This window comes from Neobacillus muris (assembly GCF_943193175.1).
In the GTDB taxonomy this organism is placed as follows: domain Bacteria; phylum Bacillota; class Bacilli; order Bacillales; family Cytobacillaceae; genus Neobacillus; species Neobacillus muris.
On the sequence record NZ_CALPDF010000012.1, the window covers coordinates 57,672 to 103,977 of the forward strand.

General features: G+C 39.6%; 46 protein-coding genes and 1 pseudogene (1 of these 47 running past the window's edge). 35 read left to right on the forward strand and 12 right to left on the reverse strand.

The features are described from left to right. Nucleotides 1–561, reverse strand: partial view of a MerR family transcriptional regulator gene (locus NFS43_RS10655; protein ID WP_251551648.1) — the 5' portion only. It extends 309 nt beyond the left edge of the window; the window shows 561 of its 870 coding nt (coding positions 1–561); it begins with the start codon at nucleotides 559–561; the stop codon falls past the left edge of the window. Nucleotides 562–665: 104 nt separating this feature from the next. Between NFS43_RS10655 and NFS43_RS10660 the strand changes: the two genes are divergently transcribed. The 3 genes from NFS43_RS10660 (at nucleotide 666) to NFS43_RS10670 (ending at nucleotide 3,562) form a co-directional block, all read left to right on the forward strand. Beyond that, entirely contained in the window at nucleotides 666–1,859 is a 1,194-nt protein-coding gene (locus NFS43_RS10660) for an MFS transporter (protein WP_251551649.1), read from the forward strand. A gap of 238 nt (nucleotides 1,860–2,097) precedes the next feature. Next, on the forward strand, nucleotides 2,098–2,247 hold the full coding sequence (gene rpmG, locus NFS43_RS10665; RefSeq protein WP_251551650.1) for a 50S ribosomal protein L33: 150 nt from the start codon (nucleotides 2,098–2,100) through the stop codon (nucleotides 2,245–2,247). 112 nt (nucleotides 2,248–2,359) lie between these two features. After that, the gene (locus NFS43_RS10670; RefSeq protein ID WP_251551651.1) at nucleotides 2,360–3,562 is read left to right on the forward strand and encodes a GTP-binding protein; all 1,203 of its coding nucleotides are present in this window, start codon (nucleotides 2,360–2,362) and stop codon (nucleotides 3,560–3,562) included. Between the two features lie 79 nt (nucleotides 3,563–3,641). Here NFS43_RS10670 and NFS43_RS10675 read toward each other — a convergent pair whose 3' ends face one another. Further along, a complete protein-coding gene (locus tag NFS43_RS10675; protein WP_251551652.1) occupies nucleotides 3,642–4,568 on the reverse strand; it encodes a TIGR03943 family putative permease subunit in 927 nt (308 codons plus the stop codon). A gap of 15 nt (nucleotides 4,569–4,583) precedes the next feature. Then, entirely contained in the window at nucleotides 4,584–5,588 is a 1,005-nt protein-coding gene (locus NFS43_RS10680; RefSeq protein ID WP_251551653.1) for a permease, read from the reverse strand. Nucleotides 5,589–5,900: 312 nt separating this feature from the next. On the opposite strand from NFS43_RS10680, the gene spoIIP reads away from it, so the two are divergent. From spoIIP to NFS43_RS10700, 4 genes and pseudogenes are all read left to right on the forward strand, one after another. Continuing rightward, entirely contained in the window at nucleotides 5,901–6,821 is a 921-nt protein-coding gene (gene spoIIP, locus NFS43_RS10685; protein WP_251551654.1) for a stage II sporulation protein P, read from the forward strand. Between the two features lie 329 nt (nucleotides 6,822–7,150). After that, nucleotides 7,151–7,912, forward strand: coding sequence for a nuclear transport factor 2 family protein (locus NFS43_RS10690; RefSeq protein ID WP_251551655.1), 762 nt, complete (start codon nucleotides 7,151–7,153; stop codon nucleotides 7,910–7,912). Nucleotides 7,913–8,143: 231 nt separating this feature from the next. After that, entirely contained in the window at nucleotides 8,144–8,842 is a 699-nt protein-coding gene (locus NFS43_RS10695; RefSeq protein WP_251551692.1) for a glycoside hydrolase family 25 protein, read from the forward strand. Between the two features lie 27 nt (nucleotides 8,843–8,869). Next, nucleotides 8,870–9,025: pseudogene (locus NFS43_RS10700) on the forward strand (SAM-dependent methyltransferase); the annotation flags it as partial. A gap of 277 nt (nucleotides 9,026–9,302) precedes the next feature. Here NFS43_RS10700 and NFS43_RS10705 read toward each other — a convergent pair. Next, the gene (locus NFS43_RS10705; RefSeq protein ID WP_251551656.1) at nucleotides 9,303–9,884 is read right to left on the reverse strand and encodes a TetR/AcrR family transcriptional regulator; all 582 of its coding nucleotides are present in this window, start codon (nucleotides 9,882–9,884) and stop codon (nucleotides 9,303–9,305) included. A gap of 183 nt (nucleotides 9,885–10,067) precedes the next feature. Here NFS43_RS10705 and NFS43_RS10710 point away from each other — a divergent pair, with 183 nt between their 5' ends. From NFS43_RS10710 to NFS43_RS10730, 5 genes are all read left to right on the forward strand, one after another. Then, complete coding sequence (locus NFS43_RS10710) at nucleotides 10,068–10,949, forward strand: ABC transporter ATP-binding protein (protein WP_251551657.1); 882 nt, start codon at nucleotides 10,068–10,070, stop codon at nucleotides 10,947–10,949. A 9-nt stretch (nucleotides 10,950–10,958) separates the two neighbouring features. Beyond that, on the forward strand, nucleotides 10,959–12,569 hold the full coding sequence (locus NFS43_RS10715; protein ID WP_251551658.1) for an ABC transporter permease: 1,611 nt from the start codon (nucleotides 10,959–10,961) through the stop codon (nucleotides 12,567–12,569). Between the two features lie 393 nt (nucleotides 12,570–12,962). Beyond that, complete coding sequence (locus NFS43_RS10720; RefSeq protein WP_251551659.1) at nucleotides 12,963–13,745, forward strand: CPBP family intramembrane glutamic endopeptidase; 783 nt, start codon at nucleotides 12,963–12,965, stop codon at nucleotides 13,743–13,745. After that, complete coding sequence (locus NFS43_RS10725; protein ID WP_251551660.1) at nucleotides 13,723–14,385, forward strand: CPBP family intramembrane glutamic endopeptidase; 663 nt, start codon at nucleotides 13,723–13,725, stop codon at nucleotides 14,383–14,385. Before NFS43_RS10720 ends, NFS43_RS10725 begins: the two co-directional genes overlap by 23 nt. A 159-nt stretch (nucleotides 14,386–14,544) precedes the next feature. Then, nucleotides 14,545–14,844, forward strand: a complete 300-nt coding sequence (locus tag NFS43_RS10730) for a hypothetical protein (RefSeq protein WP_251551661.1) — start codon at nucleotides 14,545–14,547, stop codon at nucleotides 14,842–14,844. Nucleotides 14,845–15,562: 718 nt separating this feature from the next. Here NFS43_RS10730 and NFS43_RS10735 read toward each other — a convergent pair. After that, nucleotides 15,563–17,014, reverse strand: a complete 1,452-nt coding sequence (locus NFS43_RS10735; protein WP_277613930.1) for a sigma-54 interaction domain-containing protein — start codon at nucleotides 17,012–17,014, stop codon at nucleotides 15,563–15,565. A gap of 277 nt (nucleotides 17,015–17,291) precedes the next feature. Here NFS43_RS10735 and NFS43_RS10740 point away from each other — a divergent pair, with 277 nt between their 5' ends. The 17 genes from NFS43_RS10740 to NFS43_RS10815 all read left to right on the forward strand — a co-directional run bounded on the left by NFS43_RS10740 (nucleotide 17,292) and on the right by NFS43_RS10815 (nucleotide 33,347). Then, nucleotides 17,292–18,044: a GntR family transcriptional regulator gene (locus tag NFS43_RS10740; RefSeq protein WP_251551662.1), complete on the forward strand. Its 753-nt coding sequence runs from the start codon at nucleotides 17,292–17,294 to the stop codon at nucleotides 18,042–18,044. Continuing rightward, complete coding sequence (locus NFS43_RS10745; RefSeq protein ID WP_338150599.1) at nucleotides 18,041–19,564, forward strand: aldehyde dehydrogenase; 1,524 nt, start codon at nucleotides 18,041–18,043, stop codon at nucleotides 19,562–19,564. The genes NFS43_RS10740 and NFS43_RS10745 overlap by 4 nt, the downstream gene beginning before the upstream one ends. 20 nt (nucleotides 19,565–19,584) lie before the next feature. Continuing rightward, nucleotides 19,585–20,802, forward strand: a complete 1,218-nt coding sequence (locus tag NFS43_RS10750; RefSeq protein ID WP_251551663.1) for an LLM class flavin-dependent oxidoreductase — start codon at nucleotides 19,585–19,587, stop codon at nucleotides 20,800–20,802. A gap of 52 nt (nucleotides 20,803–20,854) precedes the next feature. Next, complete coding sequence (locus NFS43_RS10755; protein WP_251551664.1) at nucleotides 20,855–21,268, forward strand: ArsC/Spx/MgsR family protein; 414 nt, start codon at nucleotides 20,855–20,857, stop codon at nucleotides 21,266–21,268. Between the two features lie 73 nt (nucleotides 21,269–21,341). Then, the gene (locus NFS43_RS10760) at nucleotides 21,342–22,532 is read left to right on the forward strand and encodes an LLM class flavin-dependent oxidoreductase (protein ID WP_251551665.1); all 1,191 of its coding nucleotides are present in this window, start codon (nucleotides 21,342–21,344) and stop codon (nucleotides 22,530–22,532) included. A 47-nt stretch (nucleotides 22,533–22,579) separates the two neighbouring features. Continuing rightward, nucleotides 22,580–22,993: a thioredoxin domain-containing protein gene (locus tag NFS43_RS10765; RefSeq protein WP_251551666.1), complete on the forward strand. Its 414-nt coding sequence runs from the start codon at nucleotides 22,580–22,582 to the stop codon at nucleotides 22,991–22,993. 32 nt (nucleotides 22,994–23,025) lie between these two features. After that, nucleotides 23,026–23,586: an NADPH-dependent FMN reductase gene (locus tag NFS43_RS10770; RefSeq protein WP_251551667.1), complete on the forward strand. Its 561-nt coding sequence runs from the start codon at nucleotides 23,026–23,028 to the stop codon at nucleotides 23,584–23,586. Between the two features lie 13 nt (nucleotides 23,587–23,599). Beyond that, entirely contained in the window at nucleotides 23,600–24,103 is a 504-nt protein-coding gene (locus tag NFS43_RS10775; protein ID WP_251551668.1) for a flavin reductase family protein, read from the forward strand. A 45-nt stretch (nucleotides 24,104–24,148) separates the two neighbouring features. Then, complete coding sequence (locus NFS43_RS24385) at nucleotides 24,149–24,274, forward strand: hypothetical protein (protein WP_277613931.1); 126 nt, start codon at nucleotides 24,149–24,151, stop codon at nucleotides 24,272–24,274. Nucleotides 24,275–24,287: 13 nt separating this feature from the next. Further along, nucleotides 24,288–24,644, forward strand: coding sequence for a hypothetical protein (locus tag NFS43_RS10780; protein ID WP_251551669.1), 357 nt, complete (start codon nucleotides 24,288–24,290; stop codon nucleotides 24,642–24,644). A gap of 1 nt (nucleotide 24,645) precedes the next feature. Beyond that, entirely contained in the window at nucleotides 24,646–25,851 is a 1,206-nt protein-coding gene (locus NFS43_RS10785) for a CaiB/BaiF CoA transferase family protein (RefSeq protein WP_251551670.1), read from the forward strand. Between the two features lie 178 nt (nucleotides 25,852–26,029). Next, on the forward strand, nucleotides 26,030–27,292 hold the full coding sequence (locus NFS43_RS10790; protein ID WP_251551671.1) for a 3-isopropylmalate dehydratase large subunit: 1,263 nt from the start codon (nucleotides 26,030–26,032) through the stop codon (nucleotides 27,290–27,292). Then, nucleotides 27,292–27,795, forward strand: coding sequence for a LeuD/DmdB family oxidoreductase small subunit (locus NFS43_RS10795; protein WP_251551672.1), 504 nt, complete (start codon nucleotides 27,292–27,294; stop codon nucleotides 27,793–27,795). Before NFS43_RS10790 ends, NFS43_RS10795 begins: the two co-directional genes overlap by 1 nt. Further along, entirely contained in the window at nucleotides 27,792–28,697 is a 906-nt protein-coding gene (locus NFS43_RS10800) for a hydroxymethylglutaryl-CoA lyase (protein WP_251551673.1), read from the forward strand. The genes NFS43_RS10795 and NFS43_RS10800 overlap by 4 nt, the downstream gene beginning before the upstream one ends. A gap of 427 nt (nucleotides 28,698–29,124) precedes the next feature. Continuing rightward, nucleotides 29,125–29,559, forward strand: a complete 435-nt coding sequence (locus NFS43_RS10805; protein ID WP_251551674.1) for a YhfM domain-containing protein — start codon at nucleotides 29,125–29,127, stop codon at nucleotides 29,557–29,559. A 195-nt stretch (nucleotides 29,560–29,754) separates the two neighbouring features. Further along, entirely contained in the window at nucleotides 29,755–31,560 is a 1,806-nt protein-coding gene (locus tag NFS43_RS10810; protein WP_251551675.1) for an ABC transporter ATP-binding protein, read from the forward strand. Beyond that, nucleotides 31,557–33,347, forward strand: a complete 1,791-nt coding sequence (locus NFS43_RS10815) for an ABC transporter ATP-binding protein (protein WP_251551676.1) — start codon at nucleotides 31,557–31,559, stop codon at nucleotides 33,345–33,347. Before NFS43_RS10810 ends, NFS43_RS10815 begins: the two co-directional genes overlap by 4 nt. 6 nt (nucleotides 33,348–33,353) lie before the next feature. On the opposite strand, the gene NFS43_RS10820 is transcribed toward NFS43_RS10815, so the two are convergent. Beyond that, entirely contained in the window at nucleotides 33,354–34,223 is an 870-nt protein-coding gene (locus NFS43_RS10820; protein WP_251551677.1) for an AraC family transcriptional regulator, read from the reverse strand. A gap of 363 nt (nucleotides 34,224–34,586) precedes the next feature. Further along, nucleotides 34,587–35,057, reverse strand: coding sequence for a tRNA (uridine(34)/cytosine(34)/5-carboxymethylaminomethyluridine(34)-2'-O)-methyltransferase TrmL (trmL, locus tag NFS43_RS10825; protein WP_251551678.1), 471 nt, complete (start codon nucleotides 35,055–35,057; stop codon nucleotides 34,587–34,589). Between the two features lie 159 nt (nucleotides 35,058–35,216). Here trmL and NFS43_RS10830 point away from each other — a divergent pair, with 159 nt between their 5' ends. The 4 genes from NFS43_RS10830 (at nucleotide 35,217) to NFS43_RS10845 (ending at nucleotide 39,604) form a co-directional block, all read left to right on the forward strand. Continuing rightward, nucleotides 35,217–35,921, forward strand: a complete 705-nt coding sequence (locus tag NFS43_RS10830; RefSeq protein WP_251551679.1) for a response regulator transcription factor — start codon at nucleotides 35,217–35,219, stop codon at nucleotides 35,919–35,921. Continuing rightward, the gene (locus tag NFS43_RS10835) at nucleotides 35,918–36,919 is read left to right on the forward strand and encodes a sensor histidine kinase (protein WP_251551680.1); all 1,002 of its coding nucleotides are present in this window, start codon (nucleotides 35,918–35,920) and stop codon (nucleotides 36,917–36,919) included. The genes NFS43_RS10830 and NFS43_RS10835 overlap by 4 nt, the downstream gene beginning before the upstream one ends. Nucleotides 36,920–37,005: 86 nt before the next feature. Beyond that, nucleotides 37,006–37,770 carry an ABC transporter ATP-binding protein gene (locus NFS43_RS10840; RefSeq protein WP_251551681.1) on the forward strand — a complete coding sequence of 255 codons (765 nt, stop codon included), beginning with the start codon at nucleotides 37,006–37,008 and terminating at the stop codon, nucleotides 37,768–37,770. After that, complete coding sequence (locus NFS43_RS10845) at nucleotides 37,745–39,604, forward strand: ABC transporter permease (RefSeq protein WP_251551682.1); 1,860 nt, start codon at nucleotides 37,745–37,747, stop codon at nucleotides 39,602–39,604. Before NFS43_RS10840 ends, NFS43_RS10845 begins: the two co-directional genes overlap by 26 nt. A gap of 155 nt (nucleotides 39,605–39,759) precedes the next feature. Here NFS43_RS10845 and NFS43_RS10850 read toward each other — a convergent pair whose 3' ends face one another. Then, complete coding sequence (locus tag NFS43_RS10850) at nucleotides 39,760–40,293, reverse strand: dihydrofolate reductase family protein (protein WP_251551683.1); 534 nt, start codon at nucleotides 40,291–40,293, stop codon at nucleotides 39,760–39,762. A gap of 230 nt (nucleotides 40,294–40,523) precedes the next feature. Beyond that, nucleotides 40,524–41,051, reverse strand: a complete 528-nt coding sequence (locus NFS43_RS10855; RefSeq protein ID WP_251551684.1) for a GNAT family N-acetyltransferase — start codon at nucleotides 41,049–41,051, stop codon at nucleotides 40,524–40,526. A 240-nt stretch (nucleotides 41,052–41,291) separates the two neighbouring features. Here NFS43_RS10855 and NFS43_RS10860 point away from each other — a divergent pair, with 240 nt between their 5' ends. Then, complete coding sequence (locus NFS43_RS10860; protein ID WP_251551685.1) at nucleotides 41,292–42,038, forward strand: MerR family transcriptional regulator; 747 nt, start codon at nucleotides 41,292–41,294, stop codon at nucleotides 42,036–42,038. Nucleotides 42,039–42,362: 324 nt separating this feature from the next. On the opposite strand, the gene NFS43_RS10865 is transcribed toward NFS43_RS10860, so the two are convergent. After that, nucleotides 42,363–43,232, reverse strand: a complete 870-nt coding sequence (locus NFS43_RS10865) for a LysR family transcriptional regulator (protein WP_251551686.1) — start codon at nucleotides 43,230–43,232, stop codon at nucleotides 42,363–42,365. 120 nt (nucleotides 43,233–43,352) lie between these two features. Here NFS43_RS10865 and NFS43_RS10870 point away from each other — a divergent pair, with 120 nt between their 5' ends. Further along, complete coding sequence (locus tag NFS43_RS10870) at nucleotides 43,353–44,639, forward strand: NCS2 family permease (protein ID WP_251551687.1); 1,287 nt, start codon at nucleotides 43,353–43,355, stop codon at nucleotides 44,637–44,639. A gap of 250 nt (nucleotides 44,640–44,889) precedes the next feature. Here the strand turns inward: NFS43_RS10870 and NFS43_RS10875 are convergent, their stop codons facing one another. Both NFS43_RS10875 and NFS43_RS10880 read right to left on the reverse strand, forming a co-directional pair. Then, the gene (locus NFS43_RS10875; RefSeq protein WP_338150600.1) at nucleotides 44,890–45,438 is read right to left on the reverse strand and encodes a helix-turn-helix domain-containing protein; all 549 of its coding nucleotides are present in this window, start codon (nucleotides 45,436–45,438) and stop codon (nucleotides 44,890–44,892) included. A gap of 209 nt (nucleotides 45,439–45,647) precedes the next feature. Next, nucleotides 45,648–46,241 carry a substrate-binding domain-containing protein gene (locus NFS43_RS10880; protein ID WP_251551689.1) on the reverse strand — a complete coding sequence of 198 codons (594 nt, stop codon included), beginning with the start codon at nucleotides 46,239–46,241 and terminating at the stop codon, nucleotides 45,648–45,650. Between the last annotated feature and the right edge of the window lie 65 nt (nucleotides 46,242–46,306).

Genomic DNA, 46,306 nt, shown 5'->3' on the forward strand with positions numbered 1-46,306 from the left:
AGAGAATTCCCCCTTTAGTATATGTTCGCGTTTGGTAATGCTCCCGATTGGATAGCCTGAATCCAGCTGTGAACGGTTTAATTCATTAATAAAATCGGAAACCACTTCAATAAATTCTTTATCAGAGACATTTTCAATATTTCTGCTTAAATAAAGGGTTGCTTCAGGCAATGGCTCAAACGTGATTTGCTGAAAATCAAGCTCTAACGCTTTTTCCATTAACGCGATATTTGCATCGATCATTCTTTCCTTCATTTCAATATCCTGGCGTTTTTTCACAATCTCTTCTTTTTTCTGATACATTAAGGACAAAAATTTTTCAGGTGACTTATTTTGCATGTAATGTTGAATATCATGAAGTGACATGCCCAGATCCTTTAATAAATCAATCACCAAGAATAACTCGATTTGGTGAATGGAATAGTAACGGTACCCTTTTTCATTTTTCAAAACTGGAGACAAAAGTCCAATTTGATCGTAATAAAAAAGGGTCTGTTTATTAACTTTGCACAGCTTCGCAAATTCACCTGTCGTTAAATATTTGCTGTCTTTTTTGTTCATTTAAATAGAGCACCACCCTTGACTATATTGTAACTATATAGTTTAGGATGATAATTGTAAACAAACGATAGCGGTTATCACCCTTGTTAAGGAGAGAGCAGAAGATGAAGGGTCAAAAAATCACTTTAGGAATCTTATTATTGAATTTATTTATTGCTTTTTTGGGCATTGGGCTTGTCATTCCGGTCTTGCCTGCCCTATTGGATGAATTAGGAATTACCGGAACCACCGTAGGGTATTTGACAGCCACTTTTGCATTGGCCCAATTGATCGTTTCACCGATAGCCGGGAAAGCGGCCGATCGATTTGGCAGAAAAATATTGATTGTTATAGGTTTATTTATTTTTGGCCTTTCCGAATTTTTATTTGGAATTGGGAAAGAGATTGCGATGCTATTTTTTTCCCGTTTTTTAGGCGGTGTCAGTGCCGCATTCATTATGCCGGCGGTGACAGCCTTTATTGCAGATATCACCAATTTTGACACCCGCCCTAAAGCACTTGGGTATATGTCAGCGGCTATTAGTACGGGGTTTATTATTGGTCCGGGGATAGGTGGATTTTTAGCGGAATTTGGTTCGCGGATTCCATTTTTCTTTGCAGGTGGACTTGGCGCCATTGCTGGGGTCCTGTCTATTGTGTTATTGTCTGAGCCAGACCGTTCAGAACAAAATATGGAAAATGGGGCAGAAGGGAAGAAAAGCATCAAACGTATTTTTGCTCCGAAGTATTCTTTTGCGTTTATGTTAATTTTCATCACTTCCTTTGGTTTAGCCGCCTTTGAATCTTTTTTTAGCCTGTTTGTGGACCATAAATTTCAATTTAGGCCATCTGAAATTGCTATTGTCATTATGGGCGGCGCCATTTTGGGCGCCGTGTCACAGGTCATTTTATTTGATAAGCTGACACGCTTTTTGGGTGAAATTAAACTGATTCGATATAGCTTAATCGTATCAGCCGTACTTGTTTATTGTATGACGGTTGTTCATTCGTATTTCTATATCTTACTGGTAACATGTATTGTTTTTGTAGGGTTTGATTTATTCCGTCCAGCTGTTACTTCTTATCTTTCCAATATGGCCGGGGATGAACAAGGTTTCGTTGGGGGAATGAACTCGATGTTTACGAGTTTGGCGAATATCAGCGGCCCGATTATCGGGGGGATATTGTTTGATATTGATATTGACTACCCTTACTATTTTGCCGCGGTTGTATTAGCTCTTGGAGTCGTTTTATCATGGCTGTGGACCAAGGCTGCTGATTCTTCTAACGAAAAGAAGACAGGCGTTGCTGACTATTAATGAGGCCCTCGGGCCGTGAGCTAATTCAACAATACGAACCATTAGGGCGGCCCAAAAGGAATTTAATCCTTTTGGGCTTTTAAAAGTGGATGCGCATGAGACTTGTTATCTGTTGAACCTTTTGGTAAAAGGTAGTATGAAGCGAAATAAAATCTGCCAACGGGCTTGACATGATAAAAAGAACTAATGTAAAATGCAAATCGTAATGATTTCGATTTAATTAAAAGGAGGAAAAACGATGAGAGTAAAAATCACACTTCAGTGTACAGAAACAGGAGATAGAAATTACCTGACAACGAAAAACAAAAGAAATAATCCTGAACGGCTGGAATTAAGGAAATTCTCTCCCAGATTGAAACGATATACTCTACATAGAGAAACGAAGTAGACAGGTTGATTCATGATAGTTTGATTTGACGGGCCATAATTATGTTTCATGGGGAAGCATAATTTTTAAATCGTAATGATTTTGTTTTAACAAATAGAAAGGAACGATTAACATGCAAAATACGAAAATTCCAGTAACCGTTTTAAGTGGCTATTTAGGTGCAGGGAAGACAACCTTATTAAATCATATCCTTCGAAACAGAGAGGGGTTAAAGGTAGCGGTCATTGTAAATGACATGAGTGAAATTAACGTGGATGCCGAATTGGTGAAACAAGGAGGCGGGCTGAATCGGACAGAGGAAAAGCTGGTGGAATTATCAAATGGGTGCATATGCTGTACATTAAGAGAGGACTTACTAATAGAAGTGGAGCGGCTGGCCAAATTAGGAAATATTGATTATATCGTAATAGAATCAACTGGAATAAGTGAACCAGTACCAGTTGCTCAGACCTTTTCTTATATTGATGAAGAATTGGGAATCGATCTTACAAAATATTGCAGACTAGATACCATGGTTACGGTTGTGGATGTCAATCGGTTTTGGCATGATTTTTCCTCAGGTGACCTCCTCCTGGAAAGAAGCCAGGCATTAGGTGAAGATGATGATCGTTCCGTTGCAGACCTATTGATTGACCAGATTGAGTTTTGTGATGTGTTACTTCTTAATAAATGCGATTTATTGGAAGAAGAGCAAGTAAAACAGCTGGAGATCTTTTTAAGAAAGCTGCAGCCCGGGGCTAAACTATACCGCTCCGTAAAGGGGAATATACCGATTTCAGAAATTTTGAATACGGGATTATTTAATTTCGAAGCAGCCAGTCAATCGGCTGGCTGGTTAAAAGAGCTGGAAGCACCGGAGCATACGCCGGAAACGGAGGAGTACGGGATTAGTTCCTTTGTTTATAGAAGTTCGCTCCCATTCCATTCCGAAAGATTTAGTCAATGGGCGGAAGAGATTCCTGCAGAAATCGTAAGGGCGAAGGGGATTGTCTGGTGTGCAACCAGGAATGACCTTGCTTTATTGTTCTCTCAAGCAGGCCCTTCCGTTCAATTAGAGCCTGTTTCTTATTGGGTTGCCTCATTGCCCCCGCAGCAGCAAGCCCAATATTTAAAGGAAAATCCTGAATTGAAAATTGACTGGGATGAAAAATTTGGTGATCGGAAGAATGAACTAGTGCTAATCGGCATTGATATGGACAAAAACGGTGTGAAAGCCTCCTTAGATAGCTGTTTGCTGACGGAAGAGGAGATGGCATTAGACTGGAACAAAATGAATGATCCTTTTGGGTGGACAGTAACTGCTGCAATAGGATGATACAGATATCCCCTGACCATACTAGTTAGTCCTATTAACAAGTATGGTCAGGGGTTTATGATTTCTAAAAATAAAGGATTTAATAAATCTGTACACCTACATCGAACACATATGGCTGCTGAGGAGCAGTGATTTTGGAAAGCTGGGTAATATTTAGTACGGGTATCGTTTCCCCATTATATTGGGCTTGATCAATCGTGCCTGTAACTTGAACCCATTGGTCATTGGGCAAGGCAGCGACATTTCCTTTTGCCATCACTCCATAGACGGAGGCATCAGCAACACAGCAAGTGATACCAAATCGGGCCACAACAATTTCGTCTTGCATAAAGTTCTTTTCCCGATAGACGAACCCTTTTGTCGTAACCGTTTTTCCGACCATGCTGTTTAGATTATCTTGAATAATCGTCATCATGTTCACATATTGATCATCCTCAATGTGAATCGTCTTTGCCTTTAATAATTGATCCTTCATGGCTTCGTATTCCGATTGCGTTATCGGGTCAGGCTGATCCTCTAACACACTTTTTGGATTGGATGCAGCGTCTGTTGTGCTGGAATCGGCTGCAGGACTTGATTGGGTGCCGTTTTTTGCAGCCGTTATGTTAGCGGATGTTTGCGAGCTTGTACCCAGTTTAATGTTCCTGTTCATGGCGACAGAGCTATCAAGGACATTGTTGCCGAAAAGAAATCCCGTGGCGATTGGAATAATAAACAATGAATAAAGGAACAGACTTTTCCATTTGGACGCAGGATAGGCGTGTTCTCCGTCACAATCGCAATGGTATGACTGATTTTGCCCCGAAGTCCCTCTTAAAATCAATAGGACACTAAGGATCAATAATACAAACAGAGTAGAGTATATGAAGCGAACCATTTTTGGCGCAATCAATAGAGAAATATCATTGGTTAACAGTAATTTAAATAAAAGCAGCATAAAACCTATTAAAATCATCCCTCTGATAAGATAATGAAAGGAAAAATCGCGATCTTCATTGGACTTCATCATTTTGCCCCCCTTTTATTTAAAAAATAGCTGAAAGATATAGACGGAAAAATAGACGACAAGTGGAGTGACGAACAGCAAATAGAGGACAAACTTTTTCTTAAAATAACCAAATAACATCAAGGTGTTTTTGATATCTATCATTGGGCCGAAAACTAAAAAAGCAAGAATAGAGCCTTCTGTAAAGGTTGAGCCAAACGAAGAGGCAACAAAGGCATCGGCTGAAGAGCAGACGGAAAGGACAAAAGCAAAGCCCATCATAACCCCTGGTGCAAGGGTGGTGCTTGTCCCTAATGATAAAAGGGCATTACGGTCAAAGAAGGCTTGAAACAGACTTGCAAGAAGTGCGCCTATGAATAAATACTTTCCAGTATCAAATAATTCATCACTTGCATGATAGAAGGTTTCCAATAGTTTGTTTCCTTTTTGATGGTGGTGATGATGATGTCGATGTTCATCTTGTTTTGTTTTTAAAATATTTTCTCTTTTGAAGCGTCTGTAAATGATGAATCCAATGAGAATGGAACTAATAAATCCGATAAGCATTCTGGCATTGGCGATATAGGGCGTGCCTTTAAATGCAAAATAGGTGGAAGTATAAACGACAGGGTTTAAGATGGGGGCACTGAGCATAAACACTACTCCTGCATGGGACGGCATGCCCTTTTTGATTAACCTGCAGACTACGGGAATGATGGCACACTCACATATTGGAAAGATGATTCCTAGTAAAGCAGCGGGTATGAGGGCCAAATAGGCGTTACGAGGCAAAATCCTTCTAATGGCCTCTTCAGATACAAAGGCTTGAATAATGGCCGAAACAAAGACTCCCAGTAGAATAAAAGGAATGGCCTCCAAAATAATGCTGAGAAAAATGGTATTTACATTAAAGAACGTACTGGGGATTCTAGTAAAAAATGATAGGTTCTTGATTTCCTCTGCAAAGAAAAAGAGAAATAGGATGAAAAAAAACAATAGAAAAACGAGACTGTCTTTTACCAATTTATTAATAAGTGCCACATTCATTCTCCTTTCTTGGAACGGTCATTCCTATTCTATTTATATGCTTGTGCAGTTCAATCATTTCACTCAATGATGAAATGATATAAGAAATAATTCGTAATAATTACGATTTGTTAAACTACTAAAATGATTATTCGCCTTAAATCGTAATAATTCCTAATTAATAAAAATGAGGATGAATTTTTTCAATGGACAGCAGAGTCCCAATTATTTGTATGGATGGTCAGTTTATGAAAAAAGCATTTTATTAAGTCTGAAAACCACCATTTCTTCCCCGAAATGAATTCCCCTATATTGACAGCAAAAAATATGTCCAATATAGCCTTACAACTTGCAGTTACTATAAAACCAACAGATGCCAGAACCCTTCTCGGAAATGAACTGCCTGGATTACGATTATATGACACCGAGATTGTGGTGGCAGGAGAAGGGACAAACCTCACTAATCTTCCAACTGAATCTGCCCCTCCGTTAGAGGTTCTGCTGAATGAAAGGAAAGTATCTGAAGAATTATTAAAACAAGAGAATGTGCCACAAAACAATGCTGCTGTAACGGATCCCGAAACTAAAACCGTATTTATCTATCATAGCCACAGCTGGGAATCATTTCTTCCCTTGTTAGTGGGAGCATCCATACCAAATGAAGCTGTCAGTTCGGATGAAAGGGCAAATGTAGTGGGGCTCGGAGACCGGCTTGCAGCGGATTTAATGAACAAAGGGATTGGAGTTGAACACGATAAAACCAATATGACCCAAGAGCTAAAGAAAAAAGGCTGGACCTATACCAAAGCATATGCTGAGTCGCGGGAGATTGTTGAAGCAGCCGCCGCCAGTAACACAAAACTAAACTATTTTATTGACCTCCACCGTGATGATACCCGGAAAGAGATTACTACAAAGGCAATAAATGGAGTGAACTACGCAAGGCTCTATTTTGTCGTGGGAAAAGAAAATAAAAGTTATTTAGAAAATCTGGAGTTGGCGAAAGAACTAAACGAAAAATTAGAAAAGAGCTATCCTGGCATTAGCAGAGGGGTTTTCCTAAAAACCTTTAAGGATGGAAATGGTGTATATAATCAAGATATTTCAAATAATGCGATGCTGCTGGAAGTCGGAGGGGTAGATAATACTTTAGAGGAACTTCAAAGAACGATTGATGTTTTTTCAGAGGTATTGGCTGAACAGTACTGGGAGTTTTACGAAGCAAAAGAGGTGAATGGAAATGGTTAAATCTCTGCCTGCTTCATTAAAATGGCTATTGTTCACATTTTTCAGCAGTACAGCCGCTTATTTCCTGCCTGGGATTTCTGCTATAACGATAGCGGTATTTTCCACTGGCCTCCTATTTTCAATAGCGTATTTTTATAGGGAGCATCTTTAGTCAATAGATAGAGTAACCATATTGCAGTCGGAGCATGTCCTTGGTTTATTTTTCCCCCTACCATTACAATCGATGATTGCCAATGATTTGGAAATGACCGAGCTCGAATAAACCGTGCAGGTATATTTTTCAGATTTTTTCAGATAGTAATCTAGATAATAAATGATGGGGTGAACGAATGAAAAAACTTCCGATTTTTATTACAATGGGGATGATCTTATTATTTTTCGGTACGACTGCCATGGCGTCAACAAAAGACGATGTGACAACTTCCGTTGAAAAATTCTTAAAGGCGCAAAAAAATTGTAATGCAGAAATGATGGCCGAGCATTCTGTCTATTTCCACAAGATTGACAATCTTAAGGAAATGTACACAAGATTCTGCCATGAAAATCCACTGCAGCAGGCCAGTATAACGAAGCTAAGTGTAATAAATGAAGAGGCGGCATTGGTGTCCATTCAATCCAACTATAAAGAAATGATCAACATAAGGACCACTCCTGTCATTAAAAAGGATGGAAACTGGAAGATCGTCATCGGGGTTCCACCCTCAGGGGCAAAAAGTACAAATCCAGAAAATAGAGCAGGGGAGGATGCAGAAGTCACCCAGCTGTTTAAGGATTATGTTGACGCCATAAAAACGGATGATCTAGAGAAAATGACAAACTTTATTAAAATTTTGCCTGATGCCGATCGTAAAAAAATAGAGGCTCATCTTAAGGGGTTAAGCATGCAGCCAGCACCTCAAATGATCACATATGGCATCAAACATATTTCGGATTCGTTGGCGATTGTTCAAGTGGAAATCAAATACCCAAACCTTAGCTTTACACAGAATTTAGCCGTTACAAAGGAAAACGCGCAATGGAAACTAGTTTTTGGGCATCCGTTGACCAATTCGTTTATTCCTAAAACTGGTAATCCGATCATGATAAAATAACTACAAATTTTAAACAGGCCGCTAGCTGGTCTGTTTTTTATCTAGTTGGGCGGCAAGAAAGGTATTAAAATATTTCACAAGTATGGTAGGATAAACTAGAAGAGGCAGGTAAAATTAGCCAGCCCGTTTTTATACAAGAAGAATGTCTCAAAAGAATAGGAAATGGTGTGTAAGATGATCATCCATAGAGGAAAAAAGAAAACTCGAACCCTATTTGTGTATCCTGCCGTCATGCTAGTTATTGGAATGATCCTGACTGTGTTTCTATGGTATCAAGGCATCATGATTCCTAACGCTTACCGTGTAAAGGATTATTCGGTAAAAGGTGTGGATGTTTCGTCATATCAGGGTGAAATCGATTGGGGACAATTCGAGAAACAAGGCGTAAAATTTGCGTTTATGAAGGCCACTGAAGGAAGCACATATGTCGACCCAACCTTTGAAGAGAATTGGAAAAGTGCTGAAAATACGAAAATGCGAACAGGTGCCTACCATTTTTTTAGTTATGATAGCGCAGGCAAAACCCAAGCCCAAAACTTCATTCAAACAGTGCCGTTAAATCGTGATTCATTGCCGCCAGTCATTGATGTGGAGTTTTATGGCGATAAGGAAAAAAATCCTCCAAAACGGAGTCAAGCAGAAAAAGAGCTTCAAACGATGGTAGACATGCTGGAAGAACATTACGGAAAACGTGTCATTCTTTACACGACACAAAAGGCTTATGATTTGTATATTAAAAATGGCTTTGACCAATGTGATATATGGATAAGGGATGTTTTGACAAAGCCATCGCTTCCGGATAAAAGAGGTTGGACATTTTGGCAGTATACCGACCGGGAAAGATTAAAAGGTTATAGTGGGGAAGAGAAGTTCATCGACGTTAATGTCTTTAATGGGAGTGAAAAGGAATTTCAAGTGTATGGGCGTTAATATTCACCCATTTGAAGGATTTAAGCAAAAATGTTTTTTTATGATTCGGATTCCATCGAACAAGATTTCGGAAAATATGGCCTGATAGAGGTTTCAGAAATCGACGAGCCCAATAAGCACATGAAAAATAAGCCTTCCATCAACTTTATCATGGTAAAATGCAGGAAAATTGGAAATTGTTAGGTTTGGGAAATTTTTCAAAATATTGTAGAATAGATCGAAATTTTGTAGAATAAATCATAATTTTGCAGAAAAACAGGATGATTTTGTAGAATTCCTCATAGGGAAACCAGAATAATGAGCCGAAATGAAATAATTATTTCGGCTCTTTTGCTTATTCGTTCATAAACAGCTTGATGCAAGGTGCAAAGAACGGTGTTTATCTGTCCCTTTTAATATTTTGAGGGTGGCAAGAACTCCTTGAAAATAGCCGCTGAGCCACTCATTAAGCATGATGGCTTTAACGCAAGCCATTCAAAAACATTTGAGAAATTTGAGCGCCATAATTCATCAAAAAATCACTATTAATCGCTTTACTCTTTAAACCCTCTGTGAAAATATGCATGAACATCACTAAAACCTCATCCGAATAGGCGGGATTAATTTTTCCCTCTTTACGTCCTTTGTGCAGCAAACTTAAAAGTAATTGGTCACTTTTTTCTTGCGCATCTTTATCAAAAAAAGTGGGATCATTTGTATATTGCTGCATCACATTATGAAAAAATATCGCGGTCATACTTTGCACTTTTTTCATTTTGTATTGGGATAGTTCTATATATGTTTGCTCAAATGGCAAATCACTTTCGACTAAACGTTCATATTCTTCTTGAACGGAGGCAAGAAAATTTTGAATCGTGGTATTCATTAAATTCTCTTTTGTATTGTAATAATTGAATAATGTTACTTTACTAACGCCGGCATTTTTAGCAATTTCGTCCATGGTAATATTGGAAATGTCCTTTTGATTGAGCAATTCAAGCGTAGCAGCTTCAATATTTTTCATTTTCTTCTCACGTCTTAAATCAAAGCCATTTTTCTTCATCTTCTCACCACTTTTTTTCCCTTTTTCAATTACTTTCTACCTATTTATATTATTTCATTTTTTGAACTAAATCAAATGTTTTAGTTAAAAAACTATTTGAATTACCGGATAAATAGGTGTATATTATGAACTATAAAGTTAATTTTAGTAAAAAACTTTCTCGTGAAATTGGAGATGAGACGAATGATAATCGCAGAAATCAGGGGTCTACAGAAAAATTATAAATCCACCCCTGCTTTAAAAAATGTAACGATGGATGTAAAAAAAGGGGAAGTATTAGGGTTTATCGGACCAAATGGAGCAGGAAAATCGACTACCATCCGTATTTTGCTTGGCATAATAAAGTCCAGTGGAGGATCTGCCAAGATATTCGGGAAGGATGTCTGGAAGGATTCGATTGAAATCCATAAGAAACTATCGTATGTTCCTGGCGATGTCAATCTTTGGCCTAATTTAACAGGCGGCGAGATTATTGATGTATTTATGCGCCTCCAGGGAACAAAGAACTATGCACGACGGGATGAATTAATTCAAAAATTTCAATTCGACGCTAAGAAAAAAGCGCGAACGTATTCAAAGGGCAATCGCCAAAAAGTGGCGCTGATCGCTGCGCTTGCCAGCGATGCCGAACTTTATATTTTTGATGAACCGACTAGTGGCCTTGATCCCCTGATGGAAGCCGTTTTTCAAGAGGAAGTAGAAAATTTAAAAAATCAAGGAAAGTCGATCCTTCTCTCCAGTCACATATTAAGCGAGGTCGAACGATTATGTGACCGCGTTGCGATTATTCGTCAGGGAGAAGTCATTGAAACCGGCACACTAGACGAATTAAGACATTTAACCCGCTATCAATACAAGATTACGACTCGCCATGAACCGACTGGATTAAAACAAGTGAGCGGTGTGCACGACTTGGAAATCAAAGGGAAGGAAGCTGTTTTCCAAGCAGATAGCGATCAAATTGAAGCCATCCTGGAAGCCATCCTGCCGTACCATGTAATTAAGCTTGAGAGTGTCCCGCCGACTCTTGAATCCTTGTTTATGCGTCATTACACTGGAAAGTAGGGGAGTAGGATGAATAATCTATTTAATAAGACTGGGATGCTCTTTGTTCATACATTACGGAGAGATTGGCTAAAGCTGCTCATTTGGGCTGCTGCTTTAAGTCTTTTCGCAGGCGGCTTTGCTGCATCACTGTACGAAATGTATGGAAAAGACCCTGCTGGATTGAAAGCCATGTATGAGACGATGAAAAATCCAGCCATGATTGCCATGATCGGACCAACAGCAGCTACTGCTGAAACGTACACGATCGGTGCGATGTACGCACAGGAAATGCTTCTCTTTACAGCACTTGTGTTTGCCATTGTATCGATTATGCATGTCATAAGCCGCACAAGGAAAGAAGAGGACGATGGAATATCAGAGCTTATTCGATCCTTTCAAGTTGGACGACTGGCCAACACAACAGCAATCGTACTGGAATTGTTCCTTCTGCATGTAGTTATCATTGCTCTTTCTGTCCTTTTGCTTCAAGTCCAGGATGTACCAGGATTGAATTTTTCGAGTAATTTGGTCTATTCCGTTTCACTAGGGCTGCAAGGTTTTTTATGGGGGATGATTGCACTTATATTCGTTCAATTAGCTGCGGGAGCTGGAGGCGCCAGGGGACTAAGTTTCTTAACGCTTGGCTTGTTTTACGTTCTCCGAATGGCAACGGATATGAGCACACCAGATGCTTCTTGGTTCAACCCGCTCGGATGGAGCTATCTTGTAAATGCTTATGTTGGTGATGACTGGCTTCCAATCGTTATTGCGTTTGCTGCCAGTATCATTTTTTTAGTAGTTTCCTATATTTTAGAGCATGCCCGAGATATGGGGGCTGGATATTTGCCAGAACGTTCTGGCCGTGATCATGCAAAAGATCGTCTGTTGACCCTGCCTGGCCTAGTAATACGGCTCCAAAAGACATTTATTATTAGCTGGATCATCTCTATCTTTATTACGGGAGCTATGTATGGATCCATTTTTGGGGACATGGATGAGTTTGTTAGTGATAACGAGATGATGAAACAAATGTTCCTTCATAATGCAAATTACACCATACAAGAACAATTTATGAGCGTGCTTTTCGTTGTTTTATCTTTGTTGACGACGATATTCATTGTGGGAAGTCTTATGAAACTCATAAACGAGGAAAAGAAAGGGCACTGGGATCCGCTTTATGCTACTAAATTAAGCCGGGCAAAATTCTACTGGTATCATGTGATCTTGTCTTTCATCCTTGGGCTGCTCGGACAGTTTTCTGCGATAGTGGGGCTCTATCTGGCTCAGCGAAGTGTGATGGAATCCCCGTTAAGTTTGTGGGAAATTACGAAGGCTGGAATGGTTTGGGTACCTGCGATTTTCTTCTTTATCGGTATTTTGGCTGTACTGATTGGCTGGCTGCCGCGCTTTACGATCATCATTTGGGGCTATCTAATCTTTGCTTTCTTTAATAGTTATTTTGGGCAAATGATGGATATCCCAGAATTCGTGCTGAATCTTGATATATTTAGCTATATTCCGAAGGTTCCAATTGAAGAGTGGAAATGGGGAACGATAATCTTCATCAAATTATTGGCCCTCCTCCTGATAGTGGTTGGTTTTGTCGGCTATAAAAAACGGGATTTAGTGAATGAATGATTTCCCGTCCGAACTATTCGCTTGTAATATATACCAATTTTTGTAGAATAAATCGAAATTTTGTAGAATTACTCTTCGGTTTTGTAGAATAACGCCTATATTTGTAGAATTCTTCTTGGTTATTGTAGAATAAGCATAAATTGCTCCGTTTACTAAAAAAATCTTCCTTTTTGGAAGATTTTTTTTATTTTAATTAGGTCAGGCTTAATAGTTAAGGAAGGTGCCAGTCACCATCCGTGTGAGGTGGAAATGAGGTTTAGAGGCCATACATAAAAGATGAAAAAAATAGCTTTTTTATTTCTATTTTTTCAGGAAGTAAAACATGTCAGAATGAAAACTGGAGTGAACATTTTCATCAAAAAAAATCTTACATGATACGGAGTGAAGTGATAGATGAAAGCTTATTTTCGCCAGCATCCACTTGTGTTTACCATCTTTGTACTAGGGAGCAGCCGGTTGGCAGGATTTGGGATCATTCAAATCATCTTGATTGCAAATCCAAACCTTTCTTTAAAAGAAGACCTGGGCTGGGCTTTGCAATTGTTATATATGCTCATGGCATTCCTATTGGTTTATGGATTTGGACAACAGAAGGATGCGGGAATCAGTCTTCCGCCTGATAAAAAAGAATGGTTGTTTTGGATTCCTCCTCTGGTATTTCCTATTTTTATTATCTTCAGTTTCGGAGTAGAAGCGCCAGCGTCCACTTGGCGGCTCGTTATGCTCTTGCTTGCCGCATTTGGAGTTGCTGCAAATGAAGAATTAATTTTTAGAGGTCTATTTTTAAAGTCCTTTTTACACAAGGGAATCTATCCGGCGATTTTTATTCCTGCACTCATCTTTGGATTGATCCATCTTCCAAATGTGTTTTTCGGAACTGATCTTTCCTTTGCCATTTTTCAAACCTGCTGGGCGTTTTTAGGGGGGATTGCCTTAGGCGCCATGCGATTGAGGAATCAAAGTATTTTACCTGTTATCGTTTTTCATTTTCTCGTAGATAGTATGGAATATTTATCGACTGGAGAAATAGGCATTCATATCACCCATTTTAGCTATCCAATTTTAATAAGTTTTATTGGTTTAAACTTGTTGTTTATGTCTTATGCTTTCATTTTGCTAAATAGAAAACAAAATATCAGAAGGGGTGTCCTAAATGGAAGGTATCAAACAAACTAATATGGAAACGCCAAGTAGGGAGAAAATAGAATTATCGCTCATTATGGCATTAATGCTTATGGAGGTACTTTTCTTCCCAAAATTGAAAGGGATCATGGTCGTTGTCTCGATTATTTATTTCTTGGTAGAACGAAGGGTTCGGAATAGAACAGGAGAGGAAATAGGCTTATCTTTTGTCTCGTTCCCTCGCAAGTTAAGAGAAAATTGGATATGGATTGCATTAGTTGGTGTTATCATGCAAGGTTTTTATTTGCTGATGTATGTAAATTTCTTGCCTGATGTACTGGAGCATCTATTAGCGCGTGTGCCCATTAATATTCAAGCAGTCAATATCCAGCTCATTTTTACACTTCTTATTTTTGCTTTTGGTGAAGAGATTGTCTTTAGAGGGTTAATTCAAGCGCAGTTAAATAAATTTCTGCCTGCTTGGGCTGCGATCCTGGTCACATCCATATTATTTGCGATCATGCATTTTTCATCAGGGCCAGCAATTGTTGTATGGATTGATTTAACAACCGTATTTATTGACAGCATCCTTTTTGGTATTCTTTTTGTCAGAACGAACAACATCTATATTACAACCTTTGCCCATGGAATGGCTAATTTAGTAGCCACTTTTTCCCTGTATCTGTTTTTCTAGTTTATAAATTATGTAACTATCAATAGCGAACAGGCCGCCATGTTATAATTGGTGGTCTTTTGGTTTTAGTCTGCAGGCAAGTGTAGGAAATTTTTTCACAGTTTTAAATAAATATTTATGGTAGGATATTCTCGAGGATGCAGGAAAAAATTGGAGTGGATGAACATATTAATTGTTGACTTATTATTAGATCTTGCAGGAGAGCTTATTGATTTTTTGATACCAGATCGTAAAGAAAAGAAGTGGGAGAAACACATAAAAAGATTAAAAGAAGAACCTTGGTTTAACGCACTGGAGAAGGATTGGCGCTACGAATATATTATTTATAACAACAGAATGGTAAAGAAGTTCCTAGCCAGTGAAAGAAATATCAAGATGATTACGAGTATGGATGAGGAAAGAGAGAATTTTATACAGCTTGTGAAAGCGGAACATGAAAAATATTCAAGATTGTACTAACTTATGTATGCTGCCTTTATTTTTAAAAAATCTTTCAACCTGCAGAAAGGCATTATTCTGCAGCTGCTGACTGCCAAGCTTGGCATACGTTTGCTAGCTTTTAATTTTAACCTCTTTAGCTAAAATACCTTTCCAAGAATAGCGATTTCAGCAGCTTATTAAAATAAGCAAACTTTTATATTTTATAACAATATTGTATTTTAATTGTTACAAAGTTAAAAGAGTAATATATGCAAACTTCTGTTCACCAGTAGCTAACCACTACCGAACGTCTAAAAATATCAGAAAAAATCTATGAAAAAGTAGGAGGAATCTATGGACATTTTCCAAGATGCTATGATGAATATCAAATCAAGATGGAAAAATTAGATGTCAACACTTTTTAATAAACAATTGAACATTTATTAAAAGTAAAAAGGGTATTATCTCCCCTTATTCCGTATGCGGTTATTTCACTGACCGCCGCAAGTCAAATGCCATCTTTCATTGATTCGTTTGTGGCACCGTTAAGTTTAATCAATGCGTTAATTACCTTGTCGGCAGGGAAAAAAAGGAAGACTTTTATAAGAAATTAGATAGATTAGAAGAGATTTGGAACTTTTTTGATGTGTTTAAAGAATAAATATATTTGATATCAAAATCACCAGAATGAAAAAGGCAACAAAGGTAATCAAAAAAATCTTCCAAGTCCAAGTTGGAAGATTTTTTAAATAAAAATTCAAATTTGCAATTCTAAATCTTCCATCTCATCTTTATATCTTTTCAAGCGTTCATAAAATGAACGCCGAGATATGCCTAACATTTTGATGGCATATGAACGATTATAATTTGAGCGTTTTAAAGCCTCTTTCATTAAATGAATTTCTAATTTGGTGATATTTTTCGAAAAGTCCAATGAATTTGTAAGAGGAGAATGGTAAGAAACTGGACCTTCATTGGTTTGCGGTGGTACAGCAGCAGGTAATCCATGAACCTCATTGATGATGTTATTTGGCAGGTCGATAATTTTTATATCATTTGTATCTGTTAAAAAGAAGGCATGCTCTAAAATATTTCTCAACTCCCGAACATTACCAGGGAAAGAGTAGTCTAGCAATAAATCATAAGCCTCCTGACTCATATGAATATTCTTATGATATTTCTGATTAAACTCTTGGAGAAAATGAAAGATTAGAATCTCAATATCCTTTTTTCTAGCCCGTAAAGGCGGAATCGTTAAGGTAAACCCATTAATTCTGTAAAATAAATCCTCCCGAAAAGTTTCATTTTTTATCATTGATTCGATATTACGGTTAGTGGCTGCTAGGACTCTTACATTGATTGGAATAACCTCACTGCCGCCAACTCGGACAATTTCTTTTTGCTGCAGTACCCGTAAGAGCTTAGCCTGAAGGTGATAATTCATATCGCCAATTTCATCCAAAAAAATCGTTCCCTCATTAGCCAATTCAAATTTTCCTTTACTGCCATTCCGCTTTGCACCAGTGAAAGCGCCTTCATTATAGCCGAAAAGCTCACTTTCTAATAATGCTTCTGGTATAGCTGCACAATTAATCGCAATAAAGGGTTTTGTTTTCCGACTTGACCATTGATGGACGCTTTTAGCCATTACTTCTTTTCCAACGCCGCTTTCTCCTCTAATTAAAATAGAAAGATCGGATTGGGAAAGCTTTTTTACTTTTTTAAGGTCATCTGCCAGTAGGTGATCATTTGAGGTGAAAAAACTAGTTTCAGCTGGAGGAAAAGATGGAACGATGTGTTTTTCATTAAGTAAATCATGATTATTGGTTTGGATAGGGAAGTGATTTAAACTAAGTTTAAGTGTCATCAATTCCTCTTCGTCAAGGTAAGTGGCAATTGCTCCAATCACCTTTCCGTGTTTCTCTATCGGTGTGGCATCTATGAGAAAGTCTTTCCCCATTACTTTCCTTAACATATTGCACTTCGGTCTTCCAGTAACGAGCGCCTCATATATGACAGAATTTGGAGTGAAGTTTTCTATATTCCTTCCAATCCATTCTTTCATTTTGAGATTCATTTTTCTTTCTGCCGCTTGGTTAATGAACACGAATTTTCCATCTTTATCAATTATTACTACTCCGTAATTCACAGAGTTGAAAATGGTATCAAGATTGAATGGATCTAATTCTATATTTGAAAGAAACGACAAAATCTCATCACCTCATCTCTCGTTAACAAGAAAGTACTATAAATTGGTAATATTGTCAATATTCATACAGTGTATAAGTTGTATACATAATATTTGTTTCTTTTATATACAAAACACCAAAAAATCTTTTTTGTATACAGAATATAATCGACGGATATCAAGCTGAGATCTAAGCACTTAAAAAAAATTTCCTTTTACAGCAGCCATTTTTCACCCCATTTTCTGTAAAAATCAATCAGCTTTTTTAAGGTTGGCACGATATTTGCATTTAATAAGAATGAGTAGTCGACAGATTACAATATTTCAAATTGAGGCAGGAGGTGATGAGTCGGAAATGAATCCGGTTAAACGGGTTGACCCACTTTACCAACAAATTTATAAACGGTTAGAGGAAGAAATATTGGAAGGGAAAATCATGCCCGGAGAACGATTAATCGATACAAAAATAGCGTCTGATCTGGGTGTGAGCAGAAGTCCAGTAAGAGAAGCATTTCGAAAATTGGAACGTGATGGGCTTCTTGTTAATGATGAAGGCAATATTTCGGTTTTTATTCCTTCCTTGCAGGATGCAAAGGAATTGTACCAGGTCAGGATTGGCTTAGAAACGGTTGCAGCCTATTGGGCGGCCAAACATATAACCGATGATGAACTCAAGCGGTTAAGCCAAATTTTAATCTGGACAGAGCAAGCTGTTGAACAAAAAAATACTCAGAATATCATTGCTCTAAATACAAAATTTCATGAAATCATCATCACATATTCAAGAAACAATCAGCTCAAAAAGATGATGGACAATACCCGTTCATTAATTCGCATTTGCAGAAACACCATCATCAAACAATATAACCGCAGTGATAGCTTTTTAGAAGAACATTATGGCGTGTTCCGAGCTATGAGCATCCATGAGCCAGAATTAGCGGCAAGAAAAATGGAACAGCATATCCAGAATGATTTGAAACATTTCGAGGAGTCATACATTTACCAAAATAAGATGGAATCCGCAAACAAATCGAGGAGGTTATTAACTTGACTACAACAACAAATACGGTTTATCAATTGCCTTTTACTGGAGTAAAAGAATACAAAATGTTTATTAATAACGAATGGGTTGAGAGCGTATCCGGAAAGAGGCTCGAATCTGTCAACCCATTTACAGGAAAGGTTTGGGCGACAGCGCCAGCAGGTGAAAAAGAAGATATTGCTCTTGCAGTCAAGGCGGCTAAAGAGGCATTTGAAACAGGCGAATGGTCTACATATACTGGTGCACAGCGTGGAGCATTGCTTCGTAAACTAGGTGACCTGATTGCTGAAAATGCGGAGCTTCTGGCCATCAGTGAAGTAGTTGACAATGGAAAATTGATTCGAGAAATGCTTGGGCAGACAAAATCCCTTCCAGGCTGGTGCTACTACTTTGCTGGTATGGCGGACAAAATTCATGGGGAAAGCATTCCTGTTGATGTTCCCAATATGATTAACTACACGGTTCGTGAACCGCTTGGTGTCATAGGGGCGATTGTTCCATGGAACTCGCCATTGCTATTAACTCTTTGGAAATTATGCCCGGCATTAGCTGCTGGAAATACAGTTGTCGTGAAACCGTCTGAAGTAACACCAGCCTCCCTATTAGAGTTAGCAAAACTAATTAAAGAGGCGGGCTTCCCAGCAGGGGTCGTAAATTTTGTCACAGGTTTTGGCCAGACAGCAGGTGACGCCCTGTCAAAGCATCCTGATGTCCGTAAAATCGCGTTTACCGGTTCGACAGCAACTGGAAAATTAATCATGAAAAACTCTGCAGACCACTTCGCACGTGTGACCTTAGAGTTAGGTGGTAAATCTCCGAATATCATTTACGAGGATGCCGATCTTGCAAATGCAGTAAATGGCGTTTTAGCAGGGGTATTCGCCGCTTCTGGCCAAACATGCATGGCAGGTTCGCGGGTACTTGTCCATGAAAATATCTATGATGAGTTTGTTGCAAAGCTTGTTGAAAGAACAAGCCAAATCAAACTTGGAAATCCGCTTGATATGGAATCTGAAATGGGAACCGTTGCTTTCAAGGGACAATTCGAAAAAGTCCTACGCTATATAAAAATTGCCGAGGATGAAGGAGCTACTCTTCTTTACGGAGGAAAACACCCAACAACACCTGAATTGAAGGATGGATTCTTTGTAGAACCAACCATCTTTGGAGATGTGACAAATGATATGAGGATTGCCCAAGAAGAGGTTTTTGGCCCGGTTGTCGTCTTAATCCGCTTTAAGGATGAAGCAGAAGCCATTTCCATTGCAAACGATACGGAATTTGGTTTAGCAGCTGCTGTTTGGACAAAAGATGTTCAGCGTGCCCACAGAATGGCATCAAAGATTAACGCTGGAACAGTATGGATCAATAATTACCGTAAAGTTTCCTATTCTTCACCATTTGGCGGCTACAAATCCAGCGGCATCGGAAGAGAAAATGGTTTCAATGTCATGCACGAATATACACAAGTTAAGAGTGTTTGGGTAGACACAGGCAACATCATTACCGATCCATTTAAAATTTTGTAACTGAAAAAGGGAGGAACAATATGAGCCGATTTGAAATTTTCAGAGAAGCAGGGAATCCAATGTTTAATAATAACCAGCTGAAGCTGGGGATATTTGGTCCCAACGTGAACAACTCTTGTTCTATGACCCTGGCAGAAACATCGTTCAAGCCCAATTTCGAAACCAATGTTAAAATTGCCAAAATGATGGAGGCTGCAGGCTACGAGTGTATCGTACCTGTAGCCAGGTGGCGCGGATTTGGCGGGCCAAGTAATTTTAATGGGGAATGCATGGAAACGTATACTTGGGCAGCTGCTATGGCCGCCGTTACGGAAAAAATTTATCTCTTTTGTACATCCCATTTACCGACCATCCATCCGATTGTTGCCTCCAAAATGATATCTACCATTGATGGTATCTCAAAGGGCAGAATTGGCTTAAATACGGTTAATGGCTGGTTTCCAAATGAAATGGGAATGTTTTCTGGCAAGAAACTGGAGCATGATAAAGGATATGAATTTGCAGCCGAATGGTTGGACGTAGTCCTGAAAATGTGGTCAGAACAATTTTTTGACCATAAAGGAGAGTTCTTTGAAATAAAAGATGGCTGGCAGGAGCCAAAACCAAGCCAAAGTCCTAGGCCTGTGCTAATAAATGCAGGATCCTCAAAAGCAGGAATGGAGTTCGCAGCCAAGTATGTCGATTTCCATTTCTCGTTTATCGAGTCAATGGAACAGGCAAGGGAATGGACAAACCGAATGAAAAAGCTGGCCTGGGAAGAGTACAAGAGAGAAATTAATACCTTCACCACCAGTTTTGTCGTCTGTCGACCTACAGAAAAAGAAGCGTGGGAATACTACAATTATTATGTAAGGGAAAAAGGTGATGATGAAGTAACCGATATTATTTGCCGTCTCTTTAATATCGATACAGCCTCCCAGTCTGCTGATTTCAATAAGAAATTTAGAGAAAATTTTATTGCAGGCTGGGGCGGCTATGCGTTAGTCGGAACACCAGAGCAGGTAGCCGATAAATTAATCAATATAGCTAAATCTGGCGTATCGGGAACACTCCTGTCATTTGTGGACTATCTAGAAGAGATGCCATACTTTAATGAAACTGTACTGCCTTTGCTTGAGCAGGCAGGTGTGCGCAAACCTATTAACTCAACAGAAAAGCCAACAGCGGACAAAATGGGGGCACAACCTCTAAAATCCACTTCAATAGAGGCTGAGGTTTCATTAGAACCCGTGCAGTAACCAGCCGGTAAGTCATGCCTACAAATAATCAATGAAACAAGGGGAGAAATGGATGGATAAATGGGTGTTATATGGCAAGTCAGGAAATCCTGCTTCAGATATTGCCAAAGCATGGTTAAAAAATAACGGAATCCCTTCTGAAAACTATAGTATTTTTCAATTAACAAGAGAAGAAATTGCAAGGCTGGCTAATCTCTTGCCTGGTGGCGCGAAAGATCTTGTATATCCAAATACATTTTCTTTTAGTTTAATTAACCCACAAAAAAAAACTGAAAAAGAATATATTCATCAGATTCATAAGGGTGAATTAACAGAGGATGAAATAATAGGTATTCTCGGTACTTACCCGGCACTCGTGATTTCCCCAATCATTACAGATTATAAAACCGTATTGGTCGGCTATAATCTCGAAAAAATGGTCTCAACGTTCCGTTATGTCAAGGTGAAAGATATAACGATGGCATAAGATAAGATCTTGTATTTGCTTCAGTAGACCAAACCATATAGCAAATTAAAAATAAAAAGCTGGGGGCGATAAAATGAGCCGTTTTGATGTGTTCAGAGAAGCAGGAAATCCAATGTTTAATGATAATAAGTTAAAGTTAGGAATATTTGGCCCTAACGTAAGTAATTCATGTTCTATGACTTTAGCCAATACAACCTTTAAACCAGATTTTGAGACGAATGTTAAGATTGCCAAAATGATGGAAGATGCCGGATACGAGTGTATTGTACCGGTGGCACGATGGCGCGGATTTGGCGGTTCTAGTAACTTCAATGGCAACTGTATGGAAACCTATACCTGGGCTGCCGCTATGGCAGCTGTCACGAAAAAAATCTATCTTTTCTGTACTTCCCATGTACCCACTATGCATCCGATCGTTGCCTCTAAGATGCTGTCCACGATCGATGAAATTTCAAAAGGGAGAATTGGGCTGAACACTGTTACAGGCTGGTTTCCAAAAGAAATGGATATGTTTGCCGGAAAGAAAATGGAACATGACAAAGGATACGAGTATGCAACGGAATGGATGGAAGTCGTCTTGAAAATGTGGTCCGAGCAATTCTTTGATTATAAGGGCGACTTTTTTGAAATTAAGGACGGATGGCAGGAACCGAAACCAACCCAAAGTCCAAGGCCGGTATTAATTAGCGCAGGAACATCCAAAAAAGGGCGTGAATTTTCTGCAAGATTTACGGATTTTAACTTTGGATATATAGAATCAATGGAACACGGCAAGGAATGGACCAATTATATGAAAAAACTTGCTTGGGATGAGTTTAGAAGAGAAATAAATACGTTTACAACGGGCTTTGTTGTCTGCCGTCCAACAGAAAAAGAAGCAAAAGAATTCTATGATTATTATGTTCGGGAACAGGGGGATTGGGAGGTGGCCAATATCATTTGTGATATGTTTGGCATTGAATCATCCTCAAACTCTATCGATTTCTTAACAAAGGCAAGAGAGAATTTCATTGGCGGCTGGGGAGGCTGGGCATTTGTCGGAACTCCTGAACAAGTAGCAGATGAGATGATTAAGATTTCAAAAACAGGCATATCGGGAACATTAGTTTCATTCCTCGATTATGTGGAGGAAATGCCATACTTTAATGAAAATGTTTTACCGTTATTAGAACAGGCAGGTGTGCGTAAACCAATTAAACAAGAAGAATCTCCGGAAGAACAGGAAAATACTAATACAGAACTTTATTCTCCTGTGCAGGTTTAATGTAGTTTTGCAAAATTAAGTCCAATAAATGGAATGGAGGCAGGAAAATGGATCGATGGGTAATGTATGCAAAGTCAGGTAATCCAGCATCTGACATTGCCAAAGCATGGCTGAAAAATAATGGTATACCGTTTGAAAGCAATAGTGTGTTTCGTTTAACAAGAGGGGAAATTGCCAGATTAGCAGACCTAATCCCTGGAGGAGTTCGTGAGATGATTTACCCAGATGTTTTTTCGTTTTCCATGATCAATCCACAGAGAGATTTCGAAAGGAAATATATTGAAAAAATCCAAAGTGGTCAATTATCTGAGGAAGAAATGAGGGATTTGCTTGCAGAAGTACCTTCACTTGCCATTTCTCCAATTATTACAAACTACAAAACTGTTATTGTTGGTTACGACTTAGATACGATGGTCTCGACTTTCCGGTTCGTAAAGGTAAAGGATGTAACGATAGCCTAAATGCTTCAGAAACACAGGAAGGAGGAAGATTGGTGCAAATACTTGGGATTTGTGGGAGTTCAGCGTCCAGCAGACGGACACGTGCATTAATTGAAAGCGCTTTAAATGGTTCCCTGCTTGAGGATCAAGCAGCAGCGATTGATGTGGTCGATTTATCCCAACAAGTATTGGAGTTTTGTGATGGGAGAATGGTAGAAGAATATAATCGTGATACCCAGCAAGTCTTGGGAAAAATAAAAAATGCTGATGCTTTTCTCTTTGGATCCCCTATGTACAGAGGGACCATTACTGGGGCACTGAAAAATTTAATTGATCTCATCCCTGATGACTATATTAAAGGAAAGACAGCAGGTCTGGCAGCTACAGGAGGAAGCGATCATCACTATCTTGGTGTTGATCTTGGATTCAGAACAGCGATGGCTTTCTTTAGAGTACACACGATACCAGGTGTACTTTACCATTCAAACTTCACAGTGGAAGAAGGAAGAATAGTAGAAGACAAGGTAAGAAATCAGGCTGAACAGTTTGGCCGTGATTTGGTCCAGCTGACAAAAATGACCAGCGGAAAGGTGCTTGGACCATCATTATACTAAGGGGGATAAACCGTTGAGCAATCAAGAAACAGTGGAAGTTTTTAAGCAGATTATGGGAAGTTATCCGACTGGCGTGACCATTATTACCACAGTAAATGAAGAAGGAAGCCCTGTTGGTCTTACCGTCAATTCATTTGCCTCTGTGTCCTTGGATCCTCTGATGGTACTTTGGTGCTTAGATCGCAAGTCTTCACATATTAGTGCCTTTAAGAATTCTATCGGCTTTGCTGTTCATATTTTGGCAGCTGATCAAAGTGAATTATGTTGGACGTTTGCGGGGAAAAGTCTAGACCGGTTCTCAAAAGCTGACTGGTCATACTCCGACAACAATTTACCGGTGATTTCAGGGGCTTTGGGAATTATGGAATGCAAAACCGTTCAGACAATTGATGCGGGTGACCATATAATTTTCATCGGCCAAATTTTGGATATCAATAAACAAGATAAAGAACCAATGTTATATTTCCGCCGCAATGTGGGATTGATACCTGCCGGCTGGCCAGTATTATCTAAATAACGTGTGTTGCGGATAGTTAAAGTTTTAACTATCCGCTCCCTATTCTTGAAAAGCAATAGAAATAAAGGAACGATACTTTTATCGTTTGTCGACAGCCGATTGACGACTGAAATGCTCCTTAACTGTGAAGATATTCCCAAATCTGCCAAACACTTTGTCGTTACTACGTGAAGGGAGGAACAATATGAATCATTTTTCTGAATTGATCCATTTACCTGATTTACTCTTTCATCAATTCTGTATTAAACAATTTGGCATCAATCGCGGAGTCTATAATACTATCGACAAGTGGTTTTTTGATAATGGGAACACAAGCATCCTAGAAAGAAGACTGAGAATCTTTCATTTTCTTAACTGGTGTTTGCAAAATGGTTTATCAGCTAACGGGAAGATCAAATTTGGACCGGGTAACCTATCTAAAAATTTAATAGAATATTCGAAAGGTAATTTTTCATATGATGTTCCCATGTTAGCACAGAAAGCAGGATGGCTGAACCTTAAAAATAATGATGTAATTTATAAGGTAAGTGCGGAGGGATAATATGAAGAAAAAACCATTAACCGGGTTAAAAGTATTAGAATTGGGGCAATTAATTGCGGGCCCCTCAGCAGGAAGGCTTTTTGCAGAATTTGGTGCAGAGGTAATCAAAGTGGAAAATCCAGCTAATGGCGACCCCATTCGCAAATGGAGAGTAGTAGAAAATGGAACCAGTTTATGGTGGTATGTTCAAGCAAGAAATAAAAAGTCGATTACCCTTGATCTGAAACAGGAAGAGGGGCAGGACATCATAAAAAAATTAGCTTTAGAAGTCGACATTGTGATCGAAAACTTTCGTCCGGGAACACTGGAAAAATGGGGAATTGGCTATGAGCAGTTGAAAGAAATTAATCCTGGACTCATTATGGTCCGTATTAGTGGATATGGTCAAGATGGACCTTACAGGGATAAAGCCGGATTTGGTTCAATTGGAGAAGCAATGGGGGGACTTCGTCATCTGACAGGTTATCCTGACCGGCCGCCAACAAGGGTGGGAATCAGTATTGGGGATTCTATTTCCGCTCTCTACGCAGTTATCGGGGCTTTAATGGCAGTCTATCATCGGGATTTGCAAGGCACTGGACAAGGACAAATGGTTGACGTTGCTCTATATGAATCTGTTTTTAGTTTTATGGAGAGCATGCTTCCTGAATATGACCGCGCAGGGGTTATCAGAGAACGGACGGGGAGCATATTGCCTGGCATCACACCGTCTAATACGTATGAATGCAAGGATGGAAAATACATCGTTATCGGCGCGAATGGTGATGGGATATTTAGACGGCTGATGGAAGCTATCGGCCGCCCCGAGTTCGCATCTGATCCTAGATTTCAGAATAATGCAACTCGTTCTGAGTTTGCATCATTATTGGATTCCACCATCGAACAATGGACACAAGCGCTTAATCTGGCAGAAGCGTTGAAAATACTAGATGAAGCAAAGGTTCCAGCAGGCTCAATCTATTCCATAGAGGATATTGTTGCGGATCCACACTATAACGCGCGGGAAATGATTGAAGAAGTATTGGTCGATGGGATAGGGAAACTAAAGGTTCCAGGCATTGTTCCAAAGTTAAGTGAAACACCAGGAAGCATCGACTGGGCTGGACCAAAGCTGGGCCAGCACAATGAGGAGGTCCTCGTGAACACCTTGAAATTGGGTCAGGAAGAAATCAATTCTCTGATTGAAAAAGGAATTATTGGAAGATAAAATCTTGCGCGAAAAGTTATATGGGGCGACGAAGCTGAACCCCATTAAGATAAAAAATACTATTTTTTTGGGTATTATCTGTAGACACCATACAAACTTCAGAAAGCAAGAATAAGAGAGATAGTTTGTGAAATAAAGGAGTTTTTAGTGAGAGGATTGATGGAATATGGGGATGACGATGTCTGAAAAGATCCTGGCAAAGGCCTCTCGAAGGTCTGAAGTAAAAGCAGGAGAGATCGTTTGGGTAAAGGTAGATATTGCCATGATGCATGATCTTTTGGGGCCTTGGTTAGTGGATGGAGCCTTCAAACGATTAGGAGGGAAGCTATTTGATAAAGAAAAGGTTGTCGTAGTTTCTGACCATTGCACGCCGCCAGCAACTGTCCATCAGGCGGATATTTTAAAATGTACACGGGACTGGGCAAGGCTTCAGGAGCTTTCTTATTATTATGAATTCGAAGGACCTTGCCATCAGGTCATCGCTGAACATGGCCATGTTCGGCCAGGCCGATTAATACTTGGAACGGATTCACACACATGTATGGCGGGCGGTTTAGGGGCCTTCGCTACAGGGATTGGGTCAACAGAGATGGTGGGTGTGTTATTGACCGGTGAAACATGGTTAAAAGTTCCGGAAACCATTAAGGTAATTTGGGAGGGTAAATTGCCGGAAGGAGTGTATTCGAAGGATATCGTTCTTAAGACCATCAAGGATCTGGGACACGCAGGTGCCACTTATCAGACGTTGGAGTTTTCGGGTACCGCTATTGAAGGTCTTTCCATTGATGACCGCTTTGTTTTATCAAATATGGCAGTGGAGGCAGGTGCCAAAACCGGGCTAATTAAAACAGATGAAAAGGTTATAGACTATTTGCGTTCCAGAGGGATAACGGAAGAAATCGAACTAATTCACAGTGATCCCGATGCTTCCTATTCACGAGTTTTGCAATATAATGCTTCCGAATTAGAGCCTCAGGTTGCTTGCCCTCACGAAGTAGATAATGTCCATGGTATCAGTGCTGTCGAAGGTATATCCGTCGATCAGGTTTATTTAGGATCCTGTACGAATGGCCGAATAAGTGATCTTCGCACTGCAGCTGAAATTTTAAAGGGAAAAAAGGTATCGAAAAATATCCGCTGCCTAGTGGTTCCAGCCTCCCAACATATATGGATGGAGGCTAATAAAGAAGGGATATTGGATGTTCTGACTGAAGCTGGCTGCATTGTGAACATGCCATCTTGTGGTGCGTGTGGCGGTTTTACAAGCGGTGTAATTGGTGCAGGAGAAGTGGTCATGTCCTCTTCAAATCGAAATTTTAGAGGTAGGATGGGAAGCCCAAATGGTGAAGTGTATCTGGGTTCTCCAGCAACAGTGGCTGCAACTGCCATTGAAGGAAGGATTGCAGATCCTCGAAATTATTTAATGAAGGAGGTTTATTAATGACCGTTATCATAAGGGGACGTGTTTGGAAATACGGTGACAACATTAATACGGATATTATTTCACCTGGCCAATTTATGAGTCTGCCCATAGAAAAACAGGCCGAACATGCAATGAGCGCCATTGATCCGAAATTTTCTAAAAAGGTAAAACCAGGTGATATCCTCGTTGCAGGAAATAACTTTGGCTCAGGCTCAAGTCGGGAGACAGCTCAAATGGTGTTAAAACATCTTCAAGTAGGTGCCATTGTTGCCTGCTCATTTGCCCGAATTTTTTATCGTAATTCGATAAATGTCGGTCTGCCTGTGGTAGAAATGGAAGATACATCTGTTATAAAAGAAGGCGAAGAGCTTGAAATTGATTTATTAGCAGGCAGAATCATCAACCATACTCAAACTTCTGAATACAAAGGAACAAAGTTACCGGAACATTTAATCGAAATGGTGGAGCTTGGCGGCCTAGAACCGTACTTGGCAAAAAGATTAGCAGGAGATAATCTATGAAGTTACCAAAACAGGTAGAAATAATCGAGGTCGGACCACGGGATGGACTGCAGAACGAAATGGTGTTTATTCCAACGGATAAAAAAATGAGCCTGATAAATGCGTTAAATAAGACTGGGATTAAGAGAATGGAAGCGACATCTTTTGTTCATCCCGTATATGTTCCTCAAATGAAAGACGCAAGTGAAGTCTTCCAGGGTATTGTGAAGGATCCAAAGATTCAGTATATGGCCCTTATCCCCAACGAAAAAGGGTTTGACAGGGCCATTGAACAGGGGGTGCAGGCAGTTTCCCTTGTTGTCGGTGCTAGTAACAGTTTTAATCTAAAAAATGTCAAAATGACGAGAGCAGAGTCGATCAAGAAGTTTGAGAATGTGGTAGTAAAAGCAAAAGAACAGAAGATTTTTGTCCGATACAATATTGCGACCGCCTTTTGGTGCCCGTTTGAAGGAGCGGTGGATGAGAGCCTGGTTGTTGAAATGGCCAAAACAATCAATCGTTTAGGGGCAGATGAAATTGTTTTATGTGACACCATTGGCCGTGCAAATCCTAACCAAGTTTACTCGTTATTTTCCAGTATTATGGAACTTCAACCTGAGGCGATGATTACCGCCCATTTTCACGATACATATGGGATGGGCCAGGCAAATGTGTTAGCCGCACTCCAAGCAGGGGTAAGGCAGTTTGATGCTTCGATTGGAGGTTTAGGGGGATGCCCATTTGCCCCAGGAGCGGCAGGTAATGTGGCCACTGAGGATGTAGTATTCATGATGAATGAATTAGGAATAGAAACAGGCATTGATCTAGAAGCGCTTCGATTAAGTTTAGATTTAGTTAAACAAATGTCAAATCGCGGTTTGATGAGCCACTATTATAGTGTCCTTGAACATTCCTGTGTTTAATGCATATAAATCTTGTTTTTGATGGGGATTATAAGTACGGAATTGAACGATGCCATGGCGGGCGAATAGCTTCATGCGCTGTTTGTCCTCCTCGCAGTGTGTATTTGGTGGTATTTTCCAATTTTTGTAGAATAACTTGAAATTTTGTAGTATTCCCCTTAGATTTTGAAGAATAACTCATAAATTTGTAGAATTCCCCTTTGATTTTTTAGAATAAACAGAATTTGGCCAGTTTGATAAAAAATAATCTTCCGTCTTGGGAGATTTTTCTTATATTAAATTAGAATACCCTTGCTGGCGCAAACCTCATACACCAGAATAGCGGCCAGATTAACCAGAATTTCTGGTTGATCTCTAGATCCCGATGCTTTAAAGGATTGGAGCAAGAATTGTCGAATTTATCCTATAAAGAAATGGGGTGGCATGCTTGAATAAATTGAAATATTTTATTGCATTTATTGCGATCATTTCAATCTTTATAACTGGTTGTTCAAATGCAACAAAAGATGAAGTACAAAAGATCGAGGTAGAAAAGAGGATTGGCAATAATGATAAATATGAAGACTTTAAACTGATCGAGAATAAGGAGCAAGTGCAAAGGGCCAGAAAACTAGTCCAAAATATTAAATGGGAAAATGCAAAAGTGTCGATGGTCCGCCCTCCTGATTACAGATTTGCTTTCCAATATAAAAATTCCGAAACGGTGGCAAAAGCTGTGTTGTATGAACTTTGGATCAGTCCAAATAAGGACAAAATAGAGCTTGTCATTGATGCGGAAAGCAAATATGCTCAATTAGACAAGAAAAAGTCAGCAGAGCTTTTTGAAATACTGACAGGTGGAAAATTATCTGAACTCAAATAATAGTTGGCCTCAAACGTGTGGCCTTTTCCTATGGACGGTCCTGCCGGCCAACTGCTTAGGGACAAAGGTGGACCCGTAAGAGAAATCCTCTTTGGAAAGCAAGATAATCCATGAAAGATGATGGGGAAATCCATTGTTATTAGATAAATCGGTGGGTTATTCTAATCATATTCCTAAATGAAGGCGGGGGATATGGTGAAAAATGGATCAATTTTTTGGGAACATTTCTTCTTACATAAATGGAGCTATTTCCTTGGAACCACCTTGTTAGCAGTTTCCCTTCTGTTGCAATTAGTGGTCCCTGGTTTATTAAAGGAATTCACGGATGGGCTTCAAAGCGATGGCATTACCTCAGCGGGTTTATTGGAATTGGCTCTATGGTTTATCATCGTAGGGTTTGGGGCCTTTGTATTTCGGTCATCTGGCCGCATTTATATCTTCAAAATGTCCAGAATCCTAGAGCGGGACTTAAGGACATCGTTGTTTTCCCATTGGGAACGAATGCAGGCGGATTATTTTCACAATCAGCGGATCGGCAATTTGATGGCCCATGCCGTAAATGATGTCAATATCATGAGACAGATAGTCATGCAGGGATATTTTCAACTGGTGGAAGCGGCAGTTCTAATTACCATCGCTGTTTTCATGATGGCCAGTACCATTAATCTCTTGTTAACATTAGCAGTCCTTTTGCCTCTGCCTGGATTAACCTTTATTGCCTATCGGTTCCGGTCGAAGACGCAAACCTATTCGTTAAAAGTACAAGAAGCCATCGGGATTTTGACCAGCAGGGTACAGGAATTTTGTTCGGGCATCGGCGTCATTAAAACGTATGTACAAGAACAGGAACAACTGAAAAAGTTTACGGAAGAAAATCATTCAAATGTGGTGGTGAACAAACAATTAATTCGTTCCAACTCGTTGTTTACTTCTCTAAGCTCAGGAATTGTCGGTATTAGCTATCTGCTCTCCATCATATTAGGTTCCATTTTAGTCATGAGAACCACCATTTCGCTCGGAGAATTTGTTGCTTTTAATACGTATTTGTCCTTGCTGATTGCCCCGATAGAAAACATTGGGAAGGTGATCAACCTGCTTCAGCAGGGGAAAGCGGCTGATGACCGGATTCGCCATGTATTAACGACAGAACCAGACATTCAAGACGAAGAAGACGTTCAATCCAACACCTCGTTTACCGGTCATATTGACATCAGAAATCTCTCCTTCAAGTATGATAAAAGCAACCGATACGCCTTGCTAAATATTGATCTTTCTATTCCTAAAGGAACCAGTTTGGCGATAGTCGGGAGAGTGGGAAGCGGAAAATCAACGTTGGTCAATTTACTCCTGCGAATCTACAATCCACCCAAAAATACAATCTTTATGGATCATCAGGATATACGGAATCTTCCACTAAAAACACTTCGCACTTCTGTTGCTTACGTTCCACAAGAGAATTTTTTATTTTCCTCCTCGATTAAAGAAAATATTGCCTTTGACCCAAATCCTTATGAGGAGAAGCACATCTTTCAAGCAGCCAAGCAGGCTCATGTATATGATGATATCGAAAAATTCCCTGAAAAATTTGATACAGTTTTGGTAGAAAGAGGACTTTCATTATCAGGGGGACAGCGGCAGCGTGTCAGCATGGCCAGAGCTTTGATCAAACGTTCCCCGATTATTATTTTTGATGACAGTCTCTCAGCGGTTGATACCAAGACAGAAGCCCATATATTAAGGACACTTAGAAACGAGATGAAAAGCGGCCGAACGACCATCATCATTAGTCATCGGATTTCCGCTATCCAGGATGCAGACCAAATCATAGTACTAGATGAGGGGAGAATTGTAGAAAGAGGTACACATCAACAACTGGTAAAGAATGATGGCATTTATAAAAAAATGTATGAACAACAATCCAAGCAATTGACGTTAGAGCCGCCGCCAATGCCATTCATTCACCGGCACAAGATCCTGATTAAAAGAAGGAGAAGGTCATGATTCGAAAGGTAAGCACAGGGAACCTTCCTAAAATGGGTGATCGTCAATTAGCCAAGGGCATGGTCACATTTGCAAAACCTTATTGGAAACTGATTTTATTATCACTTGCTTTAACAGGATTTATTGTGATCGCAAGCCTGGCCCAGCCTTATATCATCAAAGTGGCTATTGACTCTCATATCACAACAAATGATTATCAAGGGCTCATGACTTTAGGAATTGTCTATTTCGTTTTGATTGTGGTCTCTTCAATCAGTACTTATTTTCAAAATAATGCGCTTCAATTTACCGGGCAGTATGTCATCTATGATTTCAGGCAGGCCATCTTTCAGCATTTTGCCAAGATGGAAATGGCATTCTATCGGCGAAATCCGACTGGTAGATTAGTCACAAGGATTACCCATGATGTTGAATCACTTAACCAGCTGTATTCCCAGGTGATTGTTAATCTAGTAAAAGAAGTTCTGATCCTTATCGGCATCATCTTTCTCATGATATACATGAGCATAAAGCTTACATTGGTGTGCTTCATCGTTATACCGGTCATTGCCGTCGTGACCTTTTATTTTAAAAGCGTGCTGCGAAAAACACAAAGGCAGCTTCGGACGATTCTTTCTAGGCTTCTTTCGTATCTGGCAGAAAATCTTTCAGGAATGAGTGTGATTCAATTATTTGCCCGGGAAGGAAAGCAGCTTGAACAGTTCAATGAGTTAAACGAAGAGCATTATCGGGCAGGAATGAAACAAACAGTTATCAATTCCATTTTTAACCCTTCGATTGGTTTCTTTGGAAATATATCGCTGGCACTATTGGTTTGGTATGGCGGAAGAAGTGTCTTGGACAGTACGATTACTTTTGGTACTGTTTATGCTTTTACCAGTTATGTCAGGCAGTTTTTTGAACCACTGAGAGGTATCGCGGACCGGTTCAATCAGATCCAGGCTGCACTGGCATCAGCTGAGCGGATTTTTGAAACCTTGGAAACGGAACCGGCCATCGTAAATCCTGAACGGCCAAAGCAGCTTCCGGAAAAAGTTCGCGGTGATATCGTATTTCAACACGTTTGGTTTGCCTACGATCAGGAAGAGTGGGTTTTAAAGGATCTTCATTTCCGGATCCATCAAGGCGAAACCGTTGGGATTGCAGGAGCAACTGGGGCAGGCAAAAGCTCGATCATTCAGCTGATGAACCGGTTTTATGATAACCAAAAGGGAACGATTACGCTTGATGGAATCCATATAAAAGAGGTTCAGTTAAACGATCTCAGGAACCATATTGGGATCATTCAACAGGATCCATTTGTGTTTTCAGGAACCGTTTTTAATAATATCCGCTTAGATCATCAACAGGTGACGGATGAGGAAATCATTGACGCGGCAAAGTCTTTAAATATTGATGGATTTTTCCGAATGCTGCCACAGGGCTATGAAACGATGCTTGGCGAGGAAGGAACTGTATTATCGGCCGGTCAAAGACAGCTGCTGTCTTTTTTAAGAGCGATGATGGCCAATCCTGATGTCTTGATTCTGGATGAAGCGACGGCGAACATCGATACCGAAACCGAGCAAGCGGTACAAGAAGTTTTGCGGGAAATGTCAAAGGACCGGACCACGATAATCATTGCCCATCGGCTTTCCACCATCCAGCATGCGGATAAAATCATCGTCTTGGATAAAGGAAGAATCGTAGAAATGGGAAATCATCACCAGCTAATTAGAAACCGCTCTTCTTATTATCAATTGTGTTTAAATCAAAACAAAGAGAAGAATGTGAGGGAGGAAGTGTAAAGATGGCTAATCCAAGTGATTAGCCATCTTTTTTTCATCACTAAACTGAGTAGGGGAGACGCCGACGATCTTTTTAAAAATGCGGCTGAAATAGAGTTCATCCTCATAGCCAACACTTAGACTTACTTCCTTGATTCGTCTATCCGAATGGGCGAGAAGTTCTTTTGCCCGGTCGATCCGCAAATGGGTGACATATTCGATTGGACTATAGCCAATATATTTCTTAAAGAGTCTCGAGTAATGACTGTTGCTCAGCCCTGCCATCTTGGCCAAATCTGATAGAGTGATAGCCCGATGATAGTGGTGACTGATGTAGTCAATTGTTTCTTCAATGACCTGTTTGGTGTCTTTGGAAATGGTTTGTGAATGAAAGTCTTGAATCAACGTTAACAGCAGTTCTTGGAATAAGATTTTTTTCTTAAAGGCAATGGCTGACCCTCTTCGTTTTGAGAGAGAAAGGATTTCTTCGAATAAAAAAGCGACTCCCGTGCTGTTTTTAATGGTATACACGCCCTGCAGTGGAAAATGGATTTCTTCCGGATGTTTAAAGTACCATTGTTCCTTCTTTTCAAATGCGCCAGCATAAGTGAACCGGATAAAGTAAATCTCAAGGGGGTCGTTGGAATCTGATTTTTTGTCGCAGGACATTCCTGGAGTAAAAATGACCAGTTTTCCGGGAGAAAGCTCGCTTTTTTTTCCATTCATAACAATTTCGCCAGATCCTTTTGTAATAAACCATAGTGAAGGATAAAGGGTTTTTTTCCTTCTTTTTCTCCCACCAGGCGGAAATGTTTTGGAACCTGCTAATAAGATAGAAAAGGTCAATTCATTTAAGCTTGAAAGTAAACTGCCAAAATCCCGCACAATATAACTCATCCTTTTCGTGTTTGATATCTAATTTAAGGATACGCGGGATTTGTGATAGTAGACTATTTTGCAAGAATTGATTTTTCCTTGTAATGTAGTGAGGAGTGTGCTGTTGGTATGGGAATATATTCCAATTTTTGTAGAATAACTTGAAATTTTGTAGAATTGCTAGCTGATTTTGTAGAATAACTCGTAAATTTGTAGAATAACTTATAAGATATTGTTGATTTGGAAGTATATGCCAATTTTTGTAGAATTATCGGTTGGTTTTGTAGAAAAACTCGTAAATTTGTAGAATCCTTCCTAGATTTTGTAGAATAAACTGAATTTGGACAGTAAAATCAAAAAAAATCTTCCAAGATGGAAGATTTTTTATCGCAAATGGGGATATCCTTGCTGGCGTAAAGCCTCATACACCAGAATAGCGGCCGTATTCGATAGGTTCAGGGAGCGAACATTTTCACTCATGGGTATTCTTAAAAAGTGATCTTTATTTTTCTCTAATAAATCCTTTGGTAAACCGGTTGTTTCTTTTCCAAACATAAAATAATGTTCCTTTGATTCATCACTGAAATCATAGGCCGAATGAGTTTTTTCGCCAAACGTCTCAATATAGTAAAACTCACCTTGATTTTTGGAGAAAAAGTCATCCAATGAGTCATAATACGTGATGTTGACAAGATGCCAGAAATCTAAACCTGCTCTTTTGATCATTTCCTCATCGGTTGAAAAGCCGAGAGGACGGATTAAGTGCAGGGCGGTATCCGTTGCGGCACAAGTAAGTGCAATATTTGCCGTATTGGACGGAATATCTGGTTGATATAGTACAACATGTATTGCCAAGAATGGTCACCTCTATCTTCATTTTCCCCTCAAAATTATAGCACATTATTAGGAGGAGTCATCTCCTTATGGAGATAATAATAGGTTTCTTCCTATAAATTTTTTGTCGCTCCTTTCATTCTGTGCCATAATGGTATCTGATACAAGGAGTGAGGGACCATGCAAAAAATAATGATTGTGGAAGACGATCCTAAAATTGCCGAACATTTGAAAACACATATTGAAAAATATGGCTATGAAGTGACGTGCGTAATGGATTTTGAACATGTCATGAAGGCATTTTATGAGATCACTCCAGATCTCGTTCTATTAGATATCAATCTGCCAAGCTTTGACGGGTATTATTGGTGCCGGCAGATTCGCAAGGAGTCGGTGTGCCCCGTCATTTTTATCTCGGCCCGGATCGGGGAGATGGACCAGGTCATGGCCTTAGAGAATGGGGGAGATGATTATATCACCAAGCCCTTTAGTGCCGAAGTTGTCATGGCCAAAATCCGCAGCCAGCTTCGCCGCGCTTATGGGGAATATGCCGCCAGACAAAAGGACCGGGTCATAGAAAACGCGGGCCTTACCTTCTTTCCGGAACGAATGGAGCTGGCCTTTGCCAGCAAAACCGTTACCTTATCAAAGAAGGAAGCAGATATCATCGAAAGCTTGATGGAACGATATCCGCGGGTGGCAGGCCGTGAAGACTTGTTAGAAAAGCTTTGGGATGACCAAAGCTATGTCGATGAAAATACATTGAATGTAAATATTGCGAGAGTTCGGAAAAAGTTTCAGGAAATTGGCTTGCCAGATGCAGTGGAAACCGTTAGAGGGGCAGGATATCGGTTAAACCTTTCATGGAAGGAAGAGGAACGGTGAAACTATTTTTTAAGGAGCATGCCTTACTGATTGTCGTTCAGGTGCTTCAAATGCTCGTCATCCTTTCCATCTTCTGGTTAGCTGGATATCGGGATATCCAACTGTTTTTATACGCAGCTTTTCTCAGTTTTTTCATTCTGGGCTGCTACCTCCTTTCCTATTATTTATTGCGCCGAAGGCTGTACCAGCGCCTAAACCAGCCGCTGGAATCACTGGATGACAGCTTGCAAAAAACAGATGACGCACCGATTTCGAAAGCTTTTGATCAACTGCTGCGTAACCAGTACATACTGTTTCAAAGCAAGCTAGAAACAGTCGAAAAAGAGCAGGAAGGGCATCGGAGGTTTATGGATCAATGGGTTCATCAGATGAAGACTCCATTATCCGTCATTGAACTCACGGCTCAAAATTTAGATGAACCTGATTCCTCCAATATCCGGGAAGAAACCGAGCGGATGAAAACCGGCTTGAATACGGTCCTATATATGGCAAGGCTACGGACCATTGAGCAGGATTTCCACATAAAGCCGGTAAACCTCGTCAAACTGGTGGATGAAGTGAACGGAGAGAATAAGCGATTTTACATCCGCAACAAAGTTTATCCGAAGCTGGAAGTGGAAAAGGAAGGAATGATAGTGGAGACCGATGAAAAGTGGCTGTATTTTATCCTCTCCCAGCTGATCCAGAACGCGGTGAAATATTCTTCCCACATCAGCAATCGGATCGTCATTTCCCTTTATGAAAGAGAAAAAGAAGCGATTCTGGAAGTGAAGGATTTTGGAATCGGCATTCCTGAAACGGATAAACGGCGAATCTTTGATCCCTTTTTTACCGGAGAAAATGGCAGGAAATTTCGAGAATCTACAGGTATGGGGCTGTATTTGGTGAAAGAGACGGCAGATACCCTCGGCCACCGGATTGAAATGGAGTCGGAAGCAGGAAAAGGTGCCGTCTTCCGGATTATTTTTTCAAAAACGCAAAACCTTACAAGCTTGTAAGGAAAGTGAAAGAAGAATCGATAGTTACGGCCGCAATAGGCAAGGTATACTAATCACAGATCAGAAATGAGGAAGGAGATCTTGTGATGTTAGAAGTTAAACAGGTAAGTAAAATTTATGAAGGCAAAATAGCCTATAAAGCATTAGATCATATCAATTTATCCATTGAAGAGGGGGAGTTTGTCGGCATCATGGGTCCGTCTGGGAGCGGGAAGACGACTCTATTGAATATGATTGCTACGATTGATGAGCCAACGACCGGAGTGATCTTGATCAATGGAGAGAATCCCCATCTTCTTAAAAAAGAGGAGTTGGCTAAATTCCGCAGGCGGGAACTCGGGTTTGTTTTCCAGGACTTTAATTTGCTGCACACCTTAACCGTGGAGGAAAATATTGTCCTTCCGTTGACGCTTGATGGGAAAAAGGTTCAAGAGATGAAGCAGAAGGCGCAGGAAATAGCGGAAAAATTGGGGATCACCCCGATTATGAATAAGCGCACCGTAGAAATATCTGGTGGTCAGGCACAAAGGGCAGCTGTGGCAAGGGCGATGATTCATGTGCCGAAGATGCTGCTTGCTGATGAGCCGACTGGGAATCTGGATTCGAAGTCATCGAAGGACGTCATGGAAATGCTGGAATCGATCAATAAGAATGAGCGCACGACGATGCTATTGGTGACCCATGATCCACAGGCGGCCAGTTATTGCAATCGGGTGATTTTTATCCGGGACGGAAGGTTCTATTCAGAAATTCATCGCGGAGACAATCGCCAAGCCTTTTTCCAAAAAATCATTGATACACTTTCTTTGCTGGGAGGGGATGGCCATGACCTTTCGCAGATTCGCGTTTAATAATGTCGTCCGCAACAAACGGTTATATGCCGCTTACTTCCTAAGCAGCCTGTTTACGGTGATGGTCTTTTTTACATTTGCGATCTTCGCTTTCCACCCGGTTTTGGCCGGAAGTGAGATGAATAAGGCGGTACAGCGGGGGATGAATATTTCAGCAGGAATCATTTATGTCTTTTCCTTTTTCTTCATTCTCTATTCCATGAGTTCCTTTTTGAATACCCGGAAGAAAGAGTTCGGGTCCTTGATGATACTGGGCATGTCCGTTAGGCAAATTCGTCTCATGGTATTCCTGGAAAACATGGTGATTGGCTTTTTTGCCACTGCAGGCGGGATCTTGCTGGGATTGATTTTTTCCAAAGGAATTTTGCTGATTGGAGAAAATGTCCTTGTCATGGATGGCGCCCTGAATTTCTATATTCCGATTCAAGCTATACTTGTCACCTTTGTTTCGTTTATGTTGTTATTTTTCTTTATTTCGCTTTTTGTCTCCTATGTCTTGAGGAGCCGAAAGCTGATTGACTTAATTAAAGGAAATAAGAAGTCGAAGGGTGAACCAAAGGCGAATCTCTTTCTGACAGTTTTAGCCGTATTATTGATTGGAATCGGCTATGCAGCGGCTTTCATTGTGAAGGGAACCCTTGTAATCGTCGCGATGCTGCCAGTGATTGTTGTAGTGATCCTCGGTACGTATCTGTTGTTCACGCAGTTGAGTGTTTATTTGATCCGAAGATTAAAGAAGAATGACAACATCTTTTGGCGGAAAACAAACATGATTTTATTATCCGATCTTTCCTTCCGAATGAAGGATAATGCCCGCACCTTTTTTATGGTTGCAATTGTTTCCACTGTCGCCTTTAGTGCGATAGGAACGTTATTTGGTTTTCAAACCTTTCTGACGGCAGGGTTGAAAAATAACAATCCTTATACTTTTTCCTATACAGCGGTTAAGCAAAACGAGCAGGATGTCGCTGTTATTAATGAAACGATTAGGGAAGAAAAGATGAAGGCGAATCACGAGCAAACAACGCTTCGCTATTATGAGATTGGGCAAGATTCCATCGTTATCTCTAGGGAATCGGATTTTAACCGTTTTGCTAAGCTGCTGGGAGAGGATCCCATTGACATCCAAAATGGCCAGGTGAAAGTGGTTGAATTTACTGGAAATCAGTTTGGACAAACCGATGAATTGCTTGAGCAATCGATTAAATTGAATACAGGTGTTACCTTACGTCCAAAGGAAGTGATTTCTTCAAGAGCCCTGCCGGCAACGGATTCTTATTACGTTGTTTCTGATCAGGATTTTGAGGAACTGCCAGCTTCAAAAAGGGAAGAGAGCTATCATGCCTGGCAGGTAACCGATGGGAAAGAAAATATCGTAGAAGCTTCCAAAAAGATAGCAGAAATGGTTTCTCCAGGTGAATTTTATGCGAAGGATTATAGTATCTATCAATTAAATAAGCAATATGGTCTCGTATTGTTTGTCGGATTGTTTATCGGGATTGTCTTTTTTGTTTCGGCTGGAAGTTTCCTTTATTTCCGACTTTACGCGGATTTAGAGGAAGACAAACAAAAGTTCCGTTCGATTGCCAAAATCGGCTTAACAGAGAAAGAATTGAAAAAGGTTTTGACGAGACAAACGGCAATTCTTTTCTTCACGCCGATTTTAGTAGCGCTGATTCATGGAGCCGTTGCTCTGACCTCTTTGTCACATCTTTTCTTTTATGATTTAACAAAAGTATCGATTGCGGTATTGGGCGTATTTTTATTGATCCAAATCGTGTACTTTGCGATTGTCCGGTTTTTCTATACGAAGCAGGTTCGATCGGTTCTGTGAGCAACGGCAGTTGCTTCGGCCCGAATTTAATGCCCCACCAATACGTGAGCATTTTTTTATGCAGAAAAAAGGCTCTGTTAATTTTTAATGTTGATCATTGCGAATAAATAGAGGAAACCCGATTTTTTGAGGGTTTCCTTCGTTCTTTTGTGCCTTTACTTTTTAACTTCATAGTGTAGTTCAACGAATTGATTGAAGTTCCTTACACTTTTCAATGATAGGTGTACTTGATCCTCTCCCTCTCTAAACAGAGGAATTCCTGTCCCAAGTAAAATGGGAGCAACTTTAATGATGAATTCATCAACCAATTTATCTTTTAAAAAAGAATGTAACAATTCTCCGCCACCAACAACCCAAATGTTTCTTCCTTCTTGATTTATAAGGTTTTTGGTGAAATTAACCGCATCTTCATGAACAAATTTTACATCTTCCTTATCATCAAGAGGAGACCTTGTAAATACATAACATTCTTTGTTTTTATAGGGGAGTTCTTCTATGCCTTGCTTCATTACCCAATCGTAGGTCCTTTTGCCGAATAAAATCGTATCCACCGTTTCATAAAATTCAGAATAACCGTTATCTCCTTCACCTTCAACTTTGAATAGCCAATCAAGTGATTCATCTTTTGCAGCTATATACCCATCTAAACTGGTTGAAATAAATAATACTAATTTTCGGTTTTTACCCATAATATCCCTTCTCTAATTTAGAATGAATGTTCCATTATCCGTTAGTTGAATGTGCTTTCATGATTTATCCGTTCCAAGATTCGCGAGATTGTCAAAGATTCTGATAAGGCCGAAAAGCTCATGCCTTCTTATTATTATGGGACAAAGCGCCCGATTATCGATACGAATTATTATGAAACGTATAACCGGGACAATGTGTCATTAGTGGATGTCAAAATAATACAAGAAATCTATTTTAAATGAACAGGTTTTTCTAACCTATAAAGTCTGACTAAATTTTTGCTGTCTTCTTCTTCATATTCTCTAATAAACTCCATAGGGGAATTTTCAAGTATTCTAACTGAATACATATTTTCTTTTTCAACAATAGAAATCACTTTATTGATAGCTAAATCATACAGACAAAATTTGAGTAATCCCTTCAAAATTTCAGATCCATACCCTTTTCCCCAATATTTTTCAGAAAATCTGTAGCCAACTTCAAATTCATTGTCTTCATTTTTAACTAACGCACAAGCTCCGATTAATGTACGATTTTCATCGTTTATTTCTGAAGTAGCCATAATGAATCGTTCAGAATTATTTTTGTGATAACTATTTATGATATTTTGTAATTCGGTTGCATTCTCTGACTTTGTTTTACCTCTTCCAATAATAAATTTCATCACATGATGATTACTTTGCATTTCGTGGAAGTCCTCTAGGTCAGCTTCTTCAAATCTTCTTGTGTATAGACGTTCAGTCTTAAAATATATCATTTCTAAACTCCTTTTTGACAGTCAATAAGTTTTCACTCAAAATTGGCTGCCTTTCGCCCAGATAATGCCAAAATAGGGGATTGAGAATAAGGCTATTCCATTGTCTTCACTTTATTCCTATGTATTTATTCCCTTTCGATTTGATATCCTTTAAACAAACTCATGAATTTATTATAACGTATGTTGACTCTTACCTTACAGGATACTTTAGGATAAAAAACAGAGAAAGGGGGAAATACGATGTACACCGTGCAAGAAGTGGCAAAACTGGCGCATACAACCGTTAAGACATTGCACCATTATCACAAAATTGGTCTGTTGATACCGGAGCAGACGACAGAAGCCGGCTACCGGATATACGGAAAAAAGGATCTGGAACGCCTGCAGCATATTCTTTTTTATAAAGAGCTGGGTTTTCCTCTTAAGGAAATTGGACAACTATTGGACGGAGACATCGACAGGGAAAAGATGTTGATTGACCAAAAGGCTAGTTTAGAACAAAAAATCGAGCGATTCAAAGGACTGGTCATGACGATCAATGCCTCGATTAAAAGCACGAAAGAAGGAGTCGATTTGGACATGGAAACTATGTTTAAAGGATTTGCTACGGATGCGGAATGGCAGGAAGCCTTAAAGGACCAAAATGAACATTTGAAAAAGGAATACGACGTCGACCTGACCAATCAACCCATTGATGTAGAAGCACTGAACGACTCAGCCAGAGAAGCCCAGTCCTTTAATGCAGATATGGTTCGCTTCTTACAAGAAGGATTTCCAGCCCATGACCCAAAAGTTTTCGAGCGGGTCAAAGAGCATTTAGCCGTTTTAGAAAAAAAGGGACACCCAGCCACACCGCAAGATTTTTTCAATCAAACTGAGTTTTTCATTATGGATGAATTTCATCGGAAAATGTTTGAGGGGATGCAGGTGGGGTACAGCTATTTTCTAAAAAGAGTGGCGGAGTGTTATTTGGGGGAGACCAAGTAAAAACGAACTCTATATGGGAGTTGGAAACAATGAGCCGGGGGAATTCTCTCGGCCTTTTTGATTGAGCAGCCTCAATTAAGTTAGACTCATTTTTGGAGGCGTCAATAAGCTTTGTCTTATCTTTTCTTCTAAACCTTATATATAGAGGCATGAATGTATGTTTTGGAAAAAGGTTCCAAGTTTTGTAGAATTTCTCCGTAGTTTTGTAGAAAAAATTAAATTTTTGTTGAATAAATTGATATTTTGAAGATTAAATTGAAATTTTGTAGAATAAATCTACGAAAGAAGTCCTTTCCGCCCAGTTTCAACATGATGTTTTGTACCCTAACTCATTAGCTTTTCCTTAACGATCTCCATAAAATTTTTAGCCGGTGTCGAGACAAAATGATGTTCCAGCCAAATGAAGCCTAAAGATGAAGTCATATTGGCATCCTTAATGGGAGTAGAATATAGATTTTGGTCCCCATAGACATCAAAAACCGATTTTGGAACAATGGTTACGCCCATTCCATCCTTCAACATCTCCATTAATACATGCATATCCGAGCACTCCGCAATACTTGTGAGCGGAAGACCATGCCTGGAAAATGCTTCAAGAATTGTATTATAAATGCCCAAGCCCTCGGTACTCGGGATAATCAAGGGCATATGAGAGATTTCTTCTAAAGAGATCATGCCTGTTGCTTTCTTGCTCACGAAAACAAATGGCTCATTGGCAAGATGATGATAAGTCAGACCACGATGTTCAAGCGGTAGACGGACAAAAGCCATTTCAATCGCCCTTGTTTTTACACTCTCTGCTAAATAAAAAGAGTCATTTTGGACAATTTTTAAGGACACAAGCGGATATTTTTTGTGAAAGGAATGAAGCATTTTCGAAAATCCGGAAACCGACATGGTATTAAGCCCGACAGAAAGTACGCCCTTTTTCCCTTCATCGGTCTCCACCAATTCATTTTTTATTTCTTCCACGCTGTTAACGAGATGCAAGGCACGTTCATATAGGAGTTTTCCTTTATCGGTTAACTCCAAGCTCTTGCCATTTCGCTCTATTAATATAACACCGAGCTCCTGTTCCAGCTGCTTCAGCTGAAGGCTGAGCGGCGGCTGGGACATATGCAATCGGTTCGCAGCAGCGGTAATGTTCTTTTCCTCCGCGATCGCAATAAAATAACGTAATTGTTTCATATCCATTCACTTTCACCAACTATTTAAAAAATGTATGATTTCTATATAAATTATATATTTTTCATATAGTGAATGTCTATGTTATGATAGCTTTCGGTTCATCTGACAGATAGAAAGGTGTTTGACATGGAACGTTTATTTAAATTAAAACAACATGGTACGACAATCGGGAAAGAATTTTCTGCCGGTCTTATTTCATATATTACCGTGGTCTATATTATTATTGTGAATGCCACGATCTTGGCAGTAGCAGGAATTCCGATGGAGGCGGGGATCATCGCGACTATCTTATCCAGCTTTTTTGGGTGTTTGATCATCGGCTTATATAGTAATACCCCGATCCTGCTGATACCTGGTATGGGCATTAACGCGATGTTTACATATACCATTGTTCAATCGGGCGGATTTACTTGGCAGGAAGCGCTGGCGATGGTGTTCGTCTCTGGACTCATCTTCGCTGTGATTGCTTTTACACCACTGGCAAAGGTGATTACGACATCGATTCCTAATTCCTTAAAAGAGGCCATTACGATTGGAATTGGAATCTTATTAATCCTGATTGGATTTGACAACGCTGGAATCATCACGAATTCTGACCATACCTTGCTTGCAATAGGCGATTTAAGCAGTCCGACAGCGGTCATAACCTTAATAGGTTTAGTGATTACGATTATCTTATTTATTAAAAATGTTCCGGGAAACCTTTTATTAAGTATTTTGATAACATCCTTGCTATCGATTTGGTTTGGGGGAGGAGACTTTGAGGGGATCACTCTATCCATGCCAGCTTTTCATGAGTACTTTGGGGTGTTCGGCCAGCTTTCGTGGGCACATGCAGGTAATCTTGTATTCTGGTTAACTTCCATTTCTTTAGCGATGGTGCTTGTGTTTGAAAATATCGGGCTGATCCATGGACATAGCAACATGCTAAACCGCCCTGAAAGCAGTAAGAAATCCCTGGAGGCAACCGCTGTATCGGCGTTAGCTTCCGGCCTTTTTGGTTCTAGTCCGACTGTCGCCTCTGTGGAAACGGCCGCAGGCATTACGGCAGGTGGAAGGACAGGCTTAACGAGCATGGTAACTGGATTTTTGTTTCTTGTTTCTATTTTGTTTATACCTGTTATTAAAATCATTCCCGCCAGTGCGGTTTCTCCTATTTTGATCTTAATCGGCGTTCTTATGCTGCAAAATATTGTTCATATCAAAATGGACGATTTAACGGAAAGTTTTCCGGCTCTTTTAATTATTGTGTTGATTCCTTTAACGTATAGTATTGCAGATGGCATGGCGATCGGCTTTATTCTATACCCATTGATGAAGCTATTAATGGGGAAAGGGAAGGAAATCCACCCGGCACTCTATTTGATTGCTATTTTGTTTATTAGTAATTTTGTCATTCAGTATGTGTTTTAAGATATTGGATGAAAACTAAAAGACTTGGTTTGAAGTGGAAAATTTAACCGAAAAAAATGGCAGAATCCCGTAAAATAATGGGTTTCTGTCATTTTTTTATTCCAAATATACGAAGCGCTGGGGAGTTAACTTACCACTCGTAAAAGCACAAAATCCAAATCCCCAGCGAAATGATATTCCTGATGAATGATTAATACAAGAGGTAGAGCCGAAGTGAAGGTATGACGTTTTAATGCTTTTCCCAAGACACTCACCCTTCCTTTTTGCCATCAGGCATAATTATGTTTGTGAAAACTCTTTTCCGCCGTGATTCTCTTGGCTGATTGGACATAGATGATTCAATGACTTGACGAATTGTCTTGACCATTTCTTTGAATTCCTCATCTGAAAGATACAGTGTCGCTTTTCGGAAACTGACTCCGTCTTGTAGTAGATCAAATTCCTCTTGCTGGAGATACCGATCATAATCGTCAACAAGAGAAGCCAAAAACATCATAAACACACGCATGTGTTCATCTCTTGACATCAATGCAAGTTCTTCTTGCGAAACAGCTTTCGTACTTTGAAGTGAAAGTACCTTCTCTAAAGTACCCCTTACTTGACGTTGTTGGACCACTTTTACCAATCCGCCATCTATAAGCTTGTTAATATGGCGATAGAGCGTAGCTTGGGGAATATCCGATAGAGCAGAACTTATTTCTTGTACTGTCCTTTCTTCCCCTCCTAATAAGCACTGCACAATACGAAACCGAACAGGATGCAGCATCAAATCGGCCTTTGACTCTTTTTTCATAAACATCACCACAATAATTTATTTGCTTATTTTTTTGGAGCATTATTATCATTATTCATGTTATTGTCATTATTGATAATAGTCAACTGACTTTCTCTTGCTTTATTGAGAAATGTTTAACGTTCTTAGCCATATAGATTCTCTTCGAATGTATAGTCTGTAGCCTGCTTGACCTAAAAATTTCAAAGTTTTGCTATGTTGAATTCCATTTTCAATCATTCTATTAGGCTTTTTGGTATTAATTTTTCTGAGGATTTAGTAGTGAAAAAGTGAAGGGTAATAGCTTCTCTAAGTATTTCCTCAATCCTTTCTGATGGTTCCTGAATTGGTAAAAAAGCGATCCCCTTTCCTTGAGAAACTAATTCCTTCATAAATGAGTAAGAATCAACTAGCTGAAGTTGTTTCTTTGGAATATGGTTTTCCTCCATAAATTTGATTGTACATTTCCTGAAAGGGCATTCTTTATCATGACTAACAAGGAAGAATTCTTCTAGAAAATTAACATCCGTTTTTACTTTTGATTTTAATAACCCTATTGAAATGTTTGTACTAAAAAGTTTCTTGAACTCTGAATCAGCGTAATCGTTGTAACTTATGACTAAATCGACCTTTTTTTCCTTTAATGGATTTTTCAGCTGACTACTGCCTAATATATAAATTTGGAATTTTTCCAACTCATCTTTAATACGAACGCTTAGATAGTTAGATAAAATAGTTTCTGTTGTCGCTATCCGATAGTATTCGGGCTCCGATTTAATTTGATTTTTTGCCTCATTTAATAGATCTAGAATTTTGTCTGTTTTTTGCAAGCAGAAAGTGCAGAAAAATGCAGCGAAATTTACATAGGCTTGCAGCTAGTGTTTACATTAAATTC

Bases quoted from the DNA above. Each gene is read 5' to 3' on its own strand.
- NFS43_RS10660 (WP_251551649.1), top strand. From the start codon at position 666: ATGAAGGGTCAAAAAATCACTTTAGGAATCTTATTATTGAATTTATTT.
- rpmG (WP_251551650.1), top strand. From the start codon at position 2,098: ATGAGAGTAAAAATCACACTTCAGTGTACAGAAACAGGAGATAGAAAT.
- NFS43_RS10670 (WP_251551651.1), top strand. From the start codon at position 2,360: ATGCAAAATACGAAAATTCCAGTAACCGTTTTAAGTGGCTATTTAGGT.
- NFS43_RS10675 (WP_251551652.1), bottom strand. From the start codon at position 4,568: ATGAAGTCCAATGAAGATCGCGATTTTTCCTTTCATTATCTTATCAGA.
- spoIIP (WP_251551654.1), top strand. From the start codon at position 5,901: ATGTCCAATATAGCCTTACAACTTGCAGTTACTATAAAACCAACAGAT.
- NFS43_RS10690 (WP_251551655.1), top strand. From the start codon at position 7,151: ATGAAAAAACTTCCGATTTTTATTACAATGGGGATGATCTTATTATTT.
- NFS43_RS10695 (WP_251551692.1), top strand. From the start codon at position 8,144: ATGCTAGTTATTGGAATGATCCTGACTGTGTTTCTATGGTATCAAGGC.
- NFS43_RS10705 (WP_251551656.1), bottom strand. From the start codon at position 9,884: ATGAAGAAAAATGGCTTTGATTTAAGACGTGAGAAGAAAATGAAAAAT.
- NFS43_RS10710 (WP_251551657.1), top strand. From the start codon at position 10,068: ATGATAATCGCAGAAATCAGGGGTCTACAGAAAAATTATAAATCCACC.
- NFS43_RS10715 (WP_251551658.1), top strand. From the start codon at position 10,959: ATGAATAATCTATTTAATAAGACTGGGATGCTCTTTGTTCATACATTA.
- NFS43_RS10720 (WP_251551659.1), top strand. From the start codon at position 12,963: ATGAAAGCTTATTTTCGCCAGCATCCACTTGTGTTTACCATCTTTGTA.
- NFS43_RS10725 (WP_251551660.1), top strand. From the start codon at position 13,723: ATGGAAGGTATCAAACAAACTAATATGGAAACGCCAAGTAGGGAGAAA.
- NFS43_RS10730 (WP_251551661.1), top strand. From the start codon at position 14,545: ATGAACATATTAATTGTTGACTTATTATTAGATCTTGCAGGAGAGCTT.
- NFS43_RS10740 (WP_251551662.1), top strand. From the start codon at position 17,292: ATGAGTAGTCGACAGATTACAATATTTCAAATTGAGGCAGGAGGTGAT.
- NFS43_RS10750 (WP_251551663.1), top strand. From the start codon at position 19,585: ATGAGCCGATTTGAAATTTTCAGAGAAGCAGGGAATCCAATGTTTAAT.
- NFS43_RS10755 (WP_251551664.1), top strand. From the start codon at position 20,855: ATGGATAAATGGGTGTTATATGGCAAGTCAGGAAATCCTGCTTCAGAT.
- NFS43_RS10760 (WP_251551665.1), top strand. From the start codon at position 21,342: ATGAGCCGTTTTGATGTGTTCAGAGAAGCAGGAAATCCAATGTTTAAT.
- NFS43_RS10765 (WP_251551666.1), top strand. From the start codon at position 22,580: ATGGATCGATGGGTAATGTATGCAAAGTCAGGTAATCCAGCATCTGAC.
- NFS43_RS10780 (WP_251551669.1), top strand. From the start codon at position 24,288: ATGAATCATTTTTCTGAATTGATCCATTTACCTGATTTACTCTTTCAT.
- NFS43_RS10785 (WP_251551670.1), top strand. From the start codon at position 24,646: ATGAAGAAAAAACCATTAACCGGGTTAAAAGTATTAGAATTGGGGCAA.
- NFS43_RS10790 (WP_251551671.1), top strand. From the start codon at position 26,030: ATGTCTGAAAAGATCCTGGCAAAGGCCTCTCGAAGGTCTGAAGTAAAA.
- NFS43_RS10795 (WP_251551672.1), top strand. From the start codon at position 27,292: ATGACCGTTATCATAAGGGGACGTGTTTGGAAATACGGTGACAACATT.
- NFS43_RS10800 (WP_251551673.1), top strand. From the start codon at position 27,792: ATGAAGTTACCAAAACAGGTAGAAATAATCGAGGTCGGACCACGGGAT.
- NFS43_RS10815 (WP_251551676.1), top strand. From the start codon at position 31,557: ATGATTCGAAAGGTAAGCACAGGGAACCTTCCTAAAATGGGTGATCGT.
- NFS43_RS10820 (WP_251551677.1), bottom strand. From the start codon at position 34,223: ATGAGTTATATTGTGCGGGATTTTGGCAGTTTACTTTCAAGCTTAAAT.
- NFS43_RS10830 (WP_251551679.1), top strand. From the start codon at position 35,217: ATGCAAAAAATAATGATTGTGGAAGACGATCCTAAAATTGCCGAACAT.
- NFS43_RS10840 (WP_251551681.1), top strand. From the start codon at position 37,006: ATGTTAGAAGTTAAACAGGTAAGTAAAATTTATGAAGGCAAAATAGCC.
- NFS43_RS10845 (WP_251551682.1), top strand. From the start codon at position 37,745: ATGACCTTTCGCAGATTCGCGTTTAATAATGTCGTCCGCAACAAACGG.
- NFS43_RS10850 (WP_251551683.1), bottom strand. From the start codon at position 40,293: ATGGGTAAAAACCGAAAATTAGTATTATTTATTTCAACCAGTTTAGAT.
- NFS43_RS10855 (WP_251551684.1), bottom strand. From the start codon at position 41,051: ATGATATATTTTAAGACTGAACGTCTATACACAAGAAGATTTGAAGAA.
- NFS43_RS10860 (WP_251551685.1), top strand. From the start codon at position 41,292: ATGTACACCGTGCAAGAAGTGGCAAAACTGGCGCATACAACCGTTAAG.
- NFS43_RS10865 (WP_251551686.1), bottom strand. From the start codon at position 43,232: ATGGATATGAAACAATTACGTTATTTTATTGCGATCGCGGAGGAAAAG.
- NFS43_RS10870 (WP_251551687.1), top strand. From the start codon at position 43,353: ATGGAACGTTTATTTAAATTAAAACAACATGGTACGACAATCGGGAAA.
- NFS43_RS10875 (WP_338150600.1), bottom strand. From the start codon at position 45,438: ATGTTTATGAAAAAAGAGTCAAAGGCCGATTTGATGCTGCATCCTGTT.